The sequence below is a fragment of the Nocardioides psychrotolerans genome, assembly GCF_900113685.1.
Classification (GTDB): domain Bacteria; phylum Actinomycetota; class Actinomycetes; order Propionibacteriales; family Nocardioidaceae; genus Nocardioides; species Nocardioides psychrotolerans.
Map to the genome: position 1 here is coordinate 383,993 of NZ_FOQG01000002.1, position 56,393 is coordinate 440,385.

At 71.9% G+C, this 56,393-nt stretch carries 54 protein-coding genes and 1 pseudogene; 29 read left to right on the forward strand and 26 right to left on the reverse strand.

Going from position 1 to position 56,393, the window contains the following annotated elements:
* Positions 1-108: 108 nt before the first annotated feature.
* The 9 genes from BM204_RS04015 to BM204_RS04055 form a co-directional block, all read right to left on the reverse strand.
* Positions 109-324, reverse strand: coding sequence for a Flp family type IVb pilin (locus BM204_RS04015; protein ID WP_091110567.1), 216 nt, complete (start codon positions 322-324; stop codon positions 109-111).
* Between the two features lie 185 nt (positions 325-509).
* A complete protein-coding gene (locus tag BM204_RS04020) occupies positions 510-1,163 on the reverse strand; it encodes a response regulator transcription factor (RefSeq protein WP_091110568.1) in 654 nt (217 codons plus the stop codon).
* Positions 1,160-2,737 carry a sensor histidine kinase gene (locus BM204_RS04025; RefSeq protein WP_091110569.1) on the reverse strand — a complete coding sequence of 526 codons (1,578 nt, stop codon included), beginning with the start codon at positions 2,735-2,737 and terminating at the stop codon, positions 1,160-1,162. The genes BM204_RS04020 and BM204_RS04025 overlap by 4 nt, the downstream gene beginning before the upstream one ends.
* A gap of 9 nt (positions 2,738-2,746) precedes the next feature.
* Positions 2,747-3,670 (reverse strand): type II secretion system F family protein, encoded by a 924-nt coding sequence (locus BM204_RS04030; RefSeq protein ID WP_091110571.1) that lies wholly within the window; start codon positions 3,668-3,670, stop codon positions 2,747-2,749.
* Between the two features lies 1 nt (position 3,671).
* Positions 3,672-5,576 (reverse strand): type II secretion system F family protein, encoded by a 1,905-nt coding sequence (locus BM204_RS04035; protein WP_091110572.1) that lies wholly within the window; start codon positions 5,574-5,576, stop codon positions 3,672-3,674.
* Positions 5,577-5,583: 7 nt separating this feature from the next.
* Positions 5,584-7,086: a TadA family conjugal transfer-associated ATPase gene (locus BM204_RS04040; protein WP_091110574.1), complete on the reverse strand. Its 1,503-nt coding sequence runs from the start codon at positions 7,084-7,086 to the stop codon at positions 5,584-5,586.
* Positions 7,087-7,092: 6 nt separating this feature from the next.
* Positions 7,093-8,280, reverse strand: a complete 1,188-nt coding sequence (locus tag BM204_RS04045; RefSeq protein ID WP_091110576.1) for a CpaE/TadZ family protein — start codon at positions 8,278-8,280, stop codon at positions 7,093-7,095.
* A gap of 4 nt (positions 8,281-8,284) precedes the next feature.
* Entirely contained in the window at positions 8,285-9,007 is a 723-nt protein-coding gene (cpaB, locus tag BM204_RS04050) for a Flp pilus assembly protein CpaB (RefSeq protein ID WP_170259072.1), read from the reverse strand.
* Between the two features lie 231 nt (positions 9,008-9,238).
* Positions 9,239-11,035 (reverse strand): AMP-dependent synthetase/ligase, encoded by a 1,797-nt coding sequence (locus BM204_RS04055; RefSeq protein WP_091110579.1) that lies wholly within the window; start codon positions 11,033-11,035, stop codon positions 9,239-9,241.
* Between the two features lie 127 nt (positions 11,036-11,162).
* Here BM204_RS04055 and BM204_RS04060 point away from each other — a divergent pair, with 127 nt between their 5' ends.
* From BM204_RS04060 to BM204_RS04080, 5 genes are read left to right on the forward strand one after another with little or no spacing between them, the layout of a single operon-like run.
* Entirely contained in the window at positions 11,163-11,609 is a 447-nt protein-coding gene (locus BM204_RS04060; protein ID WP_091110581.1) for an SRPBCC family protein, read from the forward strand.
* A gap of 3 nt (positions 11,610-11,612) precedes the next feature.
* Positions 11,613-12,821 (forward strand): ArsA family ATPase, encoded by a 1,209-nt coding sequence (locus BM204_RS04065; protein WP_091110583.1) that lies wholly within the window; start codon positions 11,613-11,615, stop codon positions 12,819-12,821.
* Positions 12,818-13,240: a hypothetical protein gene (locus BM204_RS04070; protein ID WP_091110584.1), complete on the forward strand. Its 423-nt coding sequence runs from the start codon at positions 12,818-12,820 to the stop codon at positions 13,238-13,240. The genes BM204_RS04065 and BM204_RS04070 overlap by 4 nt, the downstream gene beginning before the upstream one ends.
* Positions 13,237-14,178 (forward strand): ROK family glucokinase, encoded by a 942-nt coding sequence (locus BM204_RS04075; RefSeq protein WP_091110586.1) that lies wholly within the window; start codon positions 13,237-13,239, stop codon positions 14,176-14,178. Before BM204_RS04070 ends, BM204_RS04075 begins: the two co-directional genes overlap by 4 nt.
* Before the next feature lie 13 nt (positions 14,179-14,191).
* On the forward strand, positions 14,192-15,097 hold the full coding sequence (locus BM204_RS04080) for an ROK family protein (protein ID WP_091110587.1): 906 nt from the start codon (positions 14,192-14,194) through the stop codon (positions 15,095-15,097).
* A gap of 15 nt (positions 15,098-15,112) precedes the next feature.
* On the opposite strand, the gene BM204_RS04085 is transcribed toward BM204_RS04080, so the two are convergent.
* The gene (locus BM204_RS04085; protein WP_091110589.1) at positions 15,113-15,571 is read right to left on the reverse strand and encodes a hypothetical protein; all 459 of its coding nucleotides are present in this window, start codon (positions 15,569-15,571) and stop codon (positions 15,113-15,115) included.
* Between the two features lie 9 nt (positions 15,572-15,580).
* A complete protein-coding gene (locus tag BM204_RS04090) occupies positions 15,581-16,351 on the reverse strand; it encodes an alpha/beta hydrolase (RefSeq protein ID WP_091110591.1) in 771 nt (256 codons plus the stop codon).
* A gap of 87 nt (positions 16,352-16,438) precedes the next feature.
* Here BM204_RS04090 and BM204_RS04095 point away from each other — a divergent pair, with 87 nt between their 5' ends.
* From BM204_RS04095 to BM204_RS04110, 4 genes are all read left to right on the forward strand, one after another.
* The gene (locus BM204_RS04095; RefSeq protein ID WP_091110592.1) at positions 16,439-17,236 is read left to right on the forward strand and encodes a lysophospholipid acyltransferase family protein; all 798 of its coding nucleotides are present in this window, start codon (positions 16,439-16,441) and stop codon (positions 17,234-17,236) included.
* Positions 17,237-17,241: 5 nt separating this feature from the next.
* Positions 17,242-18,378, forward strand: a complete 1,137-nt coding sequence (gene macS, locus BM204_RS04100; RefSeq protein ID WP_091110737.1) for a MacS family sensor histidine kinase — start codon at positions 17,242-17,244, stop codon at positions 18,376-18,378.
* A gap of 103 nt (positions 18,379-18,481) precedes the next feature.
* Positions 18,482-18,988: a flavin reductase family protein gene (locus BM204_RS04105; RefSeq protein ID WP_091110594.1), complete on the forward strand. Its 507-nt coding sequence runs from the start codon at positions 18,482-18,484 to the stop codon at positions 18,986-18,988.
* A gap of 148 nt (positions 18,989-19,136) precedes the next feature.
* Positions 19,137-19,805 carry a response regulator gene (locus tag BM204_RS04110; protein WP_091110595.1) on the forward strand — a complete coding sequence of 223 codons (669 nt, stop codon included), beginning with the start codon at positions 19,137-19,139 and terminating at the stop codon, positions 19,803-19,805.
* Between the two features lie 14 nt (positions 19,806-19,819).
* Here BM204_RS04110 and BM204_RS04115 read toward each other — a convergent pair whose 3' ends face one another.
* Positions 19,820-21,064, reverse strand: coding sequence for an oxygenase MpaB family protein (locus tag BM204_RS04115; protein WP_170259073.1), 1,245 nt, complete (start codon positions 21,062-21,064; stop codon positions 19,820-19,822).
* 82 nt (positions 21,065-21,146) lie between these two features.
* Between BM204_RS04115 and BM204_RS04120 the strand changes: the two genes are divergently transcribed.
* From BM204_RS04120 to BM204_RS04135, 4 genes are read left to right on the forward strand one after another with little or no spacing between them, the layout of a single operon-like run.
* Positions 21,147-21,755, forward strand: a complete 609-nt coding sequence (locus BM204_RS04120) for a TetR/AcrR family transcriptional regulator (RefSeq protein WP_091110598.1) — start codon at positions 21,147-21,149, stop codon at positions 21,753-21,755.
* Between the two features lie 26 nt (positions 21,756-21,781).
* Positions 21,782-22,630, forward strand: coding sequence for an arylamine N-acetyltransferase family protein (locus BM204_RS04125; protein WP_170259074.1), 849 nt, complete (start codon positions 21,782-21,784; stop codon positions 22,628-22,630).
* A complete protein-coding gene (locus BM204_RS22515) occupies positions 22,627-23,109 on the forward strand; it encodes a GNAT family N-acetyltransferase (protein ID WP_170259075.1) in 483 nt (160 codons plus the stop codon). The genes BM204_RS04125 and BM204_RS22515 overlap by 4 nt, the downstream gene beginning before the upstream one ends.
* A complete protein-coding gene (locus BM204_RS04135; protein WP_091110602.1) occupies positions 23,102-24,025 on the forward strand; it encodes a coiled-coil domain-containing protein in 924 nt (307 codons plus the stop codon). The genes BM204_RS22515 and BM204_RS04135 overlap by 8 nt, the downstream gene beginning before the upstream one ends.
* A gap of 10 nt (positions 24,026-24,035) precedes the next feature.
* On the opposite strand, the gene glpK is transcribed toward BM204_RS04135, so the two are convergent.
* The gene (glpK, locus tag BM204_RS04140) at positions 24,036-25,520 is read right to left on the reverse strand and encodes a glycerol kinase GlpK (RefSeq protein ID WP_091110603.1); all 1,485 of its coding nucleotides are present in this window, start codon (positions 25,518-25,520) and stop codon (positions 24,036-24,038) included.
* Entirely contained in the window at positions 25,517-26,335 is an 819-nt protein-coding gene (locus BM204_RS04145; RefSeq protein WP_091110605.1) for a DUF1028 domain-containing protein, read from the reverse strand. The genes glpK and BM204_RS04145 overlap by 4 nt, the downstream gene beginning before the upstream one ends.
* Before the next feature lie 207 nt (positions 26,336-26,542).
* Between BM204_RS04145 and BM204_RS04150 the strand changes: the two genes are divergently transcribed.
* From BM204_RS04150 to BM204_RS04165, 4 genes are all read left to right on the forward strand, one after another.
* Positions 26,543-27,580: a 6-phosphofructokinase gene (locus tag BM204_RS04150; RefSeq protein ID WP_091110606.1), complete on the forward strand. Its 1,038-nt coding sequence runs from the start codon at positions 26,543-26,545 to the stop codon at positions 27,578-27,580.
* Between the two features lie 98 nt (positions 27,581-27,678).
* Positions 27,679-29,127, forward strand: a complete 1,449-nt coding sequence (locus BM204_RS04155) for an APC family permease (RefSeq protein ID WP_091110608.1) — start codon at positions 27,679-27,681, stop codon at positions 29,125-29,127.
* 63 nt (positions 29,128-29,190) lie between these two features.
* On the forward strand, positions 29,191-30,555 hold the full coding sequence (locus BM204_RS04160) for a class II 3-deoxy-7-phosphoheptulonate synthase (RefSeq protein WP_091110610.1): 1,365 nt from the start codon (positions 29,191-29,193) through the stop codon (positions 30,553-30,555).
* A 14-nt stretch (positions 30,556-30,569) separates the two neighbouring features.
* Positions 30,570-31,565 carry a threonine aldolase family protein gene (locus BM204_RS04165; RefSeq protein ID WP_091110741.1) on the forward strand — a complete coding sequence of 332 codons (996 nt, stop codon included), beginning with the start codon at positions 30,570-30,572 and terminating at the stop codon, positions 31,563-31,565.
* Between the two features lie 58 nt (positions 31,566-31,623).
* Here BM204_RS04165 and BM204_RS04170 read toward each other — a convergent pair whose 3' ends face one another.
* The 6 genes from BM204_RS04170 to pknB form a co-directional block, all read right to left on the reverse strand.
* Entirely contained in the window at positions 31,624-32,694 is a 1,071-nt protein-coding gene (locus BM204_RS04170) for an NADase-type glycan-binding domain-containing protein (RefSeq protein ID WP_143099648.1), read from the reverse strand.
* A 206-nt stretch (positions 32,695-32,900) separates the two neighbouring features.
* Positions 32,901-33,938 (reverse strand): 3-deoxy-7-phosphoheptulonate synthase, encoded by a 1,038-nt coding sequence (gene aroF, locus BM204_RS04175; protein ID WP_246165904.1) that lies wholly within the window; start codon positions 33,936-33,938, stop codon positions 32,901-32,903.
* 206 nt (positions 33,939-34,144) lie between these two features.
* Complete coding sequence (locus BM204_RS04180; RefSeq protein WP_091110615.1) at positions 34,145-35,038, reverse strand: DMT family transporter; 894 nt, start codon at positions 35,036-35,038, stop codon at positions 34,145-34,147.
* Positions 35,035-35,157: a hypothetical protein gene (locus BM204_RS23140; RefSeq protein ID WP_256215524.1), complete on the reverse strand. Its 123-nt coding sequence runs from the start codon at positions 35,155-35,157 to the stop codon at positions 35,035-35,037. Before BM204_RS23140 ends, BM204_RS04180 begins: the two co-directional genes overlap by 4 nt.
* A 103-nt stretch (positions 35,158-35,260) precedes the next feature.
* Complete coding sequence (locus BM204_RS04185; protein WP_091110617.1) at positions 35,261-36,883, reverse strand: metallophosphoesterase family protein; 1,623 nt, start codon at positions 36,881-36,883, stop codon at positions 35,261-35,263.
* Positions 36,884-36,894: 11 nt separating this feature from the next.
* A complete protein-coding gene (pknB, locus tag BM204_RS04190) occupies positions 36,895-38,862 on the reverse strand; it encodes a Stk1 family PASTA domain-containing Ser/Thr kinase (protein ID WP_218031138.1) in 1,968 nt (655 codons plus the stop codon).
* 183 nt (positions 38,863-39,045) lie between these two features.
* On the opposite strand from pknB, the gene BM204_RS04195 reads away from it, so the two are divergent.
* Genes BM204_RS04195 through BM204_RS04205 form a run of 3 tightly spaced genes read left to right on the forward strand, consistent with a single transcriptional unit; the run spans position 39,046 to position 40,347 of the window.
* Positions 39,046-39,417 carry an Rv2175c family DNA-binding protein gene (locus BM204_RS04195; RefSeq protein ID WP_091110742.1) on the forward strand — a complete coding sequence of 124 codons (372 nt, stop codon included), beginning with the start codon at positions 39,046-39,048 and terminating at the stop codon, positions 39,415-39,417.
* A gap of 22 nt (positions 39,418-39,439) precedes the next feature.
* Positions 39,440-39,931 carry a guanyl-specific ribonuclease gene (locus BM204_RS04200; RefSeq protein WP_091110620.1) on the forward strand — a complete coding sequence of 164 codons (492 nt, stop codon included), beginning with the start codon at positions 39,440-39,442 and terminating at the stop codon, positions 39,929-39,931.
* Positions 39,928-40,347 carry a barstar family protein gene (locus BM204_RS04205; RefSeq protein WP_091110622.1) on the forward strand — a complete coding sequence of 140 codons (420 nt, stop codon included), beginning with the start codon at positions 39,928-39,930 and terminating at the stop codon, positions 40,345-40,347. The genes BM204_RS04200 and BM204_RS04205 overlap by 4 nt, the downstream gene beginning before the upstream one ends.
* 375 nt (positions 40,348-40,722) lie before the next feature.
* Here the strand turns inward: BM204_RS04205 and BM204_RS04210 are convergent, their stop codons facing one another.
* Positions 40,723-41,799 (reverse strand): polyprenyl synthetase family protein, encoded by a 1,077-nt coding sequence (locus BM204_RS04210; protein ID WP_091110623.1) that lies wholly within the window; start codon positions 41,797-41,799, stop codon positions 40,723-40,725.
* Between the two features lie 100 nt (positions 41,800-41,899).
* On the opposite strand from BM204_RS04210, the gene metF reads away from it, so the two are divergent.
* Positions 41,900-42,790 (forward strand): methylenetetrahydrofolate reductase [NAD(P)H], encoded by an 891-nt coding sequence (metF, locus tag BM204_RS04215; protein ID WP_091110625.1) that lies wholly within the window; start codon positions 41,900-41,902, stop codon positions 42,788-42,790.
* A gap of 40 nt (positions 42,791-42,830) precedes the next feature.
* A complete protein-coding gene (locus BM204_RS04220; protein ID WP_091110626.1) occupies positions 42,831-43,430 on the forward strand; it encodes an SIMPL domain-containing protein in 600 nt (199 codons plus the stop codon).
* Between the two features lie 48 nt (positions 43,431-43,478).
* Here BM204_RS04220 and BM204_RS04225 read toward each other — a convergent pair whose 3' ends face one another.
* The 5 genes and pseudogenes from BM204_RS04225 to BM204_RS04245 all read right to left on the reverse strand — a co-directional run bounded on the left by BM204_RS04225 (position 43,479) and on the right by BM204_RS04245 (position 47,580).
* Positions 43,479-44,792 carry a phytoene desaturase family protein gene (locus BM204_RS04225; RefSeq protein ID WP_091110628.1) on the reverse strand — a complete coding sequence of 438 codons (1,314 nt, stop codon included), beginning with the start codon at positions 44,790-44,792 and terminating at the stop codon, positions 43,479-43,481.
* 69 nt (positions 44,793-44,861) lie between these two features.
* Positions 44,862-46,187 carry an ATP-grasp domain-containing protein gene (locus tag BM204_RS04230; protein ID WP_091110630.1) on the reverse strand — a complete coding sequence of 442 codons (1,326 nt, stop codon included), beginning with the start codon at positions 46,185-46,187 and terminating at the stop codon, positions 44,862-44,864.
* A gap of 10 nt (positions 46,188-46,197) precedes the next feature.
* Positions 46,198-46,824, reverse strand: a complete 627-nt coding sequence (locus BM204_RS04235) for a DUF4126 domain-containing protein (protein WP_256215527.1) — start codon at positions 46,822-46,824, stop codon at positions 46,198-46,200.
* Positions 46,766-46,987: pseudogene (locus BM204_RS23490) on the reverse strand (sigma factor); the annotation flags it as partial. The pseudogene BM204_RS23490 and the gene BM204_RS04235, both read right to left, overlap by 59 nt.
* Positions 46,988-47,103: 116 nt before the next feature.
* Complete coding sequence (locus BM204_RS04245) at positions 47,104-47,580, reverse strand: YbaK/EbsC family protein (RefSeq protein ID WP_091110632.1); 477 nt, start codon at positions 47,578-47,580, stop codon at positions 47,104-47,106.
* Positions 47,581-47,637: 57 nt separating this feature from the next.
* Here BM204_RS04245 and BM204_RS04250 point away from each other — a divergent pair, with 57 nt between their 5' ends.
* The 7 genes from BM204_RS04250 (at position 47,638) to dinB (ending at position 56,385) form a co-directional block, all read left to right on the forward strand.
* Complete coding sequence (locus tag BM204_RS04250) at positions 47,638-48,081, forward strand: hypothetical protein (protein ID WP_091110633.1); 444 nt, start codon at positions 47,638-47,640, stop codon at positions 48,079-48,081.
* A 157-nt stretch (positions 48,082-48,238) separates the two neighbouring features.
* Positions 48,239-48,610, forward strand: a complete 372-nt coding sequence (locus BM204_RS04255; protein ID WP_091110746.1) for a DUF6504 family protein — start codon at positions 48,239-48,241, stop codon at positions 48,608-48,610.
* The gene (locus tag BM204_RS04260) at positions 48,610-49,086 is read left to right on the forward strand and encodes an SAV_6107 family HEPN domain-containing protein (RefSeq protein ID WP_091110635.1); all 477 of its coding nucleotides are present in this window, start codon (positions 48,610-48,612) and stop codon (positions 49,084-49,086) included. The genes BM204_RS04255 and BM204_RS04260 overlap by 1 nt, the downstream gene beginning before the upstream one ends.
* Positions 49,087-49,094: 8 nt before the next feature.
* Positions 49,095-50,285, forward strand: coding sequence for an endonuclease (locus tag BM204_RS04265; RefSeq protein ID WP_246165910.1), 1,191 nt, complete (start codon positions 49,095-49,097; stop codon positions 50,283-50,285).
* Between the two features lie 117 nt (positions 50,286-50,402).
* Positions 50,403-54,224, forward strand: a complete 3,822-nt coding sequence (locus BM204_RS04270) for a DNA polymerase III subunit alpha (protein WP_091110636.1) — start codon at positions 50,403-50,405, stop codon at positions 54,222-54,224.
* 31 nt (positions 54,225-54,255) lie between these two features.
* Entirely contained in the window at positions 54,256-54,963 is a 708-nt protein-coding gene (locus BM204_RS04275) for a methyltransferase domain-containing protein (protein ID WP_091110638.1), read from the forward strand.
* Positions 54,964-55,065: 102 nt separating this feature from the next.
* Complete coding sequence (gene dinB, locus BM204_RS04280; RefSeq protein WP_091110640.1) at positions 55,066-56,385, forward strand: DNA polymerase IV; 1,320 nt, start codon at positions 55,066-55,068, stop codon at positions 56,383-56,385.
* Positions 56,386-56,393: the final 8 nt, after the last annotated feature.

Here is a 56,393-nt window from a genome sequence, read left to right on the forward strand (position 1 = left end):
ACGCAATGACGGTCAGCGTGATCACTACTGCTATGCCAGCGATCAGGAGTCCGTACTCCACCGACGAGGCGCCCTCATCCGCTGCTGTCCGCACTCATGCGCCGAGTTCTATGAGCAGGTAGAGGAGATGGTCGAGTTTGAAGTGGTGATCTCGGTGCAGGTGTCGGTGAACGCCTCCTTGATCACCGGGCCTAGCGCGAAGACAGCGACGACGATGAGCGCCGCGATGCCGGCGATCAGCAGGCCGTACTCGACGGCGGACGCGCCACGCTCCTCCATGGCGGAGAGGCGGGCGTCGAGGAGAGCGCGGAGGTAGGTGATCATGGGGAGCTCCTAAAAGCGAAGGATCGGTGGTCCACAGGGAGAGGACCTCACACCCAGAATCATCGTGGAGGGGCGGGTTGACCGCGTCCTGCTAAGAGATCAACCCCACTAGTCACAATTGACTAGCCCAACCCCAGGAAGGATGAGTTCGCCCATACCTGCCTGGGTATTCGAGGGAAGTGCGCTCAGCGCTCGGTGGGCGAGATGCTCGACAGGAGCCCGATCCGCATGGCGGTGACGAGGGCCTGGGCGCGGTTGGAGGCGCCGAGCTTCTGGTAGATCCGGGCGATGTGGGACTTGGCCGTGGACTCGCTGAGGTAGAGTTTTTCGCCGATGGCGGAGGCGCCGAGACCGTCGGCGAGCAGCAGCAGGACCTCGTGCTCGCGGTCGGTCAGCTTGGTCGACTCCGAGGCCTGGCGACGCATCATCGCGCCGACGAGGCCGGTGCAGACGAAGGACCGTGGGGAGACGGCTGCGTGGCGGGCCGCCTTGACGACCTCGGAGGACGGGGCGTCCTTGCCGACGAACCCGGATGCGCCGGCCTGCATGGCCGCGAAGATCTGGTCGTCGCCCGAATGCATGGTCAGCACGATCAGGCCGACGGTGTCGCTCTTCTTGCGGACCGTGCGGACGATGTCGAGCCCGGTGCCGTCCTGGAGCTGCAGGTCGGCGATGACGACGTCGGGGGAGAGCGCGTCGTATTTGCTGAGAGCTTCGGAGACGTTGGCCGCGACGCCCACGATGCTCATGTCGTCCTCGAGGTCGATCACGCCGGCGAGGCCGTTGCGGATCAGCTCGTGGTCGTCGACCAGCAGGATGCGGACGGGGCCCTGACTCATGCGCTCACCTTGTCAGAAGAAGCGGTCGTGGTCGACGACCCGGGCCGCGAGGGGATCGCGCCGGAGCCGCCGACCTCCACCGAGACCGTCAGGCCACCGTGGGGGTTGTCGGTAATGGTCAGGTCGGCGTTGATCAGCTCCGCGCGCTCGCGCATGATCTTCAGGCCGTGCGAGTCGCTCCTGGCCTGCTGCAGGCCGAGGCCGTCGTCGGAGACGGTGATGCGGGCACGCGGCGCGTAGACCTGGCAGACCACGTCGATCGAGGTGGCCTGGGCGTGCTTGACCGCGTTGTTCATCGCCTCCTGGGCGATGCGGAAGAGCTCGGCCTCGATCTCGGCGCGCAGCCGGGTGGTGTGCTCGTCCAGCGTCACTGTGATGGGCACTCCGGAGACCTCGCTGAGGTGACGGGCCACGGACCCCACGGCCGCCCCGAGGCTCTCGCTCTCACCGACGCTGGTGCGCAGCGTGAGCACCGACTGCCGCACCTCGGCGACGACGGCGGTGATCCGGTCGCGGAGCATGGCGAGCTGCTTGGCCTGCTCCGGAGAGGCCGGGCGCGCCGCGAGCGCGTCGACGACGTAGCCGAGGGAGGCGATGTCCTGGGCGATCCCGTCGTGCATCTCGCGGGCCAACCGTCGTCTCTCGTCGGCCGTGGCCGCGTCGCGGAAGTCGGTGAACAGCAGCGCGGTGTCGAACTGGACGGCCCGACCCGCGAGGCTGTCGACGACGTCGTCGATGCCGGAGAGCAGCCCCTTGTCGACCCGGTCGGACAGGGTGCCGGCGACGACGGCGGTGTCGCCGAGCGGGAAGGCGAACGTGCGGTCCTCGGTGACCGTGACCGAGCGGGCCCAGGCCTCGGCGGCGAGTCGCTCGGCGTCCTCGAAGCCTTCGGTGGAGTCGGTGGACTCGGTGATCAGCGGGATCAGGGTCTCGCCGCGGGGCACGTAGAGGACCAGGACCGCGGTCGGCAGCTGGTCGCGGACCCCGCTGAGGATGGCGCCGCCCATCGAGTTGACGTCGAGGCCCGAGCTCAGGCCGGCCGACAGGTCGATCAGCTCGCGCAGCAGGCTCTGGGCGTAGCGGTAGGGGCCGACGGGATCGGGATCCTCCAGCAGCGTCGAGCGGACGAAGGTCGCCACGAAGCCGACACCGACACTGGTGACGGTCCACGTGAACGCGCCAAGACTGACCTCGGCCGTGAGGTCGCGGTCGAGAACCAGGTAGGCCACTCCGACGACGGCGGCCAACTGCGCCGAGGCGGAGAAGGCGACACCCGGAAGGCCGCGGTGCAGCCCGGCGATGAAGGGGGGCACCGCCATGGCGGCCAGCACGCCGAGCGTGGACTGGAGGGCGATGCCGCAGAGCGCCCCCACCGCGACCGCCTCGATCATGGAGACGAGCGGGTTGTAGCGTCCCCGGCGGGTCGCGATCTGCATGATGGCCCAGAGCAGGGCGAAGGCCGGCAGCGTCAGGATGGCAGCCAGGTCTTTCCCGTAGAGCACGGGGCCCGTCATGGCCGCCAGGACGAAGAAACGCGCAGCCAGCGTCAGGCGGTAGAGCTGCCGAGCGCGCATGCCGTCCCCTTAACCGAAGCTGTCCAAGATACTGATGACGGCCGGCCCCATGACCGCGATGAACAGACACGGCAGGATACAGAAGATCAGGGGCACCGTGATCTTGACAGGCACTTGCTGCGCCTTCGTCTCGGCGCGCTGACGTCGTTTGACCCGCATCTCGGAGGACTGCACCCGCAGGACGGCGGCGACGGGGATGCCGAAAGCGTCGGCCTGCACCATGGCACTGACGAAGGCCTTCACATCGGGGACGTTGGTGCGCTCGGAGAACGCTCGCAGTGCACCGGAGCGTCCCTGGCCGATCTGCATCTCGCGCAGCACCCGGGAGAACTCCTCGCCGAGCGGGCCATCGGTGTTGCGGGCCACCTGCTGGAGGGCGGCGTCGAAGCCGAGGCCGGCCTCGACGCTGATCGTGAGCAGGTCGATGGCGTCGGGCAGCTCGCGCTCCATCTTCTGGGAGCGGTCGTAGGTGGCCTGGTAGAGGTAGAGGTCGGGCACGAAAAACCCGAGCACCAGGCCCCCGAGCGTCATCAGCAGCCGGAGCGGGAGCCCGACGCCGAGCAGCAGGGAAAGGGCGAGGCCGACGACCGCCAGGGCGATCGCACCGATGACCTTGCCGGAGACGACCCGGTCCACGCTCCAGTCGCGGGGGTTCCCGGCGAAGTCGAGCTTGCGGCGCACCCGCTCGGCAGCGTCGGCGCCGGTGAGCCGACGACCCACCCGCAGGGCCCGCTCCTGCAGCGGCTCGAGCACCCGCTCGCCGAAGGGGCGGTCCAGGTCGGACGTCATCTCCTGCGGCGCGCTGTCCATCGCCTGGAGCAGGGCCAATGAGCGGGTGACCCCGCCCTCGGGGCGCGCCGGACCGATTGCCATGCCGATGAGGACGATGGCGGCGACGAAGAGCATCACACCCATGATCAGCAGCAGCGTCATGTCACACCTCCACCTTCACGAGCTTGCTCATCCAGAATGCTCCGAGGCCGAGGAGCGCGCCGGCCATGGCGAGCATCAGCCACCCGCGAGGGTCGGTGAAGAGCACCATCACGTAGTCGCGCTGGGCCACCAGCAGGTAGAGCAGGAACAGCGGCGGCAAGCCGCCGAGCACGTACGCCGACAGCTTGCCCTCGGCGGACAACGCAGCCACCTGGCGGCGCATGTACTCGCGCTCACGCATGGTCGCGGCCACCGTGTTGAGCAGCTCGGAGAGGTTGCCGCCGACCTGTCGCTGGATCTTGATCGCCATGACGGCCCAGGCGAAGTCCTTGCTCTCGAAGCGCTCGGCCACGCCCTCGAGAGCATCCTCGAGGGAGACGCCGAGCCGTGTCTCGACGAGCACCCGCTTGAACTCCGACGAGATCGGGGCACTGCCCTCGCGCACGATGGTGTCGACCGACTGAGCCAGGGAGAGCCCCGCGGAGAGCGAGCCCGACATCAGCTGGAGCGTGTCGGGCAGCTGTGAGTTGAACGCCTTGCGACGACGGCTGCGCCGCAGCCCGAGGTAGACCCACGGGCCCACCGCGCCCAGCACCAGGAAGAAGCTGCCGAGCAGCAGGCTGCCCCGCCCGAGCAGCAGCCCCACGAGCCCGGCCGCGACGAAGATCGCCGTGTGGATGAGCAGCCACTCCGACGCCTTGAGCTCGCTGCCGGCGCCGTCGAGGCGGAGGCTGATCCGGTCCTCCAGGCCCTTGTTGCGGCGCAGCACCTGGGCGGCGGCTTCCTTGGCCTGGGTCAGGGGCTGCTCCGACTCTGGCTTGGCGGCCGGGCCGTCACCGGGGCGCGCGGTGTAGAGCGAGACCCGCTCCTCGACCGACAGCGGCCGGCTGCGTCGGGGGACGAGCAGGAGGAGGAGCAGCGCGAGGCCGAGCGCGAAGACCGCGATGCCGGCGTACTTGACCCACGAACCCGGGCTCCAGCCGGCCTCGGAGGACGACGAGGGCTGCTCGGAGGCGACCTCGTCCTGCACGGTGGTGAAGGCCGCGGCGACGATCGGGCCGGTCGCGGTGCCGAGCGTGACCTCGACCTGGGCCTGGGTCGCGGTCACGGTCGAGGGCACCTGGACGGTGACGAGGACCTGGCGGGCCAGGACGTCGGCCTCCTGGGAGAACGTCTCCTGGAGTGCCTCGGGGGTCGCCGCGATGACCTGGCCGTCGCCGGCTGCGGCCAGCTCCTTCAGGGCAGCGACCGCGGCACCGCGCTGTCCGAGGGACACGACGTCGACCAGGATCTCGGCATCGCTGATCGAGCGGGTGACGGAGCCGAGGGGCGTGGTGCTGGTGTCGGCACCGTCGGAGAGCACCAGCAACGAGCGCTGGCCCTCGGTGCCGGCCATCGCGACGGCACCCAGGACCCCGTCGTAGAGGCGGGTCTGCTGGGCGAGCTCGAGGGCCTCGACCACCGCGACCGCGGCGGCGCGGTCCTGGGTGGGGGCCAGGCTGGCGGTGACCTCGGCGGCGAAGCTGACGATGCCGACGTAGACGTCGTCGGGCACCGTGTCGAGGAAGACCAGCGCCGCGGCCTTCGCCGAGACGAAGCGGTCGCCCTTCATGGAGTTGCTCGTGTCGATCGCGAGCACGGCGGTCCGCCGGACCTGCGTCGAGCTCGCGGCCGGCGCGGCTTCGGCGTCAGCCCTCGTGCCGTCCACGGTGACGGTCACGTCCGCCAGGTCCACGTCGGCGTCCGCGGGGACTGACACCAGGAGCTGTAGTCCGGAGGCGGTGGGCTCGGCGTGCGCGATCGTCCCGTCCGCGGCCCGGGCGCCGGTCGCGGCCAGCAGGACCAGCAGCCCGGCGACCAGGGCCGTCGGGAGGAGGGAGCGCGGGCGGAGTGACTGGCGAGACATCAGCGGGTCACATCCGGTCGGTGTGGAACAGCATCGGGTCGACGGTCACGTTGGAGTAGGCCATCTTCTCGAGGAACTTGGGGCGCAGCCCCGTGGAGCGCAGGCGCCCGAGCGTGCGGCCCTCGCCGTCGAAGCCGGCGGTGTTGTCGAAGACGAAGATGTCCTGGAGCGTGATGACGTCACCCTCCATGCGCTCCACCTCGGTGATGTGGGTGATGCGCCGCGAGCCGTCCTTGAAGCGGGTCTGGTGGACGACCAGGTCGACCGCGGAGGCCACCTGCTCACGGATGGCCCGCACCGGCAGGTCCATCCCCGCCATCAGCACCATCGTCTCCATGCGCGAGAGCGTGTCACGGGGTCCGTTGGAGTGCAGCGTGCAGATGGAGCCGTCGTGGCCGGTGTTCATCGCCTGGAGCATGTCGAGCGCCGAGGCGTCGCGCACCTCGCCGACGATGATCCGGTCGGGCCGCATGCGCAGGCTGTTCTTGACCAGGTCGCGGATGGTGACCGCGCCCTTGCCCTCGATGTTGGAAGGGCGCGACTCCAACCGCACCACGTGGTCCTGCTTGAGCTGGAGCTCGGCGGCGTCCTCGATGGTGACGATCCGCTCGTCGTCGGGGATGAAGGACGACAGCACGTTGAGCGTCGTCGTCTTGCCGGCGCCCGTGGACCCGGAGACGATGATGTTGAGGCGACCGCGCACGCAGGCGTCGAGGAAGTCGGCGGTCTGCGGCGACAGCGACCCGAAGGTGATCAGGTCGTTGACGGTGAGCGGGTCGGTGGCGAACTTGCGGATCGTGAGCGCCGAGCCGTCGACGGCCAGCGGCGGCACGACGGCGTTGACGCGGCTGCCGTCGGGCAGGCGGGCGTCGACCATCGGGCTCGACTCGTCGACCCGGCGGCCGATCCGCGACACGATCTTGTCGATCGTGCGTCGCAGGTGGGCCTCGTCGGCGAACGACGCGTCGGCCGGGACCAGTCGGCCGGACTTCTCCAGCCAGATGCTGTTGGGCCCGTTGACCATGACCTCGGAGACGTCCGGGTCGCGCAGGAACGGCTCGATCGGTCCATAGCCGAGGATGTCGTCGCTGATCTCCTGGGTGACCCGGGCCCGGTCGCTGCTGCTGAGCGGTCGGTCCTGGCGGCCGAGCACGTCGGCCAGCACGGCGCGCACGCGTTTGTCCAGCTCGTTCTGGTCCATGTCGGCGTCGTAGAGGTGCGGGCCGAGCTGCTTGAGCAGCTCGACGTGGACGCTGGACTTGAGCTCCTCGATCCGGTCGTGCTGCGTCGCCGCGAGCGTGCGGCGTTGTCCCGCCGTGGGATCCGCGGCCTTCGTGGGGACGCGACGTGCGGCGGCGGCGACCGCGGCAGCGGCAGCGGCAGGGTCGAGGCTGACCGTGCCGGGAGCGGCGTCGGCCTCGGGGGCAGCCGCACCCTCGACGGGGTCGGACCCGGGTGCGCGGTCGCCGGAGCGACGGGCGGCCGCCAGCCGGTCGGAGAGGCTACTCATGCGCGGTCACCGCTTCCTCCTGAAACGTCCGCGCCGGACCGGCTCCTCGACCAGCGCGGGGGCGGCGTCGCCCCCGGCCGGAGCGGAGACGGACTCACCGGCCAGGCGGCTGGCGAGTCCCATGATCGCGGTGCTGGACGGGTGGTGGGGCTTCTCGCTGACGATCGGGTTGCCGGCGTTGGTGGAGGCCGCGATGTCGATGGACGTGGCAACCTGCGTGGCGATGCTCATCCCCAAGATCGCCTCGACCTTGTCGGTGCCGATGCCGACGAGGTCGTCGGCCCGGTTGAGCAGCAGGTGCCGGTGCCCACGAGCGATGTCGAGCATCTCGAGGGTCTCGAGGGCAACCTTGACGTTCTTGAGCGTCGGCACGTCGAGGGTCGCCACGATGACGCACTCGTCGGACTGCTCGAGGGCGGTCAGGGTGACGTCGTCGAAGGCCGGCGCGGTGTCGACGACCACGTAGTCGAAGCTCTCCTTGAGCGTGCGCAGCACGCGCAGGACCAGCGCAGCACTGACCCGGTCGCGCACGTCGGGGTGCGACGGGGCGGCGAGCACCAGCAACGAGTCGTGGTGGCGGGTCAGCAGCCCATCGAGCATCGCCATGTCGATGGAGTCCTCGGAGCCCACCGCCTGCTCGATCGAGTGGGTGGGGAACAGCTGCATCGTGATGGCCACGTCGCCGAAGGCCAGGTCGAGGTCGACCAGGCAGACCCGACGTGCACCCCGCTCGGTCAGCGCCAGCGCCAGGTTGACCGACATCGTCGTCTTGCCGACCCCGCCCTTGGGCGAGAAGACGGTGACGACCTTGCCGACCTGCCGGGCACCCGAGGGGCCACGCAGGGCGGTGAAGAGCTCGTGGGAGCGGGCCACGGCGGCCGTGACGGCCTCCAGGTCGGCAGCCGGTACGACGTCACGCGCGCCTGCCTTCATGGCCCGGGCCAGCACGGCCGTGTCCAGGACCTCGCGCACCAGCACCACGCTGATCGTGGGGCGTGTGACCCGCAGGTTCTCGCACACCGCCGCCGCGGCGTCGAGGTCGACGCTCGGGCCCAGGACCACGACGTACTCGTCGGAGTGCTGGTCGAGCCACGCGTGCATGCGGTCGGGGGCGGTCACCGCGTGCGCTCCGGGCGGCATGGCCTTGAGCAGCGTGGTCGCGGTGGGGTTGTCAGGCTCGACGAGGACGGGCATCAGGTCACCGGAAGAGGTTCTCGAAGATGATGCCGAGGTCCGCGTCGACCTTGCTGCTGTCCGAGAGGAGGCCGAAGACCAGCTCTCCGTTGCGGTCGGCGTAGATGGTGCGCTCGACCTCCTTCTGGTTCAGTGCGAGGGTCAGCAGGGTCCGGGGAAGCTGCTCGACGGTCTGGGCGCCGCTGGGGTCCTCGGTCGTGGTCGTGGTGACCTGCGTGGTCGATCCGGTGCCGAGCACGAGGACCCGCTCGTGCAGGATCCGCGCGACGTTCTGGCCGGAGCGGGGGTCGAGGCCGTACCAGTAGATCGTCACCTCGGCGCCCGGGTTGACGAAGCCGGCGACCCGCTCGGGGTCACCGAGGTCGACGGTGATGGCCTGCTGGCCGTCGGGGATGGGCAGCGTGGAGGTCGCCTCGACGTCGGTGGCCGCACCGAACTTGGCAGGCAGCAGCTGCTCACCGGGGTAGATCGTGGTGAGAGCGACCAGGTTGGTGAAGACCTCGCCGTCACCGCTCGCGCCGGGCACGACACTGGTGGAGGTGACCTCCGACTGGACGATCTTGCCGGCAGCAAGCGCGGCGGCGACGCTCTCGCCGCTCTCGATCTGCTGGGTCGCCACCAGCACCTGCACGGTGTCGAACTTCTCCTGCGCGCGGTTCTCGGCGCCTTGTGCGTAGAGGAAGACGAGGGCCGCGCCGAGGGCGGCGACGACCGCGGCGGCGACCATGAGAATCCTGCGACGATCCATAGCTGTGGTGCCTCTCCCTGACCAGGACCGGAGCACGGTCCAACTGTCACCCGAACAGCAGGATGACCTCCACAGGCCCCTTCGGCTGCTCGACGTCAAACTTTAGGGGCATGGGCGTCCCCTAGGTCGCACTAACGCCGAAATCCGTTCGATCGGTTGATCCGGAGCCGACAGTGAGCGCGAGCGGCCTGGCACTGGCCTGGCACTGGCCTAGGGCAGGTAGAGCGCCGCGACCTCGTCCTTGCACTCGCGCATGACGACGTTGCGCTTCAGCTTGAGGCTTGGCGTCAGCTGACCGCGCTCCTCGGTCCAATCGTCCGGCAGGATCGTGAACTTGCGGATCGACTCGGCCTTGGAGACCGCCTTGTTGGCCTCCTCGACGGCCGCCTCGACCTGCGCACGCAGGTCCGGGTCGTCGACGTGGTCGGCGATCGACCCGCGCTTGCCGTGGGCCTCGGCCCAGGCAGGGAAGGAGTCCGGGTCGATCGTGACGAGCGCGGCGATGAAGGGCTGCCGGTCGCCGACCACCATGCACTGGCTGACCAACGCGTGGGCGCGGATCCGGTCCTCGAGCGGTGCCGGGGCGACGTTCTTGCCGCCGGCCGTCACGAGGATCTCTTTCTTGCGACCGGTGATCCGCACGAAGCCCTCGTCGTCGACCTCGCCGACGTCACCGGTGTGGAACCAGCCGTCGCGCTCCATCGCCTCGGCGGTCGCAGCCTCGTTGTTCCAGTAGCCGGCGAAGACCTGGCCGCCTTGGAACAACAGCTCGCCGTCGTCGGCGACCCGCACGGCCGTGCCCGGGATCGGGCGTCCGACCGTGCCGACCTTCATCGCGTCGGGGACGTTGACGGTCAGGGCGCCAGTGGTCTCGGTGAGGCCGTAGCCCTCGAGGATCGTCAGCCCGATGCCGCGGTAGAAGTGGCCGAGGCGGTCGCCCAGCGGGGCGCCGCCGGACACCGCGTGGACGCAGTGGCCCCCCAACGCGTCGCGCAGCTTGGCGTAGACGAGCCGGTTGAACAGCGCGTGCTGGGCCTTGACGGCGATCGAGGTGCGCCCGCGACCTGGGTCGAGCCCGCGCGACCAGCTGATCGCGGTCTCGGCGGCACGAACGAAGATCGCGCCCTTGCCGTCGGCCGTGGCCTTCTGCGAGGCAGTGTTGAACACCTTCTCGAACACCCGCGGGACCGCGAGGATGAAGGTGGGCTTGAACTCCTGGAGGTCGTCCAGCAGGTGCTTGATGTCGGAGCTGTGCCCCAGGCGGGTGCGGGTCTTGATCGCACCGACCTGGATGATGCGAGCGAAGACGTGGGCCAGCGGCAGGAAGAGCAGCGTCGAGCCCCCCTCGTCGCCGAAGAGGGCCTCCAGCTCGTCCACCGCGACGCCCAGCTCGAACATGAAGTTGCCGTGGGTGAGCATGCAGCCCTTGGGCCGCCCGGTCGTGCCCGAGGTGTAGATCAGCGTCGCGAGGTCCAACGGCGTCGCCGTCGTACGACGGATCTCGAGGTCGGCGTCGGAGACGTCCTCACCCAGCCGGGACAGGACGTCGACCGCGTTGTCGGTGATCGACCAGACGTGGTGCAGCTCGGTGAGACCTCCGCGCACCTCGGTGATCCGCGCCAGGTGGGCCGGGGTCTCGGCGACGACGGCCGTGGCGCCGGAGTCCTCCAGGATCCACGCGACCTGCTCGGCCGACGACGTCTCGTAGATCGGGACCGTCACGGCACCGGCGAACCAGATCGCGTAGTCGAAGAGCGTCCACTCGTAGCGGGTCTTGGAGATCAGGGCCACCCGCTCGCCGGCCTCGATGCCGGCCGCGATCAGGCCCTTCGCGACCGCACTGACCTCGGCGAGGAACTGGACGGAGGTGACGCCCTCCCAGCCGTTGTCGCCGCGTCGGCTGAAGGTGACGGCGTCCGCGGCGTCGCGGGCGTTGACGACGACGTCGTCGGTGAGGTTGCCCGTCGCCGGGATCTCGATCGTCAGGGGCGTCGAGAACTCGCGCACACTTCCTCCTGGGGCTTGCCATGTGACCGACAGGGCAGGCTACCGCCGACCGGCCTGACCCTGCCCATCCGGTAGCATCGCGCATCCGATCCGCCCACGCTCCCGGGAGCCAGCAAGGGGTTGCACGATGGCCGAGCAGACCACGTCCTCCATCATCGTCGACGCCCCTGCGGCCGACGTGATGGCGGTCATCGCCGACTTCCCCGCCTACCCCTCGTGGGCCAAGGGCGTGACGGTTGCCGACGTGCGTTCGTCCTCCGGTGCTGCGCAGGGTGGGCGCGCCGAGCAGGTGTTCTTCGCCCTCGACGTCTCGCCGATCAAGGACGAGTACACCCTCGCCTACGTGTGGGACGGCGACCGCGAGGTCACCTGGACCCTGGTCGAGGGCAAGATGCTGCGCTCGCTCGACGGCGCCTACGTGCTGCGCGACCTCGGCAACGGCTCCACCGAGGTGACCTACCGCCTGGCCCTCGACGTGTCGATCCCGCTGATCGGCATGCTCAAGCGCAAGGGCGAGAAGATCCTGATCGACACCGCGCTGAAGGGTCTGAAGAAGCGCGTCGAGTCCCTCTGACGCGTGCGCATCCTCCTCTTCACCGGCAAGGGCGGCGTCGGCAAGTCCACGATCGCAGCCGGTACGGCGGCCCTCGCGGCCGCCGCAGGTCAGCGCACGCTGGTGCTGTCGACCGACGCCGCTCACTCACTGGCGGACGCGTTCGGCGCGAGCGTCGGCTCCGACCCCACCGAGGTCGCGGACCTGCTCTTCGTGCAGCAGGTCGACGCCCAGCTGCGCTTCGAGCAGTCGTGGGCGCAGATCCAGGGCTACCTCCTCTCCGTGCTCGACGTGGCGGGGGTCGATCCGGTCGCGGCCGAGGAGCTCACCGTCCTCCCGGGCGCCGAGGAGGTCCTCGCGCTGCTCGAGCTGCGCCTGCACGCGTTGGCGGGGGAGTGGGACGTCATCGTCGTGGACTGCGCGCCGACCGCCGAGACCCTGCGGCTGCTCGCGCTGCCCGAGGCGCTCGGCTGGTACATGGAGCGCGTCCTGCCCACGCAGCGTCGCGTGATGAAGGCGCTCAAGCCGGTCCTCTCGCGCGCGGCCGGGGTGCCGATGCCCGGTGACGGCGTCTTCGACGCCCTCGAGAGGCTGCACGCCGAGCTCGACGAGGTGCAGGCGCTGCTCGCGGGTCCCGACGCCAGCGTGCGGCTCGTGATGACCCCCGAGACGATGGTCCTCGCCGAGGCCCGCCGCTCCTACACGAGCCTCTCGCTCTTCGGCTACCGCGTGGACGGCGTGGTCGCCAACCGGGTCTTCCCAGCCGAGGACGCCGACGACTGGCGCGCCGGCTGGGTCCTGGCACAGGACGCCGTGCTCGGGCAGGTCGAGGAGTCGTTCACCGGGCTGCCGATCTGGCGCTCGGTCTACCGGGCCACCGAGCCCGTCGGGGTGGAGGCGCTGAAGCTCCTCGCCGCCGACGCCTACGACGGCGCCGACCCGCTCGCCGTACCGACCGGGCGCGGGCCGTTCCGGGTCGACCGGACCAGCGCGGGAGCGGTGCTGCACCTCGCGTTGCCGTTCGTCTCGCGCGCCGAGGTCGGTCTCGCGCGCAACGGCGACGAGCTCGTCGTGACCGTGGGGTCGTATCGTCGCCTTCTCACGCTTCCTCCCGGGCTCGCGCGACTCCGGGTCGCGGGCGCCAAGGTGGACGCGGGAGAGCTGCAGGTCCGCTTCCGCGATCCTGCGGCCGATTCCGAGACAGACGGCCCGGCAGGGGAGAAGGTGACATGAGCGAGCCACAGGACCCCAGCGGGCCTCAGGAGCCCGTCGGCAGCGTCGGCGAGGAAGCAGCCAAGCTCCTCGGTGCCTTCTCCGACTGGGCCAAGGACCACGGCGCCGACATGGGCGTCGGGCTCGGTGGGCTCGCCGGGGCGGCTGCCGCCTCGCTGCAGGACGTCAACGAGCACCTGGCCACAGGCGGCGCGGAGTGCACCTACTGCCCGCTCTGCCGCACGGTGCACGCCGTACGACAGACCAGCCCGGAGGTGCGCGCTCACCTGGCCACCGCTGCGGCCGCCCTGATGCAGGCCGCCGCCGGCCTCATGGCCACGCCGGTGCCGCCCGAGGCCCGCGCGCGCGGGGTCGAGCAGATCGACCTCGACGACGGTGACCAACCCGACGACGCTGACGACCTGGACGGACAGTCATGACCCTGGCATGTGGAGTCGACGTCGGCGGCACGAAGATCGCGGGCGCGGTCGTCGACCTCGAGGGGAAGATCCTCGAGGAGGCGCGCGTGGAGTCGCCGGCGATGGACGCCGAGGCGATCGAGCAGGCCATCGCCGACCTCGTCGCCGACCTGCGGTCGCGCCACGAGGTCGAGCGCGTGGGCATCGGGGCGGCCGGCTACGTCGACGCCAAGCGCGCCAGCGTGATGTTCGCGCCCAACCTGGCCCTGCGCGACGTCGACCTGAAGTCGGAGCTGGAGCAGCGCATCGGGCTGCCGGTCGTCGTCGAGAACGACGCCAACGCCGCGGCCTGGGGCGAGTTCGCCTTCGGCGCGGGCGCTGACGTCGACGACCTGCTGATGGTCACCGTCGGCACGGGGGTCGGGGGCGGCATCGTGCTCGACGGCCGGCTCTACCGCGGCGCCTTCGGGCCCGCCGCCGAGATCGGCCACCTGCGCGTCGTGCCCGAGGGCCACCTCTGCGGCTGCGGGCAGCGCGGCTGCCTCGAGCAGTACGCCAGCGGTCGGGCCCTCGTGCGTGAGGCCAAGACGGCCGCGGCCGGTGGCGTCGACGCCGCGGAGCCGCTGCTGGCCCTGGCCGGGGGTGACGCCGAGGCGATCACCGGCCCGCTGGTCACCGAGGCCGCCCAGGCCGGTGACCCCTTCAGCATCGAGCTCATCGCCTCGCTGGCCCGCTGGCTCGGGGGCGGCATCGCCTCGTTGGTCGCGGTGCTCGACCCCGCGGCCGTCGTCATCGGCGGCGGCGTGAGCGAGGCCGGCGACCTGCTGATGCTGCCGCTGCGCAGCGCCTTCGAGTCGCAGCTGAGCGGTCGCGGCCACCGCCCGGTCGCCGAGATCCGGCTGGCGACTCTGGGCAACAAGGCAGGCGTCATCGGCGCCGCCGACCTGGCCCGTCACTGATGGGCCTCCCCTGATGCGTGTCGCGACGGGGCTGCACCTCGGCGTCGACATCGGTGGCACCAAGGTCCTCGCCTGCGAGGTCGACGAGAACGGTGAGGTGCTGCGCTCCACCCGTCGCGACACGCCCGACCGGCACGCCGACCCCCGCCTCCTCGACGACGCCGTGACCTCGGCGGTCGAGGAGCTTGCAGCCGGACGTGAGGTCACCGCGGTGGGCCTCTCGGTCGCGGGCCTCGTCGACCACGACCGGGTGCACTTCTCGACCCACCTGCCCTGGCAGGAGGACGACACCCTGATCCGCCTCACGGAGCGCTGGGGCGTCCCGGTCGTCATGGACAACGACGTCGCCTGCGCCGCCGTCGCCGAGATCGCGTACGGCGCCGGCCGGGGTGGGGAGTCCTTCCTGCTGGTCACCGTCGGAACAGGCATCGGCGGCGCGATCGTGCACGCCGGGTCGGTGCTGCGCGGCGCCCACGGGATGGCCGGCGAGTTTGGCCACGTCCGGGTGGTGCCCGAGGGGCACGACTGCGAGTGTGGGCTGCGCGGCTGCCTGGAGCAGTACGCCAGCGGCAACGCGCTCGTCCGCCTCGCGGGTCCCGGCTATGCCGATGGCCCCGCCGTGACGGCCGCTGCCATCGCCGGCGACGGCAGCGCGCTGCAGGCCCTGACCTCGGTCGGCGACTGGCTGGGAGTCGGGCTCGGCGGCCTCGTGTCGTCGTACGACCCGGAGCTGGTGGTCATCGGCGGCGGCGCCTCCGAGGCGGGCGACCTGCTGCTCGAGCCGGCCCGCCGAGCCATGGCCCGCTCGGTCGTCGGCACCGGGCACCGACCGCTCCCGGCGGTCGTGGTGGCGCAGTGCGGCCCCGCTGCGGGCGCCGTGGGTGCGGCGCACCTGGCGCGCACCGCTCGCTCGCGCTGATGGTGCGCTGACGGGCTAGATCCGGGCGCCGTCGTCGTCGGGGTCGCGCGGACCGCTGGGCATCTGGGAGACCAGGTAGAGAAAGCCGCCCACGAAGGCCCCAACGAGGGCGTAGGCGATCAGCTGGGGCAGGTCGATCCCGAGGACCAGGCAGATCAGGAGCACGGTGGGCGAGCCGAAGATCCCGATCCAGGCCGCCATCCGGTCCTTGGAGGTGGTGGGCACCGGCGGGGGCGGCGGCGGGACGAAGCGGTCGGTGCTCCAGTCGGAGTCGACGGACTCCTCGTCCCACGACGAGGCCGGGCGTGGCGCCGGCCGCGGTGGCTCCGGATCAGGCTCGCGCCGGGGCTCCGGCTGTGTTCCAGGCTGGGTCCCTGGCTGGGACCCGGACTGGGGATCCGGGTCGAGGTCAGCGCGGTCGCCGAAGTTCTCGACGATCGAGCGCCAGGCGTCGTCCTCGTTGTCGCGCTGCACGTCTCGAGGTTACGCCGAGGTGGTGCGGGCGATGAAAGCGGCGGACAGGTCGAAGATCTGCTGGGCGTCGTTGTCCAGCGTGGCGACGTGGTAGCTCTCGGTCAGTGGCACGACGGTGACGTCGCGCGAGGAGACCTTGCTGGTGATCAACGGCTGCGAGGCCTCGTCCACCACATGGTCCTCGGTGGAGCGCAGGTAGAGGAGCGGCGCAGTGACCTTGGGCAGGTCGGCGACCAGCGGTGGCCAGGCCTGCATGAGGGAGTGGACCGCCTTGAGCGGCGTGCGGGTGTAGCCGTGCTCGTCCATGCCCGGCTTCTTGATGTCGTTGGCAAGGCCGGGGAACGACGGCACCAGGTGCTTGAGCACCGGGAGCAGCTTGACGTCGAGGCGCTTGCTCGCGACCGCGGGGTTGACAACCACGACCCCGGAGATCTGGTCGGCGTGGTCGGCGGCGAGCCGCAGGACCAGGGCGCCGCCCATCGAGAGACCGCCCACGACGACCGCGTCGTGCTCGAGGCAGAGGACGTCGAAGGCTCGGGTGAGCTCGCCGTACCAGTCGTCCCACGTCATCGTGTTGAGCTCCTGCCACGTGGTGCCGTGACCCGGCAGGCGCGGCACCGACACGCCGTAGCCGAGGGAGCCGAGGTGCTCGCCCCAGGGCTTGATGGAGGCAGGCTGGCCGGTGAAGCCGTGGCTGAGCAGGACGCCGATGCGGCGCCCGCCCGTCAGCTCGGGGCGCGCCTCGATGGTCAGGGGCGAGGCGAGGGGGTGCAGGTTCATGGCGCCGATTGTGCCTCACCACAGTGGTAGGTGAGCGCGCCGTCAGGCACTAGGGTTCGAAACGTCGGGACCACTCCCGGGTCGGCGATGGGGAAAGGCGCTTCGTTGTTCTACTGGTTCCTCAAGTGGGTGGCCATCGGCCCTCTCTTGCGCGTGGTGTTCCGTCCCCAGGTCGAGGGCTCCCAGCACGTCCCCGAGGAGGGGCCGGCGATCCTCGCGAGCAACCACCTCTCGTACGCCGATTGGCTCTTCATGCCGTTGACGCTCGCGCGGCGGGTGACCTTCGTGGCCAAGGCGGAGTACTTCACGACGCCTGGCATCAAGGGCTGGTTCCAGAAGCAGTTCTTCTCCGGCGCCGGCCAGGTGCCCATCGACCGCTCCAGCGGCTCGGCCGCCGAGGGCGCGCTGTCGTCGGCCACGCGGATCCTGGGCGAGGGCGACCTGTTCGGCATCTACCCCGAGGGCACCCGCTCCCACGACGGCAAGCTCTACCGCGGCAAGACCGGCGTCGCCCGCCTCGCCCTCGAGACCGGGGTCCCGGTGATCCCGGTGGCCGTCGTCGGCACCGACGTGGTGGCGCCGCCGGGCAAGACCTTCGGCTCCTTCACCCGGCCCGTCGTGCGCTTCGGCAAGCCGCTCGACTTCTCCCGCTACGCCGGCATGGAGAACGACCGCTACATCCTGCGCTCGATCACCGACGAGATCATGTACGAGATCATGCGGCTCTCCGGCCAGGAGTACGTCGACATGTACGCCGGCCGCGCCAAGGAGGAGTCCAAGCGGCTCGAGGCGGAGGCCAAGGCGCTGGCCGCCGGTCAGGCCGACGGTCAGGCTGGGTCGATCACGCCGCCCGACGGCGACGAGCAGACCAAGAAGGCGTCCTGACCCAGCTGCGGCTCTGGTCACGGCCGGCCCTCGACGTCGAGGACCGGCTCTTCCGGGCGCTGGGCATCCTGCGAGTCGTCCTCCTCGTCAACGCGATCGGTCTCAACGCCTACCGCGCCGACAACTTCGTGCGCCCCGCCGCCGGGGCCTTCTGCGTGCTGGTGATGGTGCTGTGGACCGGCACCGCCCTCGTCGCGTACGCCGACCCGGCGCGCCGCCGCCCGTGGTTCCTCGGCCTGGACCTGCTCGTGACGCTGGGGCTGCTCGTAGCCTCCCCGATCGTCAAGGGTGAGAGCTTCAACGCCACGGTCCCCGGCTTCTGGGTGATGTGCGCGCTGCTCGCCTGGGCGGTCCGCTACCACTGGCAGGGCGGGCTGCTCGCTTCGGTCCTGGTCGCCGGCACCGACCTGCTGGTCCGCGACGAGATCAACCAGACCAACTACGGCAACACCTTCCTGCTGCTCATCGCCGGCCCGATCGTGGGCTTCATGTGCGAGTCGCTCCAGATGATGGCCAAGGAGCGCGACAAGGCGCAGCGGGCGGCCCTGGCCGAAGCCGAGCGGGCCCGGCTGGCGCGGGCCGTGCACGACGGCGTGCTCCAGGTCCTGGCGCTGGTCCAGCGCCGCGGTGCCGAGCTCGGCGGGGAGGCGGCCGACCTCGGTCGGTTGGCCGGCGAGCAGGAGCAGGTGCTGCGCACGCTGATCCGCTCCCAGGACGCGGTGTCATCCTCCTCGGAGTCTGCGCACGCGGTGGGCGACCTTGCAGCGGCGTTGGGGGAGCTGGGTGCGCGACCACACGTCAGCGTCGCCACTCCGGGCACCGTCGTCGAGCTGCCCGCGGCCGTGGTGCGCGAGCTCGTGTCCGTCGTGGCGGCCTGTCTGGACAACGTGGTCGTCCACGTCGGCGCGGCCGCGTCCGCGTGGGTCCTCCTCGAGGCCTTCCCCGACCGGGTGGAGATCTCCGTGCGCGACGAGGGCCCCGGCATTCCCGCCGGGCGGCTCGAGGCAGCGGCCGCCGAGGGGCGGCTCGGGGTGAGCGAGTCGATCTGCGGCCGCGTCACCGACCTCGGCGGCACGGCCGAGCTCTCGACCGGCCCTTTCGGCACCGAGTGGGAGCTCGTCGTACCGCTGGAGGCGTTGTGACCGACCTGCGGCAGGCGTGAGTGCCGAGTCGGCGCGATGTCGCAGCGGGAGCGCTCGCCTGACACATCGCGCCGACTCGCGGAGTGGTCCCTAGGCTCGGGGCGTGACCATCCACAGCACGCACCCCTTCGCCGACGCCGAGCCAGACCCGGTTCGGCGGCTGCGGGGGCGGCTCGGGGGAGCGGTCAGCCTGTGGACCGCGGGCGAAGGACGTGAGCGCGAGGGGCTGACGGTCACGTCGCTGATGCTGGCCCACGGCGAGCCCGCGCACGTGCTGGGTCTGCTCGACCCCGACTCCGACCTGGCCGATCGTCTCGTCGCGGTCGGTCGCTGTGTGGTCCAGCTCCTCTCCTGGCCCGACCGCGACCTCGCCGAGGCGTTCGCCGGGACGGCACCCGCGCCGGGTGGCCCGTTCCGGATGGGGGAGTTCGAGCAGACGTCGTGGGGTCCGCGGCTGGCCTCCGTCACTGCGTGGGCCGGTTGCACCCTCGTCGACTCCCGCGAGGTCGGCTGGTCCGTCGAGGTCACCTGCCGCGTGGACGAGATCTCGGTCGGTGACGAGGACGCGCCGCTGTTGCACCGGCGAGGACGGTTCCTCCGCCTGGACTGAAGGGCCCGTTGCTGGTCTGGTGGGGCCGCCGGATCCGACACACCTCAGTTCGTGTGTCCCTGCCAGCGCTCCAGCGCTTTCTGCGGCACACGACCCGAACGGGCGCGACCGGTGCCAGGCGCCTGATGATCTCGTCTAGGGTCCAGCCATGGACTCGGACACCGACCAGCAGCCGATCCGCGTGATGGTCGTCGACGACCACCCGATGTGGCGCGACGCGGTCGAGCGCGACCTGCAGGCTGGCGGCTTCGACGTGGTGGCGGTCGCGGCCAACGGCGCCGAGGCGGTCGCGCGGTTCCCCGCGGCCCGGCCCCAGGTCGTCGTGCTCGACCTGCAGATCCCGGCGCCCAACGGTGTCGAGGTGACGGCGGAGGTGCTGCGCCACGACCCGTCGGCCCGGGTGCTGATCCTGTCGGCGTCGGGGGAGCAGACCGACGTGCTGGAGGCGGTGAAGGCGGGCGCGACCGGCTACCTGGTCAAGTCGGCGTCCCGCGAGGAGCTCCTCGACGCCGTACGACGGGTGGCGCGCGGCGACACCGTCTTCACGCCCGGGCTGGCTGGTCTCGTGCTCGGGGAGTTCCGTCGGCTCTCCGACCCGTCGGCCGCCGAGGTCGACCAGCCGCAGCTGACCGAGCGTGAGACCGAGGTGCTCAAGATGGTCGCCAAGGGCATGTCCTACAAGCAGATCGCCGACCGTCTCTTCCTCTCGCACCGCACCGTGCAGAACCACGTGCAGAACACACTGCGCAAGCTTCAGATGCACAACCGTGTCGAGCTCACCCGCTGGGCGATCGAGCAGGGGCTCGACGAGGAGTGATCGACGAGTGACCCTCACGCACCCCGCGCCGGGTGCGGCACCCCGCCGGCGGGCGAGGCGTCGACGAGGTCGTGCTGCACGCCGTACCTCCTGCGCAGGCGGGTGTCCTGCTTGACCCGGTAGCGCTCGCCGCGCCGCGCCCGAGGCCCGAGCAGGGGGGTGATCCGGTCCAGGCCGGAGTTGAGGCGGCCCAGCACCGGGCCGGTGCGCTCGAGCAGTCGCAGCGTCCGCGCAGCGGCCGGGATGCCGAGCTCGTCGGCCAGGTCGTCGCCCAGGAAGAGCCGCTCGAGCGCGTGCACCACCGGCGGCGCGATCGTGCGCAACCGGGACGGTCGCGAGGGCAGGAGCTCCTCGATCTCGGCGACCAGGAACTCCCGGTTGATGCTCGCGACCAGGTCGCGGCAGAAGTCGTCGACGGGAGGCCGGGTCAGCAGGTAGATCTCCTCGAGCCGCTCCTGCTCGGCCCGGTCGGTCGGCAGCAGGGCCTCGTCGATGCCGAGCAGGTGGCCGAGGTAGCGCCAGCGGGCGTAGGCGGCGGCCTCCTCGTGGGGGAGGTAGGGCGCCCCGATGGTGCGCAGCCCGCGCAGCGGGATCAGGGCGAACTCCACGAGCGTGTAGGCCAGGTAGGACTGGCAGATCGGCAGTCCCCAGGCCGGCAGGTCCCAGGCGGGGTCGTCGCGCAGCGCCGCACGGACCAGGGCGTGGATGACCCGGACCCGCACGGTCAGCTCGAAGCCGACGGAGAAGCGCTCGAGCCCGCCGCTGCGGGTCACCTCGACCAGCCACGAGCTGACCTCGATCGTGCGCGCACCGGCGCTCTCCACGTAGCGCCCCGTCATCGCCAGCGGCCGGGACGCCGCGGCGTTGGCGTAGCCGCTGACCAGGGAGGCGGCGCCGAGGACGATGCCCGACTGTCGCGTGTAGCGCCCGATGTGCGCGCTGGCACGGTCGATCGCCGCCAGGTCCACCCAGGCCGGGGGGTCGTCGAGCTGGGCGAAGAGCGCGCGCAGGCTCGCGGGTGCGTCCGGCACGGCGTCGATCCCGTCGCGGCAGGCCTGGCGCAGCAGCCTCATCGCGCGGCCGTGGCCGAGCGTCGCGAAGTCGGTGACGAACGCATCGGCCAGGTCGTCACCCCGCCACATGCCGTCGACGTACGTCGTGGCGAAGCCGCCGAAGCGTGCCTCGGCTTCCGCGAGGTGCATCACCGTGCTGGGCGGCTGCGGTCGTCCGGCCGGTCGTCTCGTCGGGGTCGCTGCCATCATGGAAGCATAGAAGTGAAAGACCCTCACCTTCCATTCACTTCTTGGTGCTCCGCACGCGCGGACGATTCGGAGGACGGACATGGCTCAGAAGCAGCGGATCCGCCCGTCGCAGACCCGGGCGGTCCGGATGCGGCGCGACCTGCTCGACGCCACCCTTCACCTCCTGGCGACCGACGGGGCGGAGCGGTTGACGACCACCGCGATCGTGGAGCGGGCGCACGTCAGCAGCGGCACGTTCTACCGCTACTTCAACGACAAGGCCGAGATCCTCGGGGTGCTGCGCGACGAGGCCGTCGAGGCCATCTCGACCGACCTGATGGCGGGGGTGGTCCGCGCGCTCGACCACGACCTCGACGGGGGCGTCCACGAGATCGTCCTCACCCTGGTCGACGCCTTCGAGCAGCACCGCGCGGTGATCCTGGCGATGGTCAACGCGATGCCGGCCGGCAGCAACGCCAACATCCTCCCGGAGGTCGAGTCCCGGCTCTTCCAGCTCGCCTCGGTGCTGCCGCGTCGCCACCTGCCCGACCTGTCGCCGGAGCGGATGGAGGCGGTGGTCTTCATGACGATGGGTGTGCTCGTCTCGACCTGCCTGCGGGTCGCCCTGATGCGCCCGCAGGCGGTCAACCGCGACGAGGTCATCGACATCACCGCCGCGATGATCACCGCGGGACTCCGGGCCGGCTGACCCGACGCTCGATCTATGCTCGGTGCGTGTCGATCCGCGCCTACCTCGCGCACCTGGGCATCGAGGAGCCCCTCCCGCCGACCCTGCAGTCGCTACGGCTGCTGCATCGGCGCCACGTGGAGCAGATCCCCTACGAGAACCTCCAGATCATGCTCGGCCGGCCACCGTCGGTCGACCCGGCGTCGAGCCTCACGCGCGTGGGCGAGGTCGGCCGGGCGGGCTACTGCTTCCACCAGAACGCCGTCCTCGAGCTCGTGCTGCGTGACCTCGGTTTCACCGTCGAGCGTCGCCACGGTCACGTCTGGATCGACCCCGAGCAGCGCACCGACCCCTTCCTCAACCACCTGGTGCTGGTCGTCTCCGGTCTGCCCACCGACGACAACCCCGACGGGGACTGGTGGCCCGACGTCGGGCTGGGCGAGGGCTTCCTCGAGCCGCTGCCGCTGGTCGCCGGCGAGTTCGTCGACGGGCCGCTGCGCTTCGCGATCACCGAGGTCACCGCGGAGGGTTGGTCCTTCCGCAACGACCCGAGCGGCACCTTCACCGGCCTCGAGGTGACGCAGGCCCCCACGGACCCGATGGCCATCCTCGACGCCCACGCCACGCTCTCGACAGCACCCGAAGGCGTCTTCTCCCGGATCCTGGTGGTCCAGCGCCGCGACCCCCTCGGTGCCGACACCCTGAGGGGCTGTGTCCTCGCCCGTGTCGACGCCGAGGGACGCCGCACCACCGACCTCACGTCGTACGACGAGTGGCGCGGCGCGCTGGTCGGGCTCGGGTTGTCGCTGGTCGGGGTGGAGGAGGCCGACCTGCGGGCGCTCTTCGACCGGACTCTGGTCGCCCACGAGCAGTGGGTGGCGGCGGGGCGGCCGTGACGTTCCGCCCCGCGGTGGCCGGCGACGCGACCGGCTTGCGCGACCTGGAGCGCGAGGCGAACCTGGTGGGGCTGGCGCACGTCTTCCCGGCTGCGGACTTCCCCTTTCCCGACGACGAGGTGCTGGAGCGGTGGAGCCGCGTCCTGGCCGAGCCGGGCGTGAGCGTCGAGGTGGTCGACGGCCCGGAGGGGGACGGCCTGGACGCCTTCGTCGCCCATGACGCGACGACACTGCGGCACGTGGCGGTCCACCCGCGACGCTGGGGGACCGGCCTGGCACGACGCGCCGTCGTCCGGGCGGCGAGCGCGATCTGGGCGGGAGGGCACGAGCCGCGGCTGTGGTGCCTGGCGGCCAACGACCGCGCGCTGGGGCTCTACTTCCATCTCGGGTGGGAGCCCACCGAGGTGGAGCGACGCTCCGAGTGGACGCCCTACCCGGTCGAGCGCGAGCTGGTCCTGCGAGGATCGGCCGATGTCTGAGGAGCTGCTCGCGATCGCCGACGAGATCTATGCGTTGACGTTGGCGGAGTTCACACCGGCGCGCGACGCGCGGGCCAAGGCGCTCAAGGGTTCCGACCTCGCCAAGGCCGTCAAGACGCTGAAGAAGCCGTCGCTCGCCGCCTGGATCGTCAACGTCCTGGTGCGCCGTGACCCGGACCAGGTCGACCAGGTCCTCACCGTCGGCGCCGCCCTCCGCGAGGCCGCTGCCGCCATGTCCGGGGAGCAGCTGCGTGCCCTGACCCGCCAGCGACGTCAGGTCACCGCTGCCGTCACGCAGCAGGCGCGGTCGCTGGCGACCGAGTCGGGGGTCAAGGTCACCCAGGCCGTGACCGACCAGGTCGAGGCGACCCTCACCGCCGCGATGCTCGACCAGCGCTGCGCCCAGGCCGTGCGCAGCGGGCTCCTCGTCACCGCGATCACCACAACCGGCGTCGACGAGGTCGATCTCGGTGGTGCGGTCGCGCTGCCCGCCGCCCTGGGCTTCGAGGCCAGCCCCGTGGCCTCACCCGACCCCGACTCCGACAGCGACCCCGACGCACCCGCCGCCGGCACGCGGCCCGACCTGCACGTCGTACCCGACCCTGAGGCGGAGGTGAAGGCCCTCGCCGCCGCCCAGGAGGCGCTGGACGAGGCGGAGGAGCAGGTGAAGGGCGCGCGTCAGGCCTACGAGGAGACGGTGTCGTCCCAGACCGAGCTCGAGGCGCGCTCGATGCAGCTGCAGGCCGAGATCGACGAGCTCAAGCGACGCCTGGCCGACCGCGAGGAGTCGGCCGACGAGGTCGACGACGCGCTCGGTGACGCGGAGGATGCCCGCACCGAGGCCTACGCCGAGCTCGAGGAGGCCACCGCCACACGCGACGCCGCGGCCGCCGAGGTCGAGCGCCGCACCACCTAGCGAGCCGCGCCTAGACCGCGGCCCAGCCCTTCGAGCGCGCCACCGCGTCGCGCCACCGGGCGTGGGCGGCATCGGCGGAAGGCCGGTCCCCGGAGGGCTCGAAGCGTCGGTCGAGCTGCCAGGTCTCGCGCAGGTCGTCGGTGGAGGACCACAATCCGGTTCCGAGTCCGGCGAGGAACGCCGCTCCCAGCGCCGTGGTCTCGACGAGCTTCGGCCGCTCGACGGCCAGACCGACCTGGTCGGCCTGGAGCTGGCAGAGCAGGTCGTTGGCCGACGCGCCGCCGTCGACCCGCAGCGAGGCCAGCCCGGCCCCACAGCTCGGCAGGGTGTCGAGCACGTCGCGCACCTCGAAGGCGATCGCCTCGAGCGTGGCCCGCACGAGGTGGGCCCGTGTCGTGCCCCGGGTGATGCCGATGATCATGCCGCGGGCGTGCGGGTCCCAGTCGGGGGCGCCGAGCCCGGTGAGGGCCGGCACGAAGACCACGCCCTCGGTGTCCTCGACGGTGGCGGCGATGGCAGCGGTCTCGGCCGCCGAGCCGACGATCTGGAGCCCGTCGCGCAGCCACTGCACCGCCGCTCCGGTCACGAAGATCGCGCCTTCGAGGGCATAGGTCATCTCGCCCGACGGTGAGCGCCACGCAGCCGTCGAGAGCAGGCCGGCGTCGGAGCGCTTCAGGGTCGAGCCGGTGTTGGTGAGGATGAACGATCCGGTGCCGTAGGTGCACTTGGAGTCACCCTCGTCGAAGCAGGTCTGCCCGAAGAGCGCCGACTGCTGGTCGCCCGCGATGCCCGCGATCGGCAGCGACAGGTCCAGGAACGACCGCGGGTCGGTGACCGCGAGCTCGCCCCAGTTGGCCACCAGCTCCGGCAGCGCGTCGCGGGGCACGCCGAACAGGGAGCACAGCTCGTCGGACCAGTCGCCGGTGGTCAGGTCGAAGAGCAGCGTCCGACAGGCGTTGGACACGTCGGTGACGTGGTGGAGGCCGCGGGTCATGCGGGCGACGAGGTAGGAGTCGACCGTCCCGACGGCGTACCTCCCGGACTCGACCAGTGCCCACGTGTGCGGCTCGTGCTCGGCCAGCCACATCAGCTTGGTGCCGGAGAAGTAGGGGTCGAGCCGCAGCCCTGTCAGCTCAGCGACGCGTTCCTCGTGCCCGGCGTCGCGCAACCGCGTGCAGATGTCGGCCGTCCGGCGGTCCTGCCACACGATCGCCCGACGGGGCGATCCGAGGGTCTCGCGGTCCCACAGCACGATCGTCTCGCGCTGGTTGGTGATCCCGACGCCCGTGATCTCCGAACGGTCGACCTGGTGGAGAGCATCGCGACACGCCTCGAGCGTCGCCTGCCAGATCTCCTCGGGCGCGTGCTCCACCCAGCCCGGCTTCGGGAAGTGCTGCGCGAACTCCTGGTAGCCCTTCGCAGCGATACCTCCGTCGGGCGTGACGACGACCGCGGTCACGCCGGTCGTGCCGGCGTCGATCGCGAGGATGCTCACCGCTCGCCTCTCACGATCGCCAGCACCCGCTGGTCGATCCACTCCAGCTGGGGCGACACCCGCATCTCGTAGTTCTCCGTGCCGACCCAGGTGTGGAAGTCGGGGTGGCCGTGCGTCTGGGCGAAGGCCTCCAGCTCGGCCTCGAGCTCGGGCGTCACCGCGACCTGCTCGTCGGGGGTCGAGGCGGTCAGGTAGAGCACGTTGAGGTCGAGCAGCCGCGTCAGCTCCTCGATCGGTGCGACGTGGTCGTCGACGCGCAGGTCGGTGTCGATGTCGTCGCCGCCGGCATAGCCCGCCTCGTCGCGTACGACGAGCAGCGCGGCCGACTGTCGCCCGCGCTTGTCGCCTCCCGCAGCGTCACCGGCCGCTAGCGCGGCCAGCAGTCGCTCGGCCAGGGGGGACTCGGGGTCCGAAGCGAGCCACGCCAGCTCCATGTCCTCCACGACCGCCGAGCCGGCCAGGCAGTTGCCCTGGATGGCGTAGCCCTCGCCGGTGACCCCGCCGGCCCACTCGATGCACGCATGCCCGGTGTGGGAGGCGGCACCGCCGTCGACGTCGACGATCCCGACCTGACGGTCGTCGCGCCCCTCGTCCTCCTCGAGCAGCCGCTGCAGCGCCACTGAGGCGGTCGCCCCCTCGTCGAGGTGGGCCAGGGCCAGGCCCTTGTAGGCGACGTTGGCGTCGGCCTGGGTGGCGATGGCGCCCACCTGGGCGACCGCGGCCGGGACGACGGCGCCGACGGCGAGGAACTTCGAGGCCACCGCGACCCCCCAGGACTCGGTGTCGGCGGAGCGGGCGACGATAGAGAAGGTCATGCGCGCGACACTATCCATCCTGGCAGTGGGCAGGCTCCTGCCGTGCTCGACGATCCCCCGCCAGACCCGTCTGGGCTCCTTCTCCGCCGCGCTGCTGGTGACCTTCGCCACCTGAGAGCAAACGTGGCTAGGGTGGGCGCGCCCCATGTGAACGTTCCAAGCCCCACCCGTTGCCGGTCTCCTCGCCCGGCTCACCCAGGAGGTCCCATGCGCGTCGGAGTGCTCACCGGAGGCGGCGACTGCCCCGGCCTCAACGCCGTGATCCGGGCGGTGGTCCGCAAGGGCGTGGCCACCCACGGCTTCGAGTTCGTGGGCTACCGCGACGGTTGGAAGGGTCCGCTCGAGGGCGACACGATGCAGCTGGGCATCCAGGAGTGCCGCGGCATCCTGCCCCGGGGCGGCACGATCCTCGGCTCCTCGCGCACCAACCCCTTTAAGATCGACGGCGGCGTGGAGCGCATCAAGGACAACCTCGCGAGCAACGGCGTCGATGCCCTGATCGCGATCGGCGGCGAGGACACCCTCGGCGTCGCCACCAAGCTCGCCGACCTGGGCGTGCACGTGGTGGGCGTGCCGAAGACGATCGACAACGACCTCTCCGGCACCGACTTCACGTTCGGGTTCGACACCGCGGTCAACATCGCCACCGAGGCCATCGACCGGCTCCACACCACTGCCGAGTCCCACCACCGGGTGCTCGTCGTCGAGGTGATGGGCCGTCACGCCGGCTGGATCGCGCTCCACGCCGGCATCGCCGGCGGCGCCAGCGCCGTGCTGATCCCCGAGCAGCCCTTCGACATCGAGGCGCTCTGCGAGCACGTCGAGACGCGCTTCAAGACCAAGTACGCCCCGATCATCGTCGTCTCCGAGGGCGCGGTCCCGCAGGAGTCCGACGGCGAGCACGGCATGACGATGGTCTCGGGGGAGAAGGACGCGTTCGGTCATGTCCGCCTCGGCGGCATCGGCGACCGGCTCGCGAGCGAGATCGAGCACCGCACCGGCAAGGAGGCCCGCGCGGTGGTGCTCGGGCACGTCCAGCGCGGCGGCACGCCGACGGCGTTCGACCGCTGGCTCGCGACCCGCTTCGGCCTCCAGGCCGTCGACGCGGTCGCCGACGGCGACTGGGGCACCATGATGGCGCTGCGCGGCACCAAGATCATCCGGGTCCCGCTGGCCGAGGGCACCGCCGAGCTGAAGCTCGTCAGCCCCGAGGAATACGCCGAGGCGCAGGTCTTCTTCGGCTGATCGCTGACGTCCGGCGCAACGCCGGGGCGCCTGGTGGCCACATCGACCCGGCGGGTATTGGGTGTGCAGCACTGTCCCCTCCTCCGCAGGAGCACGCGATGACCAGCACCGACGTCGACGTCAACGGCCCCGAGCCCGACCTCCAGCGGGTGATGGGCCCGAAGCTCCTCCTGCTCTTCATCGTCGGCGACATCCTGGGGGCCGGCATCTACGCCGTCACCGGCGAGATGGCCCTCGAGGTGGGCGGCATCGTGTGGGTGCCGTTCGTCGTGGCCTTCGCGGTCGCCACGTTGACCGCGCTCTCCTACCTCGAGCTGGTCACGAAGTTCCCCCAGGCGGCAGGTGCGGCGCTCTACACGCACAAGGCCTTCGGCATCCACTTCGTCACCTTCCTGGTGGCCTTCGCGGTCATCTGCTCCGGCATCACCAGCGCCTCGACGGCCGCCAACCTCCTCGGCACCAACCTGCTGACCGGCCTCGACGGGCTCGGCGTCGGCGGCATCGACCCGGACAGCAGCACCGCGATCACGGGGGTCGCCATGGGCTTCATGGTCCTGCTCGCGCTGATCAACCTGCGCGGCGTCGGGGAGAGCGTGAAGTTCAACGTCTTCCTCACGCTCGTCGAGATGCTCGCGCTGGTGATCGTCATCGTGATCGGCTTCGTGGTGATCTCCCGCGGCGACGGTGACCTGGGCCGGATGGTGGTCTTCGAGAGCGGCTCCGAGCGCGGGCTGTTCCTCGCCGTCACCGTTGCGACCGCGATCGCGTTCTTCGCGATGGTCGGCTTCGAGGACTCCGTCAACATGGTCGAGGAGACCAAGGACCCCGAGCGCATCTTCCCGCGGGTCATGCTGACGGGCCTGGGGATCGCGGTGCTCTTCTACGTGCTGGTCTCGATCTCGGTCGTGGCGGTCATCCCGGAGGGCGAGATCGAGAAGGTCATCGCCGACGAGGGCAAGGTCCTGCTCAACGTCGTCAGGACCGGCGCGCCCGGCCTGCCGATCGACGACGTCTTCCCGTTCCTGACCGTCATCGCGGTCGCCAACACCGCGCTGATCAACATGCTGATGGCCAGCCGCCTGCTCTACGGCCTGGCCAACCAGGACGTCCTGCCTCGCAGCCTGGGCAAGGTGCTGCCGGGCCGTCGTACGCCCTGGGTCGGCATCCTCTTCTCCACCGTCCTGGCCCTCGGCCTGATCGTCGCGGTGACCTTCCTGGCCGACACCTCGGTCATCTCCGCGCTCTCGGGCACCACGGCACTGCTCCTGCTGTGCGTGTTCGCGGTCGTCAACATCGCCTGCGTGGTGCTGCGTCGTGAGCCCTCGGGGGCCTTCTCCGCGCCCACCTGGGCGCCCTACGTCGGCGCGGTGGCCTGCCTGTTCTTCGTCGGGCCGTGGGCGCGGGACCGCGACGACTGGATCCAGTACCAGGTCGCCGGCGGCCTCGTCCTGCTCGGCATCGTGCTGTGGGCGGCCACGTGGGCGACCAACAGGGGCGTGCGGGCGAAGAAGACCGGCTTCCGCGACATCGAGCACCTCGAGGACTGAGCCGCCCTGTCCGCGCGTGGTCGACGAATCGGGCGGGCGACCCCGCGCGCGTAGGCTTGACCGGTGAGCAGCAACGTCCCCGACCTCTCCGCCCTGCACGCCCTCGGGCCGGCCCAGCAACCGACCTACGCCGATCGAGCGGCCGTCGACGAGACGGTCGCTCGGCTGCGCACCATGCCGCCCCTGGTCTTCGCGGGGGAGTGCGACGACCTGAAGACCAAGCTGGCCGCCGTGGCGCGTGGCGAGGCGTTCCTGCTCCAGGGCGGTGACTGCGCGGAGACGCTGTCCGGCGTGACCGCCGACAACGTGCGCAACAAGCTGCGCGTGCTGCTCCAGATGGCCGTCGTGCTGACCTATGCCGCGTCCGTCCCGGTGGTCAAGGTCGGTCGTCTGGCGGGTCAGTATGCCAAGCCGCGCAGCTCCGACCTCGAGACCCGCGACGGCGTCACGCTGCCGGCCTACCGTGGCGACGCCGTCAACGGCTACGACTTCACCCCGGAGTCGCGCGTGCACGACCCGGCGCGGCTGCTCGACGTCTACAACGCCTCGGCCGCGACGCTCAACCTCGTGCGGGCGTTCACCACCGGTGGCTACGCCGACCTGCGTCAGGTCCACGCGTGGAACACCGACTTCGTGCGTGACTCGCCCGCGGGGCAGCGCTACGAGAAGGTCGCCCACGAGATCGAGCGGGCGATGGCCTTCATCGCCGCGATCGGCGCCGACCCCGACGAGTTCCACCGCGTCGACTTCCACTCCTCCCACGAGGCCCTGGTGCTCGAGTACGAGCACGCGATGACCCGCATCGACTCGCGCACCCAGCAGCCCTACGACGTCTCGGGCCACTTCGTGTGGATCGGCGAGCGCACCCGCCAGCTCGACAACGCCCACGTCGAGCTGCTCAGCCACATCCGCAACCCGATCGGCGTCAAGCTCGGCCCCACGACCAGCGCCGACGACGCGCTGGCCCTGGCCGACAAGCTCAACCCCGACAACGAGCCGGGTCGCCTGACGTTCATCACCCGCTTCGGAGCCAGCAGGATCCGCGACGGACTGCCCCACCTGGTCGAGAAGATCACCGCCGAGGGCATCAACGTGGCCTGGGTGTGCGACCCGATGCACGGCAACACCTTCGAGGCGAGCTCGGGCTACAAGACCCGTGCCTTCGACGCCGTCATCGAGGAGGTCCAGGGCTTCTTCGACGTCCACCACGGCCTCGGCACCTGGCCCGGCGGTGTCCACGTGGAGCTCACCGGCGACGACGTCACCGAGTGCGTCGGCGGCAGCGAGGAGCTGCTCGAGATGGACCTCGGCAACCGCTACGAGTCGGTGTGCGACCCGCGCCTCAACCGGGTCCAGTCCCTCGAGCTGGCGTTCCTCGTGGCGGAGATGCTGCGCCGCGAGACCCCCGCGACGCCCGCCCAGCCCTGATGGGGACCGGCGCGATGATCGACCTCCGCAGCGACACCGTCACGCGGCCCACCGCGTCGATGCGCGCTGCGATGGTGAGCGCGGAGGTCGGCGACGACGTCTACGGTGAGGACCCGACGGTCGCGCTGCTCGAGGATCGGGTGGCCGGGCTCTTCGGTCACGAGGCGGCGTTGTTCATGCCGACCGGGTCGATGGCCAACGTGCTCGCCGTACGCTCCCTGGTCGCGCCCGGCCAGGAGGTCCTCTGCGAGTCGGCCGCCCACATCGCGCGCGCCGAGCTCGGCGCCCACGGGGCCTACAGCGGGGTCACCATGCGCACCTGGCACCACCCGCGCGGCCAGGTCGACCTGGCGATGGTGCGGACCCTCTTCGCCCCCGACATGGGGCCGTTCTTCGTGCGCACCGCGGCGATCTCGGTCGAGAACACCCACAACTTCGCCGGCGGCGCGGTCCTGCCGCTCTCCGACCTGCGCGACCTGCGCGACTTCGCCACCGGCGTCGGTGCGTCGATCCACATGGACGGCGCCCGCATCTGGAACGCGCACGTCGCGACCGGCACGCCCCTGCGGGACTACGGAGCGATCGCGGACGTCATGGCCGTCTGCCTGTCCAAGGGGCTCGGTGCGCCGGTCGGCTCGCTGCTGGTCGGCAGCCGTGACACGGTCGCCGAGGCCCGCATCTGGCGCAAGCGGATGGGCGGCGGGATGCGCCAGGTCGGCATCCTGGCCGCAGCCGGCCTGCACGCGCTCGACCACCACGTCGAGCGGCTCGCCGACGACCACGCCCACGCGCGGCTGCTGGCCGCCGCGTGCGGGGTCGACCCCGACGGCGTCGACACCAACATCGTCGTCGTACCCCGCCCTGACGCCCCTGACTTCGTGCTCCGGGCCGCGGACGCCGGTGTCCGCGTCGCCACCGTCGGTCCCACCACGGTCCGCCTCGTCACCCACCTCGGCGTCACCCGCGCCGATGCTGAGGTGGCGGCCGGGTTGCTCGCGGGGCTGGTCTGAGCGCGCGTCGAGTGACGCGAAAAGCAGGTCGTAGGGCGCTCTGGACATGCTCAACGCGTCACTCGACGACGGCGGCGGCCGGTGAGCCCACCAGCGCCAGGTCGCTGATCGCGGTGTAGTCACGCGCCGAGCGGCCGGCGCCGGGCGAGCTCACGCTGACCAGGCGCAGCGTGACCGTGCTCGTCACGACGGGCTCGATGTCGAGGGTCTGCATCGTGCGGGTCTCCACGAGCGACTGCGCCACGGTTGTGCCGTCGTCGAAGGTCCACTCGACGGCCAGGACACGACGGTTGCCTCGATACCAGTTGAGCGGGCCGGAGTCGGCCTCCGAGGTCTTCGCATAGCCGTTGACCAGCCCGACCCGGCTCAGCGTGGTGGGACCGTCGAGGGTGAGCGTGATCGTCTGGCCCGAGGCGTCACCGGGGGTGCGCCAGCACGTCGTGCGCACGTCGTCGAGCAGGTTGCGCGCCTCATAGCGGACCTGGTTGCCGTCGACGTCCTGGTTGGGGGGCGCCGTGCCGGGCACGGTCGCCGTCGCGAAGCGGGCGACGTTCTCCGGCGGGCCGGGGGCGGCCGGGGTCTCGGTCGGGCTCAGGGTCTCGGTGGGGGTGGGGGTGGGTGTCGGTGTCGGGCTGGCTGCCTCGCTCGACGGCGTGCTCGACGGCGTGCTCGACGGCGTGCTCGCCCGGGAGCTCGCAGTGGCCGGCTCACGGTCGGCCTCGTCGTCACCGCCGGTGAGCAGCAGGATCCCGCCCAGGCCAGCGGTCAGCAGCAGCGCCAGGGCCACCAGCGCCCAGGGCAGCCAGGCGGGCCGTCGGCGCGGGTCGCGGTGGTGCCCGCGCAACGGCGGCAACGGCGGCAACGGCGGGGGACCGCTCGGCAGCGGGCCCGGTCGACCGACCTGGTCGGCGTACAGCGGGAAGCGCGGCTGCTGCGGCGGCTCCAGCACCGGCGGGGGTGCCCGTGGCGCGGCGACGGTCGGCCCGGTCGGGTCGAGCACGGCCGGTCGCTCAGCGGTGTCGGTGCCCCACGACCGGTCCACAGGGTCCACCGGGTCCACGGGCAGGCCGCAGTTGATGCAGAAGCGACCCACCCCCAGCTGGTGGCCGCACTGGGCACACGTCTCCACGACCGTCACCCTAGCGGCGGGTCAGCGGGGGTAGGGGCGGTCCGGGGGTGCATGGATACCCGGCCGGCCGGGGAAGTCGGCGCTTGTCCGCCAATCCCCCCGGGCAGTTCACCGGCGTCGGGACCAAGCTGAGCGTGAGCCCGGCCTCGACGCCGGCGAACTGCCGACGGTCAATGCAGCCCGGACCGACACAGCCCGGACCGGGCTCAGACGGTCCGGATCCGCTCGCCGGCGTCCACGCGACCGACGACCGGCGGCAGCTTGCGGACAGCGGTGGCGAGGTCGCGCAGGTCGTTGCCCAGCAGCGCCTGGGGCCCGTCGCACAGCGCAACCTCGGGCTCCGGGTGCACGTCGACGATGATCCCGTCGGCGCCGACGGCGATCGCAGCCCGCGACAGCGGCACCACGAGGTCCTTGCGGCCGGCGGCGTGGGAGGGGTCCACGATGATCGGCAGGTGGCTGGTGGCCTGGACCACCGGCACCGCCGAGATGTCGAGGGTGTTGCGAGTGGCCGGCTCGAAGGTGCGGATCCCGCGCTCGCAGAGGACGACGTCGAGGTTGCCGCGCTGGGCGATGTATTCGGCCGCCATCAGCCACTCCTCGATGGTCGCGGTCATCCCACGTTTGAGCAGCACCGGCTTGCCGGCGTCGCCGGCGGCCTGGAGCAGCCCGAAGTTGGCCATGTTGCGGGTGCCGATCTGGAGCATGTCGGCGTGCTCGGCGACGATCGGCACGTCCCGCGCGTCGACGACCTCGGTGACGATCGGCAGACCTGTCGCGGCCCTCACATCGGCGAGGATCTCGAGGCCGGCGACACCCAGCCCCTGGAAGGCGTACGGCGAGGTGCGCGGCTTGTAGGCCCCGCCCCGCAGGATCGTGGCCCCGGCGGCCTTGGCCATCAGCGCTGCCTCGAGGGTCTGCTCGGCGGTCTCGACCGCGCACGGGCCGGCCAGGAAGGTGAACGTGTCGGGACCGATCGGCACCTGGGCGCCGGGCTGCCCGACCCAGACCGTCGAGCGGCCGGCGTGGTGCTGGCGGCTGACGAGCTTGTAGGGGTCGCTGATCCGGTGCACGTCGGCGACACCGCGCAGGGTGCGCAGGTTGAGGTGGTGGAACGACTCGAGGTCGCCGACCAGGCCGATGATGGTCCGGACCACGCCCTTCGAGACGAAGGCCTCGCCCCCGACGGCCTCGACCTTCTCGACGACGTGCGCGACGTCCTCGTCGGTGGCGTCCGGTGACATGACGACGACCATGGTGTTCCTTCTCTCTGGATGCGTGCCCGACCCCGGTCCGGCACGCAGAAACGCCCCGGTCGTGGCCGGGGCGTTGGTGGGTGTGCGGCGCGTCTAGACGGCCCGCACGGGCAAGCCCGGCAGGTGTCCAAAGAAGTACGACGGCGTCACGATCAGGATTCTAGCCCTGCGCGTCCACCGCGTCGGGACGTCGCTCACACCGCGAGATGCTGGACCTCGCCCTCGATCTTGCGCCGGGGACCCGCCTCGACCACGAGCATCGCGCCGAGCACCATCGCCCCGCCGAGCACCATGCGCATCGTCATCGACTCGCCGCCGAGCAGCACCGCGAAGAACGCCGCGAAGACCGGCTCCATGCTCATGATGATCGCGCAGCGGGTCGGCGGCAGGATCGACTGGGCCCAGGTCTGCCCGACCAGGGCGGCGGCGCCGGCGAAGACCGCCATGTAGACGATCGAGACCCAGTCCCGGGTCTCGCTCGGGAGCACGATCCCATCCGGCGCGGTCGCGACGAGGCAGACCGCGGCGATGACCATGAGCTGCACGATGGACATGCCGAGCGCCTGTCCGGGCGCGGACCAGGCCCCCAGCCCGACGATGTGGAGCGCGTAGAGCGTCGCGGCCACCAGCGTGATCGCCTCGCCGTAGCCGATCGAGAAGCCGTTGAGGGTGAGCACCCCGAGGCCGGCTGCCGCGAGCGCCACGGCAGCCCAGGTGAGTGCGGTGATGCGCGTCCTGAGTAGGACGGCCGCGAAGAGTGGCGTCGCCACGACGTACATCCCGGTGATGAAGCCGGACACGCTTGCCGCCGTGTGTGCCAGGCCCGCGGTCTGGAGGATCTGCGCGACGCCGTAGAGCACCCCGAGCACGATCGCGTGGCGCCGCGACTCGGCGGAGAGCCGGGACACTGCTCGGGGCGCGACGAGGAGCATCACGGCGCTGGCGATCGCGAAGCGCACCGCGAGGAAGTCCAACGTCGGCACCCGGTCGAGCAGGTCCTTGATCAGGAAGAACGTCGATCCCCACGTCGCGGTCATCGCGAGGAGGGCGAGCGTGGCGAGCAGCGTCGTACGACGTGGGGTCGTCATCGACTGGCCAGCGCGCGCAGCGTCTCCGCACCGAGCGCACCGAGCGCGTCGGCGCTCGCCAGGGCGCCGGTCACGAGGCCGTTGCCGACCAGGACGTGGGTGCCGATCGGGTTGCGCATGGTGCTGACGCTATCGCCCGGATCCGGGTGGTCGGTCGGGAGGTGGGTGGGTGTTGGTGGGTGCTGGTGGGCCTCAGCCAGAGCCCCACGAGCCCCACGACCCTCAGTCGCGCACCTGCCACGGCCGCATGATCCCGCTCCGCTCGAGCAGGTGCCCGCGAGCGTCGAGGACGGCGGTGCCGATGGTGAAGGGTGTGGGGGAGACCCGCAGCAGCGCTGGCATGCCGCCGGGGCGTGACTCCCAGAGCCGGCGCCGCCCGGACGCGTCGTCGGACCGGATGTCGTAGTCGCGCAGCGTGAGGCGCATCCGGTTCTGGTAGACGTCCGCGACGAGGTAGTTGGTGAGGCCGAACGCGAAGAGCCCGCCGTGGGAGAGCTGGAGGACTCCGTCGCGGTGGATGGCGGTCACGTCGTGCACCTCGCCGGAGAGGTAGAGGTCGACGCCGTACTGCTTGAAGAGCTGCCAGAGCTCGGAGCTGCGGCCGCCTTCGTAGTGCAGCCCGCTCGAGCCCCGCTGCCGCACCGGCCCCACGATCGGCGTGTGGCCCTGGACCACGATCCACTGCACCCCGTCGTGGCGGGCGTCGCGCAGCACCCCCTCGAGCCAGCGCAGCTGCTTGAGGTCGAGGCGGACCCGGGCGCGCTCGTCAGTGATGTCGAAGACGTTGAGCGTTACCATCTGCAGCTCGGGCTGCGGGCGCCACGCATAGGCGGTGAACTCGTGCTGTGAGCCGCGCGGGCGGTTCTGATAGCGGGGGGTGCCGTCGGCCAACCGGGTGAAGCGCGAGGCGAACTCGCGCTCGAAGAGGGGCGCGAGGCGGCGCTTGTCGGGACCCCAGTCGTTGTCGCCGAACTCGTGGTCACCCATCGCGAGGTGGGCGAGCATGCCGCGCCGGGCGAAGCGCTCGACCCACTGCGGGTAGTAGGTCGCGGCGGCCCGTCGCAGGGAGGCACGGCGCTGGGCCTCGGTGTCGCCGGCGCCGAAGTTGCCCGACCGGTCCTGGCGGGTGCCCCACCAGCCCTCGACCAGGTCGCCGGCGACCAGCACCTGGTCGGCGTCGAGCGACTGCCAGTCGTCGAGGATCGTGTCGAGCGCGCGCTCGTAGGCGGGGTTGGTCGAGTTGGTCGTCGCACCGCGGCGCCCGGGTCGCCAGGAGCTCGGCCCCTGTGCGAGGTCGCCGACGTCGGCGTTGAGGAAGTCGGGGCTGGACAGGAAGCGGAAGCGCACCTCAGGACGCGCGTTGCCGAAGGTCACACGCTTCGCGGGGAGCGTCGTACGCCGCCCGTCGACCGACACGCTGGCCCCCACCCGCTCGCCCACACCACCGTCGATCGCGGCGGCGAAGACCACGGTGCGCCGTCGGGTCTGCGGGCTCACCCGGCAGGTCAGGTCGCGGCCGTCGGAGGAGATGAAGGAGTAGCGCCGCACCAGGACGCTGGGGCGGCACCCGGTGGGGATCGCGGTGAGACGCGCGTTGGTCAGCCGGACCCGGAGCAGGGCGTCACGGCCGCGAGTGCGCGGCACGGCGACCCGACCGCGCACGATGCTGTTGGTCTCGACGAAGAGCGACGACGAGCTCCAGGCGGCCCGGGGAGCGGCGCCGGCACGGCTCTCGGCAGCAGGTGCGACGGCACCTGAGCCGAGCGCGCCGGTCAAGGCCGCCGTCACCAGGGCGAGGACCAGTCCCCATCGGGCAGCACGCTGCCGCCATCTCCCCATGAGCATGGGTGGGATTGTCACACGAGGTTGAGGGTGATCGTGCTGCCCTTGGGGATCATCTCGCCCGCGGACGGGTCGGAGCTGAAGACGAACTCCAGCCCGATGTAGCTGCTGCCCCGCACGATGTCGACCACGAAGCCGAGCGCCTCGAGCTCGTCGACGGCCGACTGCACGGGTGAGGCGCGCACCTGAGGGACCTCGACCAGCTCGGGTCCCTTGGAGACCACGAAGCTCACGGCGTCACCACGGAAGAGCGTGCCGCTCCGGGGCTTCTGGGAGATCACACCGCCCTCGGGCACCTGGTCGTCGAACTCCTCCGAGGTCACGGTGGCCACAAGACCCCGCTTCTCCAGGGCCTCGAGCACGTCGCCGATGTCGTCGCCGATCCAGCTGCCGACCCTGATCGGCTGACGGCCCTTGCTGACGACCAGGTCCACGGAGGCGCCCGGGCGCAGCGTGGTGCCGGACGCGGGGATGCTGCGCAGGACCGTGCCCTCCGGTGCGGTCTCGGAGAACTTCAGGACCGTCTCGTCGTAGGCGAGCTTGCGCTCGAGCAACGCATCCTGCGCCTCGTCCTCGGTGAGGCCCATGAGCTTGGGGACGTCGTAGCGCTCCTTGCCGAGGCTGAGCGTGATCGTGACGGTGCCGTCCTCGAGGATCCGTGAGCCGGCCGTCGGGTCGGTCTCGATGACCTGGCCCACCGCGACGGTCTCGGAGTAGGCGGGGTCGGTGTAGTCGAAGGCCAGCCCCGCGGTGTCCAGCCTGGTCTCGGCCGCGGCCTGCACCATGCCGATGACGCCGGGGGTGGTGGTGTAGCGCGCCCAGCCGAACCAGTAGGCGCCGGCGCCGCCGGCCAGCGCCAGCACCAGGGCCAGCACGAGCAGGATCGGGCCGCGCCTGGAACGACGTGGTCGCGTCGGGCGGCGCTGCGGGCGTGGAGTGGCGGGGGGACCGACCGGCGGTGGCTTGGCCGCGGGGTAGGTGACCGTGTGCTCCGGGCCGGAGCGCGCCATCAGCGCGGTCATCTCGGCCTCGTCCCACATCTCCGGGGCGGTGTCCCCGCGCCCGGTCTCGCCCGCGTCCTCTTCCTCCCAGGCGCGGGCCAGCATCAGCGGCGTCAGGTCGGCGGTGAGCTCGGGGTCGTCGCGCACGCCGTGGGCGAGCGCGTTGCTCACCCGATGCACCTGGTGGAGCAGCACGGAGGCGTCCGCCGGTCGCAGCCCGGGCTCACGGGAGGTGGCGCGGGCGACGAGCGCGTCGACGTACGGCGGGAGGTCGGGCACGAGCGCGGAGGGCGGCGGCACGTCGTGGTGAACGTGCTTGTAGGCCACCTGGATGGGGGTCTCGCCCTCGTGGGGCTTGACCCCGGTGAGCAGCTCGTAGAGGACCACCCCGGCGGCGTAGACGTCGGCGCGCGCGTCGGCGGAGCCGGCGACCACCAGCTCGGGCGCGAGATAGGAGACGGTGCCGATCAGCACGCCCGACGTCGCGGTGTGCTGGGTGTCGGCGCTGACGGCCTTGGCGAGGCCGAAGTCAGCGACCTTGATCCGGCCGTCGTCGGCGATCAGGACGTTCTCGGGCTTGACGTCGCGGTGGACCAGACCGGCGCGGTGGGCCGCCGCGAGCGCGGAGAGCACCGGCTCCAGCAGCGCGAGCGCCTTGGCCGGCGACATCGGGCTCTCCTTGGCGATGGTGTCGCGCAGGGTGTGGCCGGGCACCAGCTCCATCGCGAGGAAGACGGTCCCGTCGTCGGCGCCCTGGTCGTAGACGGCGACCACGTTGGGGTGGGAGAGGCGCGCCGCGGCCCGGGCCTCGCGCACGAAGCGGGCCGCGAACTCCTCGTCGTCGCCCATGCCCGGGTGCATGATCTTGACCGCCACGGTGCGCTGGAGGCGGGTGTCGGTGGCCTCGTAGACACTCGCCATGCCGCCGCGCGCGATGCGGGAGCCCATGAGGTAGCGGCCCTCCAGGAGGCGGCCGGTCATGGGGTCGGTCGGGGAGGGGACATGCCGATCTGAGCTCACAGCGACCCTCCTGCGGCCGGACGGGGAAGGATCCGGAGGTCTGATCCTACGGTCGCGACCGCGCCAGGGTGCGTTCACGCGGCTCCGGCGTGGCGCGGGCGCGCCCATTTCGGCCCGGCCGCCCGGGGTGGAAGCATGGGGGTCATGAGTGAACCCCGACTGGCAGACCACGACCTCGCGGCGCTGGTCCCCGACTGGCTCGACTGGGCCGAGGCCGCCGCGCAGCTCGACGTGACCGTCGGCAAGGTCCGCACGATGATCCGCGACCACGAGCTAGCCGCCGCCGTGCCATCGCCCGAAAAGGGCCAGAAGGTGCCCGCTGCCTTCATCCAGGACGGTTTCCCCGTCAAGGGGCTGCCGGGGCTGCTGACGATGATGCACGACAACAAGTACGATGACCGCGAGATCATCGCCTGGCTCTTCCTCGACCAGGACCTGCCGGGCAGCCCGATCGACGCGCTGCGCGAGAACCGCGGCACCGAGGTCAAGCGGCGCGCACAGGCGATGGCGTTCTGACGCCGTCGGCCCTGACGCTGCCATGACCCTGAGCCGCACCACCCTGCGTACCGTGGGGATGGTCGTCCTCACCGTCGTCGTCGCCGTCGCGCTGTTCCTCCTCGGGGACACCGACGGGCCCGCGCCCTCCTCCGTTCCTGCCGTGTCCGGGGCTGTGTCCCCGTCGTCGATGTCGTCGGCCGGGGGCGAGCCCGGGCCGGAGTCCGGGGACGTCGACCCCGAGAGCGGCCTGACGTGGGTCGAGCTCGAGGACCTGCCCGGCGTCGCGCAGGACGTGGTCGAGGACATCGAGCAGGGCGGACCGTTCGTCTGCGAGAAGGACGGCTCGACCTTCGGCAACTACGAGGGCGTGCTGCCCCAGCGCGAGCGCGGCTACTACGCGGAGTTCACCGTCATCGACGACTGCTCCCGCAACCGCGGTGCCCTGCGGATCGTCGCCGGCGACGCCGACGAGCTCTACTTCACCGACGACCACTACGACTCCTTCGACCGGGTGCTCCCGGACCAGGGATGAGCGGGCTCGAGGCACTGCTCGACGGCCTCCTCGCCCCGGGCGTCCACCGCCTCCACCCGTCCTACGACGTCGGGGGGCTACGGCCGGTGGTCGAGCACGCCGGCTGGCGCTGGGCCCATCTGGACGGCTGGACGCGGGAGACCAAGGGGGAGGTGCTCCATGGGCTCGGTGAGGTGCTCGGCTTCCCGGAGCACTACGGGCGCAACCTCGATGCGCTGGCCGACTGCCTCGACGACATCTGCGACGCGACCGTGCTGGTCTGGGAGGGATGGGGAGCCTTCGCGGTCACCGACGAGCCGACCTTCGCCGTGGTGGTCGAGATCCTCCGGCGCCGGACCGGTCGGAAGGGCGCAGCCGCCTTCAGCGTGCTGCTGACCGGCGCCGGCCTCGACCTCGCCCTGCCCGAGCTCGACTAGCTGGCTGGCCGGCGGGCTGGCGGGTCGCGGCTCGCAGTCGGACGTACGCATGTGCCGAGGGACGACCGTTGCTGAGCGTGATGACCAGCGCTCCGGGTGGAATGAGTACGTCTGACTACGCGGCGCCGGACCATCAGCGGCAACAGCACGCTTCATGAGGCAGCCCTGAGGCTGGAGCGGCGCTGTCCAGGCATCGCTCGCAGACGACCCGACTTGGGTGCGCGGTGACTGTCGGGTCGTCGACCAGCACGACTGAGCACGCTCTCACGTCGTCTCCATGGGCGCAGAACAGGCTGGCGTCCGAACTACATCGTGAGGGGCCCCTAGGTGCGCTGGTGAGAGGGGCCCACCTGGGTGGCCACGAGGTGGAGGACCTCAGACGACGCGCTGCGTGGCCGCGGACGCGAGCTCACGCAGGACAACTGCAGCGTGGTCCTCGACGCCGGCCTGGTCGAGCCCGGCCACGGCGAGGCGGGCGAGCTCGGCGATGACCTCCTCGACCTGGGCGTGGGCCCCGCTGGCGTCGATGATCGAGCGGAGCCGGCCGACCTCGGCCTCGCTGAGGCGGGTGCCGAGCGAGCGGTCGAGCAGGGCGGCCTCGAGGTCGCCTGCGGCGTCGAGCGCGAGGGCCACGAGGACCGTGCGCTTGCCCTCGACCAGGTCGTCGCCGGCGGGCTTGCCGGTGGTTGCTGGGTCGCCGTAGACGCCGAGGAGGTCGTCGCGCAGCTGGAAGGCCTCGCCGAGCGGCAGCCCGAAGGACGACAGCCGGACCAGCGCGTCAGCATCGGCGCCGGCGAGGGCGGCGCCGATGTGGAGGGGCCGTTCGATGGAGTACTTGGCGGACTTGTAGCGCAGCACGGTCATCGCGGTCTCGACGTCGGCGTGGCCGCGTGCCTGCACGGACACGTCGAGGAACTGGCCGGCGATGACCTCCGAACGGCACGCGTCGAAGACCTCGAGGGCGGGGGAGATGCGCTCCGCGGGCAGGCCGCAGCGGCGCAGCAGCTCCTCGGACCAGCTCAGCAGCAGGTCGCCGAGGAGGATGGCGGCCGCGGCGCCGTACTGTCCCGCGTCGCCGCGCCAGCCGTCGGCGCGGTGCTCGGCCTCGAAGGCACGGTGCGTCGCGGGCCGGCCGCGGCGGATGTCGGAGGCGTCCATGAAGTCGTCGTGGACCAGGGCGCTGGCGTGCAGCATCTCCAGGGCGGCGCAGGCCCGGGCGAGGGCCTCCTCGTCCTCGACCTCGGGCTGGAAAGCGCGATAGCCCCAGTAGCAGAACGACGCGCGGAAGCGCTTGCCGCCGGAGACCGCCCGCCGCGCCTCGGCGATCAGCCGCTCGGCGTCTGGACCGAGCGGCGTGAGCCGGCCGGCCTGGACATCGAGGAAGTCGTCGAGGGCCGACTGCACGGCGGTGCGGAAGGCGGCGCCGTCCCAGGTCGTTTCGTCGCTCGCCACGCAACCGACCCTAGTAGCCGGCCCGAGAGCAGTCGGCCCGGGGCCGCCACGGCGTGGTCAGGATTGGGTCGGCCACCCGCCCCTTCCTTACCCTTGTCTCATGACACCGAGTCGTGGACGCAGCATGGCCGAGCTCATCGGCGAGGGCCGACGGTCCTTCTCGTTCGAGTTCTTCCCGCCGCGCGACGAGGCGGGCGAGGCCCAGCTCTGGCAGGCGATCAGCGAGCTGGAGCCCTACGAGCCGACGTTCGTCTCCGTGACCTACGGCGCCGGCGGGTCCAATCGTGACTCCACGATCCGCATCACCAGCCGGATCGCCCGCGAGACCTCGATGACCCCGATGGCGCACCTGACCTGTGTGGGCCACACCCGCGAGGAGCTCGACCAGATCCTCCACTCCTACGTCGACGCCGGCGTCCACCACGTGATGGCACTGCGTGGCGACCCGCAGGAGGGCCCGCGCGCGGCGTGGACATCGACGCCCGGTGGCCTCGACTACGCCACCGAGCTCGTCGAGATGGCGCACACGCGCGGTGACTTCCGCATCGGCGTCGCGGCCTTCCCCGAGGGCCACCCTTCGGCCGAGTCGCTCGACCACGACGCCGACGTGCTGGTCGCGAAGGCGCAGGCCGGCGCGGAGTTCGCGGTGACGCAGATGTTCTTCCGGGCCTCCGACTACGTCGGCCTCGTCGAGCGCGTGCGCGCCCGCGGCGTCGACATGCCGATCCTGCCGGGCATCATGCCGATCCTGAACCTCAACGCGATCCGCCGTCAGGGCGAACTCATCGGCACCGACGTCCCCGCCGAGGTCGTCGCCCGGATCAGCGTCCACGACGGCGACCCCGTCGCGATGCGCGCCGAGGGCATCGCGATCGCTGCGGAGCTCTGCGAGGAGCTGCTCGAGGCCGGTGCGCCGGGCCTGCACTTCTACACGCTCAACCGCTCCAAGGCGACGCGCGAGATCTTCCAGGCCCTCAAGATCACCGTCTGACCCGCCTGCAGCCAGACGCCCCCGCAGTAGCGTCGCCGCCATGCGCACCATCACCGTCGTCGGCCACGGCAGCACCCGGGTCGTCCCCGACACCGCTGCCCTCCGGGTCGGCGCCGCCCACCAGGGGACCTCGCTCGCCGAGGCGCTCGCCGGGGCGTCGTCCGCGGGCGAGGCCGTCGTCGCGGTCGCCCGACGCCACGTCGACGCCGCCAACGTCTCCTCGCGCGACCTGTCGGTGTGGCCGGCCCACGACCACGGGGGCCGCCCCGCGGGCTTCCAGGCCCGCCACGGCTACACGATCCTCTGCCCGGACCTCGCCCTGGCGGGGAAGATCGTGACGGAGCTGGCCACCGAGGTGGGCGACCGGCTCCAGGTCGACGGCGTGACGCTCGAGGTCGCCGACACCGCGGCGGCCGAGGTCGGCGCCCGCGAGGCGGCGTACGCCGATGCGCTCGCACGGGCCTCCCACCTCGCGGCGCTGGCCGGGGTGCGGCTCGGCGAGGTGCGGGCCGTGGTCGAGGGCGGTGCCGCCGGGCCGATGACCGGCGGCCCCGAGGCGCTGGCCAGGCGCGACGTGTCCTTCGAGCCAGGCCAGAGCACCCTCTCCCAGACCCTGACCGTCACCTGGTCCGTGACCTGATGCCGAGTCGGCGCGATGTTGCAGCAACATCGCGCCGACTCGCCCGACTCAGGCCGGACCGACCGCCTGGGCGACCAGCGACGCCGACAGCCCGACGAACGGCAATCCGGCGCCCGGGGTGGCGTGCGCACCCGCGGCGTAGACCCTGGGGATGGGCGTCGTCGGGCCGAGCCGATGCCGGACCGTCGAGCGACCCTGCCACAGCACGCCCATGGGGGAGCCGCCCCAGGCGTTGACCAGGTCACGGGGGGACAGGTCGACGCGGGTGACCACGTTGTCGCGCACGTCGATCTTGTGCCGTGCCAACGCGCGCAGCATGTCCTCGGCGAGCCGACCGCGGCCCTGGAGGGTCCACGCGACACCACCCTCGGGTGCCTGACCGCCGGTGCGCAGGATCAGCAGCGGGTCACCGTGCAGGACGACCTCGTGGGGCATCTCGGGCAGGTCGCCCTCGAGGCCGAGGTGGGTGATGACGGGGGGGATGGCCGGCATCGTGCGTTCGACGTACGACGCGAGGGCGGGGAGCCGGCGCGGGTCGACGGCCACGACGACCACGTCGGCGGGGATCTCGCCCATCGCGGTGGCGACCGCCACGACCCGGCCCTCGCGCAGGACCAGGTCGAGGACGGGGGTGTCCTTGAGCACCGTCACGTGGCGGGTCGACAGGCGTGACTCGAGTGCGTCGGTGAGACCGGCCATGCCGCCGGGGACGGTCCACGCGTCGAAGCGCTGCTCGAGGTAGGCGCGCAGCCCGGCCCAGGCCGGCACGTTGCGCAGGTCGTGGCCCTCGGCGACGAACGGGTGCCCGGCGACGAGCGCGAGGCGCTCGTCGCGGAAGGACCGGCGTAGCCGCTTGTGCAGGGTCTCGCGGCTGTCGAGCCGCTTCGCGAGCTGTCGGGCCGCGTCCGCGGGCATGGACGCTGGATCCCGCGGGACCTCGAAGTAGCCGCGGCGCAGCACCTCCCAGTCCTCGTTGAAGGACTCGACGTAGTCGACCCAGACCTGCCCCAGACCCTTGCCGAGCTCCTCGAAGGCCTCCAGCTGCGCGCCGCGGGTGCCACCGGGGAGCCGGAGGACCGAGCGGTCCTCGAAGCGGTGCTCGCGCACCAGGTCGAGCGCGACCAGCTCGACCTCCTTCTCGACCGGCCGGCCGGACTTGCGGAAGAGGTCGCGGATGACCGCCGGGAGCAGCGTCGAGGTCGGGCCGGCGTCCCAGGTGAACCCGTCCTGGCTGACCGAGGTCATCGCCCCGCCGAGCCGGGCCGAGCGCTCCACGAGCGTCACGTCGTGACCGAGCTTGGCGAGTCGGGCCGCCGAGGCCAGTCCGCCGAAGCCGCCACCGACCACCACCACCTGCGCCATGCGGTCAACCTACTGGGCACCCGGCGGGCCACCCGGCGGGCCACCCGGCGGGCCACCGGAGGCGGCGACCTACCGGCGCACGTCCGGCGCGGCCTCGACGGCGCCGAAGTCCGCGCCCCACTCGCGGTCGGCGAAGCGCATGAGGCCCGCCGTCAGGTCACCGAGCCGGATCCCGCGCACCAGTGACGCGCACGGCTCGACCTTGGCGAAGAACCCGGTCGGGGTGTCGCCCGCGACGAGGAGGTCACCGGTCTCCTCGTCGGTGCGGGCGAAGTCCCGTCCGTCCCAGCGCACCCGGAAGGACACGTCGCGGCCCACCTTGGCCGGTCCCCGCGAGAGCGCGCTCGGCTTGCCGGCACGATCTGCGTCCATCAACGGCACCAGGCTCTCGAGGTCGGCGACGACCGTCGCCCCGGCCGACATCCGTGGGTTGAGCTCGGTCGGCAGGAACCCCTCGGCGGTCAGCACGCCGTCGATCCCGAAGGCGCCGCGGTAGCCGTGCGCCGAGGCGAGGTGCGCCCCCACCCGTCGTACGACGTCACGCATGGCCTCGCGGTCGGCCGGCGGCGGGTCCCACGTGGTGCCGACCCCGCCGAAGACGAGGCGCCGCCGTTCGATGTCGCGCAGCGTCGCGATCTCGACCGGCCGGAGGGCCGCGGTGCCGTCGGGCAGCACGAAGCCGTGGATCGAGCACGGCACGCCCTCGAGGAACGGCTGGACCCGCACCCGGTCGCACCGGGGACGGAAGTAGGCAAGGGCGCCGGCCTGGTCGCGCTCGTCGACGACCCACCGCACGTAGTTGCCCGCGCCGTTGAACCCGTCGCGTGCGTCGCCGGACCAGACCGCGCCGAGCGGACCGGCGAGCTCCTCGGTCGCCGCGGCGAGGGAGTCGGGGTCGTTCGCCACGATGGCGTACGGCGGGTGGTCGACGCCGGCGCCCGCCCAGATGCCGTCGGAGAGCATCTTGTCCTCGAGCGCGATGAACGCGGCAGGACGCCCGAAGGCGACCGGCCGACCGTCGATCGGCTCGTCGGTCGTGACGAACAGCCCGCACCACCACACCCCGTGCCTGTCGGGGTCGAACGCCTCGACCGCTGCCCGCGCGCCGGGAGGCAGCTCGCGAGCCGTCCGGTCGAGGAGGCGCAGCTCGTCGGTGACGGAATCGGCCTCGGGTGCCGCGATCTCGACGACGGTGACCTCCGGGTCGTCGGGCACGGGGCCGGCGCCGCGGGCCGTGGCGACGACCAGGACCGGGCAGCCCAGCCCTCGCAGCGCGTCGATCGTGGAGGTCGCACCGGCCAGCACGGTGGGGCCGATGACCACGGGCCGGCCGGCGAGCGGTCTCGCGAGACGGGCGGTGACGGCAGCGCGGGCCGCGGGCTCCGAGAGATCCATGCGGATGACGCTAGGCCAGCGCGCCGGGACCGGCGACCCGTTTGCTGCGCAGCCGCCGCCAGCCTCGTCTCACGAGCCGGGCCGCGAGGTAGAGCACGACCAGCCCCACCGCGAGCAGCAGGCCGGCGATCGCGGCGGCCGCCTGCGGGTTGTCGATCGCGAACCACACGAGGCCCAGCACCACGACGTCCTCGGTGACGCTGGCGACGACGTTGCTGACCGGCTCGGGGGAGGAGTTGATCGCCAGGCGGCTCCCGGCCTTGACCAGGTGGGAGGCCAGGGCCGTCCCGCCGCCGACGACGCCGTTGACGGCCTGCGACAGCGAGTCGGCGTCGCCCGCGAGGAGCACGCCGATCACCGCACCTGCCGTGGGCCGGACCAGCGTGGAGACGACGTCCCACGCCGAGTCGACGTAGGGGATCTTGTCGGCGACGAACTCCATCGCGTAGAGGAAGCCCGCGACCGTCAGCACCTCCCACCGACCGAAGGCGGCTGTCGCTCTCGTGGCCGTGGCCGTGGCGGGAGGACGCGGCGGTGTCGGGCAGGTGCTCGGTGGGCGACTCAGGACGGTGCTTGCGCAGGTGGCTGAGGCACTGGTTGACCACGACCTTGCGGGCGTAGGCCTCCGCAGACTCACGCCGCACGCGCGGCCAGGCGGAGTAGAGCTTCACGAACGCCTGCTGGGTGAGGTCCTCGGCGGTGTGCCAGTCACGCACGATCAGGTAGGCGGTCCGTCGCAGGGCAGGGCCGCGGGCGAGGAAGAAGTCCGAGAACTCCTGCTCGCGGTCGGTACGTCGCATCGGTGCTCCGTCTGGGGTCGTAGGGGTGTCGTCGGTGTCGTCGGGTGGGGGACACCCCTTCTACGCGTGGCGAGCCCTGCGGGGTTCGCACCCTGCCCGATCGTGCGGCCGGATGGTCACGACTCGACGTCAACCTCGCGCGCCCCGGTGAGGGCGACCAGCTCGTCGTACGTCGTGGAGAAGACCGCGGCCGGGTGGCCGGCGGCGGCCCAGACGACGTCGTGGCGACGCAGCCAGGGGTCGAGGTACGTCGGCACGGGGGCCGGGTGGGCGATGGGGGAGACGCCGCCGATCACCTGACCGGTGTGCTCGCGCACGAAGCCGGGCGAGGCCCGCTCGAGCGAGCCGACGCCGATCCGTGCGGCGACCGCGACGGTGTCGACCCGGTGGGCGCCCGAGGTGAGGATCAGCACCGGGGTGCCCCCGGCATCGAAGAGCAGGCTGTTGGCGATCGCGCCGACCTCGCAGCCCAGCGCCTCCGCGGCGAGTGCGGCGGTGTGGACCGCGTCAGGCAGAATGACCACGTCGCCGATCCCGCCCAGACGCGTGTGCTCGCCTCGGAAGCGGGTGATGCCGGGGTGCTCGGTCGTCATAGTGCATAGTGTCCGTCCTCGCAGCAGGTCCTCGCAGCAGAGAGAACAGGTTCCCCCATGGTCCAGCAGCCCCGATCGCTGGTGCTCGCGGTCCGTCTCCTGCTCGCACTGGTCGTCCTCGGGGCGCTCGTGACCCTGTTGACGGCCGTGCAGCGCGAGGCGCTGATCCGGGCCTGGTCGGTGGGGCACCCCAGCGACTCCTCGATCCAGGCGCCGGCGTTCGTGCCGGTCGCGGTCGTCCTCTACGTCGTCTACGCCGGGCTGATGCTGGTGCTGCTGCCCTTCCTGCGCGGCGGCTACAGCTGGGCGCGGTGGTCGCAGTTCGCCCTGGTCGCGATCATCGTGATCTCCACGCTGGCCGCGCTGCGCACGGAGCCGCCGACCCTCTTCGTCGTGTGCTCGGTCGCGTCGTTGCCGCTCGACGCCGCGATCCTCTATCTCCTGGTGCACCGCGACACCAGTGCGTTCCTGCGTGGAGAGCCCACCCCCGCTCGGGTCTGAGGTCCTTCCCAGTTGCCGACGTCGTGCCCTTGACGCACTGTCGGTGGGTCGGTGTACCTTGAAGGTGTTCGAACACGCGTTCGAACACCTGCCGGCGGGGGCGACCTCGACCCCCGTCCCCGCCGGCCCTGGGGTCCCGGTGCACGAGGAGGACGACATGAGGCGCTACGACGATCCGGTGGAGGTCCGCCAGGGTGGGGACGGTCCCGAGCAGTTCCTGTGGCGCGGCCGGCTGTGGAAGGTCCGCTCGGTGCTCGCGCACTGGGTCGAGACCGGGCCCTGGTGGCAGGGGGCGGGCGCCCAGGCGGTGATCGGTTCCGAGGAGCCCGCCGCCCAGGGCGCCCCGGTCGGGGTGGTGCCGATCGGTGACCTGATGACCGAGCGCGAGCTCTGGCGGGTCGAGGCCGGTCGCGGCCTCGTCGACGTCGATGCGGCAGAGTCGGGGTCCGTCGCCGACCGGTCCGGGGTCTTCGACCTCTCGCTCGACTGGAGCGACGGTCGCTGGCAGCTCGTCGGGTGCGTGGACTGATGGCCGAGCAGCTCAACCCCTACGCCCTCCCGGCCACCACCCACTCCTACCTCGCCCGCTCGGCGGAGTCGCTCAGTGACGCGATCGCCGCCACCGACGTGCCCTCGCGCTACGCGTTCGCCCACGTCGCCGCGCTCCGCTCTGCCGCCGCCCTGCTCGCGGCCCGGGCCCGCCCGGCCCCGGCGCGGCGCCGTCCGCAGAAGAACGCCTGGGTCCTGCTCGCCGAGGTCGCGCCCGAGCTGGGGGAGTGGGCGACGTTCTTCGCCGCCGGTGCCGCCAAGCGGGCTGCGGCCGAGGCCGGCTCGACCCGGGCGGTCAGCGAGCGCGAGGCCGACGACCTGGTCCGCGACGCCGACCGCTTTCTCGGGGTGGTCGAGCAGTCGTTGGGGCTGGTCCCTCATGTGCCGCTGCGAGCCGTGCAGGTCCCGCAGGCAAGGGTTATCCCGCCTAGACGCGAGGTCTCGCGCTCCGCTTGAGTCGAGAGGTGAGCTTCCTTCTCGGGGTGCGCCGCCGCCCTACGGCGCAGGTCCTGTCCGTTCTCCTCCTCTCGTTGCTGCCCCTCGCGCCCGTCGCGCCCGCCGGCATGGTCGACTCCGCCCAGGCGGCGACCCCGATCACGGTGGCCGCAGCCCGCGCCACGCAGAACGGCTCGACCGCCACCGTCCGCGGTTACGTCGTCGGGCAGCCGACCTCGTCGACCACCGTGGTCACCAGCGGCTTCCCCAGCGACTACGCGCTCGCGCTGGCCGACACGGCCGGGGTCACCGACACCGCGCAGATGCTCTTCGTGCAGGTCCCCAGCGCCTTCCGGTCGGCCTGGGGGCTCAAGTCCAACCCCTCGCTGATGGGGAAGCGGATCGACGTCACCGGCGCGCTCGCGGCGTACTTCTCCCGTCCCGGCCTGACCTCTCCCACCGCCTTCGCCGCGGCCGGCGCGACCGACCCGGACCCCGACCCGCCGACCGGTGGGACGGGTGACTACGACACGACCTACTGGGCGCCCGCCATGGGCAAGTCCGGCGCAGCGCTGGAGTCCTCGCTCCACACGATCATCTCCTCGGGTGTGACCCGGTTGAGCTACGACCAGGTCTGGGTCGCGCTGCGCGAGACCGACCAGGATCCGGCCAACCCGGCCAACGTCATCGAGCTCTACACCGGCGACAGCATCTCCGAGACCGCCAACGGCGGCGGCGTCGACCAGTGGAACCGCGAGCACGTCTGGGCCAAGTCCCACGGCGACTTCGGCACCGTCACCGGCCCCGGCACCGACCTGCACCACCTGCGTCCCGAGGACGTCACGGTCAACTCCGCGCGCGGCAACCTCGACTTCGACGAGGGCGGCACCCAGAACGCCGAGGCGCCGGGCAACTACGCCGACAGCAACTCCTGGGAACCCCGCGACGCGGTCAAGGGCGACGTGGCGCGGATGATCTTCTACATGTCGGTCCGCTACGAGGGTGGCGACGGCTTCCCCGACCTCGAGGTCAACGACGCGGTCTCCAACGGGACCGCGCCCGGTCACGGTCGCCTCTCGGTGCTCCTGCGGTGGAACGTGCAGGACCCGCCGAGCGCCTTCGAGATGCGCCGCAACGACGTCATCCACGCCGACTTCCAGGGCAACCGGAACCCCTTCGTCGACCACCCGGAGTGGGCTCCCTCCATCTGGGCCGCCTGATCGGCCAGCTGGACGGATTGACGGGTTGACGCGGGGGTCGGGGGGCGGCCTACACTGGCCTGGTTCGAACATCTGTTCGAACCAGTCAGGGGTCGATCCGGCTGTCCAGGAGTGCCCGTGCCCGACCCCTTCGTCCACCTGCAGGTCGCCTCCGGATACTCCCTGCAATACGGAGCGTCCCACCCGCACGTGCTCGTCGAGCGCGCCGCGGAGCAGGAGATGGACACCCTCGCGCTGACCGACCGCGACGGCACCTACGGCGCGGTCAAGTTCGCCAAGGCCTGCCTGCGCGCCGGGATCCGTCCGGTGCTGGGGGTCAGCCTCGCTTACACCGGCGGCGCCGGAGCCCTCGTCCGGCAGACCGTCCGACCGGCCGACCGGCCGACTGCCACCCGCACCCCGGCCCGCGGCGGTGCGTTCCGCGACCTGCCGGCCGAGCAGGGCGGGCTGGCCCGGGCGACGTTCCTGGCCAGCACCGACACCCACGGCGGCCGGGCCGGGTGGGCGGCGGTGTGCCGCCTGGTCTCGGCGACCCAGCTCACCGGCGAGCGTGGCAGTCCGGTGCTCGACCTCGACGACCTCCCGGGCGAGGTGGCCGCCCTGCTCGGCAGCGGCGACCTGATGGTGCTGCTCGGGCCGGCCTCCGACGTCGGCGTGGCCGCGACCCGACGTCGCGACGACCTCGCCCTGGCTGCGCTGGAGCCGTGGCAGTCGCTGGTGCCGCGCTCCCACCTCGTCGTCGAGCTGGTCTCCCACCGGCGGGGGAGGGGGAGCGACGCCGGCTGGGGCGCCGGCACGACGCCCCACGCCGCCCGCATGGCCGGCATCGCCCACCAGGCCGGGCTGACCGCGGTCCTCAGCAACGCCGTGCGCTACGCCGATCGCCGCGACGCGGTCACCGTCGACGTCCTGGACGCCGCGCGCCGCCTGGTGGCCCTCGACCTGCGCCACCTCGACCGGCGCAACGCAGAGGGCTTCCTCAAGTCCGGCAAGCAGATGCACGAGGTCGCCGAGGAGATCTGCCGCGCCGCCGGCCTGGACGACCGCGAGGCCACCCGGCTGCTGGCCGCCACTCGCACCGTCGCCGACCGGTGCGCCCTCGACCCGCGCGACGACCTCGGGCTGGGGGAGGTGCACTTCCCGGAGTTCACCCTCTCGACCGAGCACGCCAGCGCCGACGTCGCGCTGCGCGCCCGCTGCGAGTCGGCGATCGGCGACCGCTACGGCTCGGCGCCACGGCAGGTGATCTGGACCCGGCTCGACGACGAGCTGGAGACGATCCGCGGCCTCGGCTACGCGTCGTACTTCCTGAGCGTCGGCGACGTCACCGACCTGATCCGCGACATGGGGGTGCGCTGTGCGGCGCGGGGCTCCGGCGCCGGCAGCCTCGTCAACTACCTGCTCGGGGTCTCGGGCGTCGACCCGATCCGCCACCAGCTGCTGATGGAGCGTTTCCTCTCGCCGCGGCGCGGTGCGCTGCCCGACATCGACGTCGACGTGGAGTCGGCGCGCCGGCTCGAGGTCTATGAGGCGATCCTCAACCGCTACGGCGGGGAGCGCTGCGTGTGCGTCTCGATGATGGACACCTACCGCGTGCGCCATGCCGTGCGCGACGTCGGTGGTGCACTCGGCATGCCGCCGGGCGAGATCGACGCGATCGCCAAGGCCTTCCCGCACATCCGTGCCCGCGATGCCCGGATGGCGCTGCGCGACCTGCCCGAGCTGCGCGCGAGCGGGCTCACCGACACCCGGCTCGACCTGATGTTCCAGCTCGTGGAGCGCCTCGACGGGCTGCCCCGCCACATCGCCATGCACCCCTGCGGAGTGCTGCTCTCCGACGCCACGTTGCTCGACCGCACCCCGGTCGAGGCCAGCCATGCCGGCTTTCCCATGAGCCAGTTCGACAAGGACGACGTGGAGGACCTCGGCCTGCTCAAGCTCGACGTCCTCGGCATCCGCATGCAGTCCGCGATGGCCCACGCGGTCGCCGAGATCGAGCGGGTCGACGGCCAGCTCGTCGACCTCGACGACGAGGCCCAGGTGCCCTTCGACGACCCCACGACCTTCGCGATGATCAGCAGCGCCAAGACCCTCGGCGTCTTCCAGATCGAGTCGCCCGGCCAGCGCGAGCTGGTCGGCAAGTCCGGCATCGAGACCTTCGGCGACATCATCACCGACATCTCGCTCTTCCGGCCCGGCCCGGTCAAGAGCGACATGATCACGCCCTACCTCGAGGTCAAGCAGGGCTGGCGGGAGGCGACCTACCTCCACCCCCACCTGCGCCCGATCCTCGAGCCCACCCGGGGCGTGGTGGTCTTCCACGAGCAGGTCATCGAGATGATCGCCCGCTTCGCCGGGATCGACTTCGCCGAGGCCGACGAGAAGCGCCGCGCACTGGGCGACGTCGAGGGCATGGCGGAGACCAGGACCTGGTTCTTCCCGCGCGCGCTCGCCCAGGGCTACCCGCTCTCGGTCGTCGAGGAGGTCTGGCGGGTGCTCGAGGCATTCGCGTCGTTCGGCTTCTGCAAGGCCCACGCCGCGGCGTTCGCCCTGCCGACCTACCAGTCGGCCTGGCTCAAGGCCCACTGGCCTGCCCACTTCCTCGCCGGCGTCCTCACCCACGACCCGGGGATGTATCCCAAGCGGCTGATCCTCGACGACGTCCGTCAGCTCGGCATCGAGGTGCTCGGGCTCGACGTCAACGCCTCCGAGCAGCACTACGTCGTCGAGAGGGTCGGCGAGAAGGACGACGAGAAGGACGACGACGCGGAGGGGGCGGACGGCTATGGCATCCGTCTGGCCCTCGCCGAGGTCAAGGGCATCAACGCCGCCGAGGTCGGGCGCGTCGTCGCCGCCCGTCCCTACCAGTCCCTCACCGACTTCTGGCAGCGCGCGCAGGTCTCCCGCCCGATCGTGGAGAGGTTGGTGCTCGCCGGTGGCTTCGACGCGGTCTACGGCATCGGCTCGGGCCCCGACGGGGTCCGAGCCCGGGGCAGGGTCACCCGCCGCGACCTGCTGCTCCAGGTCGCCCAGCTCGAGCGGCACGGCAAGGCCGTCGACAAGGCCGCACGTGGTCGCGGCCTCTCCTCACGTCGTACGACGACCAGGCTCGCGGCCGCGCGCGCCGACGAGGCGGCCGTCCGCAACAGCACCGACCCCCGCGACCGCGACCGCTCCACCGGGCTCGAACGGCACCCGTTGGCCGAGCAGGGCGTCTGGGCCAAGGCGGCGGCGCAGAGCCGGGCCACCGCGCCGCCGCCTGCGGTGACCTCGGTCCAGCTCAGCCTCGACCTCGGCGACGCCCCGCGCGAGGGGGAGGTCTCGGGCCTGCCGGAGATGACGGCGGCCGAGTCGATGGCCGCCGAGCTGGAGATCCTCGGGCTCGACGTGAGTCGCCACGTGGTCGACGACTACGCCCACTTCCTCGACGAGCTCGGCGTGACCCGCAGCAAGGACCTGCTGGGCAGGCGCAGCCGCTCCGAGCTGCTGGTCGCCGGGGTCAAGGTCGCCACCCAGACCCCCCCGATTCGCTCGGGGCGCCGTGTCGTCTTCCTGACCCTCGACGACTCCACCGGCCCGGTCGACGCGACGTTCTTCGAGGACGCCCAGGGTCCCTACGCCGCCACGGTCTTCCACTCCTGGCTGCTCCTCGTGCGCGGCGAGCTGCGCCGCACCGGCTACCGCGGCGTCTCCCTACGGGCGACCGGCGCCTGGGAGCTGCCCGCGCTCCACGCGCTGTGGCAGCGCGAGGGGATCGACGCCGTCCACCAGCAGCTCGCGGTGCGGCCCGAGGGCTTCGCGCCACCCGAGCAGCGCCGGGTGCTGGTGCACAGCAGCGGCTTCCAGATGTCGCCCTACGCCGACATCAAGCCGGCCGGCGAGGAGACCCGCGACGTCGCCCGCAAGCTCTGGCACCGCTCGCCCGGGAGCCCGGGATGATCCGGCGGGGGTGTGTCCTAGGGTGGGCCGCATGTCAGCCAGTGAGCGCAGGGGAGCAGCCCGGACCGCCGTCGTGTGGGACGTCCTGCGCCCGGTCCTGGGTGATGGTGGCCGCGACGTGCTCGACATCGGGGGCGGCACCGGCGGCTTCGCCGTCAAGGTGGCCGAGCTCGGTCACCGGGTCTCCGTCGTCGACCCCAGCCCCGACGCCCTCGCCGCGCTGGCGCGTCGCGCCCGCGAGGTCGGTGTCGAGGTCTCGGGCCAGCAGGGCGACCTGTCCAGCCTCGTCGAGGCGGTCGGTGCCGACAGCGCTGACGTGGTGCTCTGCCACGGCGTGCTGGAGGTCGTCGACGACCCCGCTGCCGCCCTGGCGACGCTGCGCGCGGTACTCCGTCCCGGCGGCACCCTCAGCCTGCTGGTCGCCCAGCGTCACGCGGCCGTCCTGGCCCGCGCGATGGCCGGCCACTTCCAGCAGGCCCTCGCCCTGCTCGAGCCCGGCGCGACGACCGGTCGCTCCGGTCACCGGTTCACCCACGACGAGATCACCGGGCTGCTCGACGGTGCCGGCTTCACGACCACCTCGATCCACGGCATCCGGGTCTTCGCCGACCTGGTGCCCGGCTCCCTGCTCGACCTCGAGCCCGGTGCCACTGCCGCGCTCGTCGAGCTGGAGCGCGCCGTCGCCGTCCGCCCGGAGTACCACCCCCTCGCCACCCAGCTGCACCTCATCGCGACCTGAGCCCGCGAGACGTCCAGGCTGTGCCGAGTCGGCACGATGTGGCACCGGCGCCGCGTCCCGCGACACGGGGCCCTGCGACAACGCGCCGACTCGGCGGACGGCATGAGCGCCCTCCCGATCGGGGCCGGCCCCGGCCCCGGCCCCGGCGCGCGCACCGGCGCAGCCTCCACCACCACCCCGATCCTGCACGTCGACATGGACGCGTTCTACGCCTCCGTGGCGACCCGCGAGCGGCCTGACCTCCAGGATGTGCCGGTGATCGTCGGGGGCGGGCACCGCGGGGTGGTGCTGTCGGCCAACTACCTCGCCCGTCAGTACGGCGTCCGCTCGGCCATGACCGCCACCCGCGCCCGGCGGCTGTGCCCCCACGCCGTGGTCCTGCCCCCCGACTACGACACCTTCACCACGGTGTCGACCTCGGTGATGGCCACCTTCCGCCAGGTCACCCCGCTGGTGGAGGCGCTGTCGCTGGACGAGGCGTTCCTCGACGTCCGCGGCTCCACGCGCCGACTCGGCCCGCCGCTGCAGATCGCCGAGCAGCTGCGCGCGACGATCCACGACGAGCAGGGCATCACCTGCTCGGTCGGAGTGGCGGCCTCGGTCTCGGTCGCCAAGCTGGCCAGCCGGCGGGCCAAGCCCGACGGCGTGGTCGTGGTGCCGCCCGAGGAGATGACCTCCTTCCTGCACCCGCTCGACGTGGGCGAGCTCTACGGGGTGGGGGAGAAGACCCAGGCGATGCTGCACCGCCTCGGGCTCATCACCGTCGGCGACGTTGCCCACACCCCGCTGCGCACCCTCCAGCGCGCGGTCGGTGAGGCGCTGGGCCGTCAGCTGCACGACCTGTCCTGGGGCACCGACCGCCGCGAGGTCGTGGCCCGCACCGCCTCGGCCTTCGGCCTCGGGGGTGGCGAGCCCGACAAGTCGATGGGCGCCCAGGAGACCTTCGGCCGGGACACCGATGACCGGGCGGTGGTCCTGCGCGAGATGCTCCGGCTCACCGCCAAGGTGGCCGGCCGGATGCGCACGGCCGGGGTCGCCGGGCGCACGGTCACCATCACCGTGCGCTTCGCCGACTTCACCACCATCACCCGCTCGCGCACCCTGTCGGAGGCGACCGACGGCACCCAGGAGGTCTACCGCGCAGTCACCGGCCTCTACGACGCCCTCGGGCTGCAGCGCGCCCGGGTCCGGCTGGTCGGGGTGCGGGTGGAGGGCCTGGTGCCCCGCGACCGGGTCCACCAGCAGCTGGTCCTGGGCGAGCGGGAGCACGGCTGGTCCGAGGCCGACCGGGCCGTCGACCGGGCCACCCGGCGCTTTGGCGCGGCCGCCGTACGCCCTGCCAGCCTGATCGACCAGGAGGGTGCTGGTCGAGTCCGGTCGGTGCGAGCGTCCATCGCGGCGCCTCGCCGGCCGGATCGTTGAGCGGGTTC

Coding starts and splice junctions, on each gene's coding strand:
- BM204_RS04015 (WP_091110567.1), bottom strand. CDS start 324: ATGATCACCTACCTCCGCGCTCTCCTCGACGCCCGCCTCTCCGCCATG.
- BM204_RS04020 (WP_091110568.1), bottom strand. CDS start 1,163: ATGAGTCAGGGCCCCGTCCGCATCCTGCTGGTCGACGACCACGAGCTG.
- BM204_RS04025 (WP_091110569.1), bottom strand. CDS start 2,737: ATGCGCGCTCGGCAGCTCTACCGCCTGACGCTGGCTGCGCGTTTCTTC.
- BM204_RS04030 (WP_091110571.1), bottom strand. CDS start 3,670: ATGACGCTGCTGCTGATCATGGGTGTGATGCTCTTCGTCGCCGCCATC.
- BM204_RS04035 (WP_091110572.1), bottom strand. CDS start 5,576: ATGTCTCGCCAGTCACTCCGCCCGCGCTCCCTCCTCCCGACGGCCCTG.
- BM204_RS04040 (WP_091110574.1), bottom strand. CDS start 7,086: ATGAGTAGCCTCTCCGACCGGCTGGCGGCCGCCCGTCGCTCCGGCGAC.
- BM204_RS04045 (WP_091110576.1), bottom strand. CDS start 8,280: ATGCCCGTCCTCGTCGAGCCTGACAACCCCACCGCGACCACGCTGCTC.
- cpaB (WP_170259072.1), bottom strand. CDS start 9,007: ATGGTCGCCGCCGCGGTCGTCGCCGCCCTCGGCGCGGCCCTCGTCTTC.
- BM204_RS04060 (WP_091110581.1), top strand. CDS start 11,163: ATGGCCGAGCAGACCACGTCCTCCATCATCGTCGACGCCCCTGCGGCC.
- BM204_RS04070 (WP_091110584.1), top strand. CDS start 12,818: ATGAGCGAGCCACAGGACCCCAGCGGGCCTCAGGAGCCCGTCGGCAGC.
- BM204_RS04075 (WP_091110586.1), top strand. CDS start 13,237: ATGACCCTGGCATGTGGAGTCGACGTCGGCGGCACGAAGATCGCGGGC.
- BM204_RS04080 (WP_091110587.1), top strand. CDS start 14,192: ATGCGTGTCGCGACGGGGCTGCACCTCGGCGTCGACATCGGTGGCACC.
- BM204_RS04090 (WP_091110591.1), bottom strand. CDS start 16,351: ATGAACCTGCACCCCCTCGCCTCGCCCCTGACCATCGAGGCGCGCCCC.
- BM204_RS04095 (WP_091110592.1), top strand. CDS start 16,439: ATGGGGAAAGGCGCTTCGTTGTTCTACTGGTTCCTCAAGTGGGTGGCC.
- BM204_RS04110 (WP_091110595.1), top strand. CDS start 19,137: ATGGACTCGGACACCGACCAGCAGCCGATCCGCGTGATGGTCGTCGAC.
- BM204_RS04115 (WP_170259073.1), bottom strand. CDS start 21,064: ATGGCAGCGACCCCGACGAGACGACCGGCCGGACGACCGCAGCCGCCC.
- BM204_RS04120 (WP_091110598.1), top strand. CDS start 21,147: ATGGCTCAGAAGCAGCGGATCCGCCCGTCGCAGACCCGGGCGGTCCGG.
- BM204_RS04135 (WP_091110602.1), top strand. CDS start 23,102: ATGTCTGAGGAGCTGCTCGCGATCGCCGACGAGATCTATGCGTTGACG.
- BM204_RS04145 (WP_091110605.1), bottom strand. CDS start 26,335: ATGACCTTCTCTATCGTCGCCCGCTCCGCCGACACCGAGTCCTGGGGG.
- BM204_RS04150 (WP_091110606.1), top strand. CDS start 26,543: ATGCGCGTCGGAGTGCTCACCGGAGGCGGCGACTGCCCCGGCCTCAAC.
- BM204_RS04155 (WP_091110608.1), top strand. CDS start 27,679: ATGACCAGCACCGACGTCGACGTCAACGGCCCCGAGCCCGACCTCCAG.
- BM204_RS04165 (WP_091110741.1), top strand. CDS start 30,570: ATGATCGACCTCCGCAGCGACACCGTCACGCGGCCCACCGCGTCGATG.
- aroF (WP_246165904.1), bottom strand. CDS start 33,938: ATGTCACCGGACGCCACCGACGAGGACGTCGCGCACGTCGTCGAGAAG.
- BM204_RS04180 (WP_091110615.1), bottom strand. CDS start 35,038: ATGACGACCCCACGTCGTACGACGCTGCTCGCCACGCTCGCCCTCCTC.
- BM204_RS23140 (WP_256215524.1), bottom strand. CDS start 35,157: ATGCGCAACCCGATCGGCACCCACGTCCTGGTCGGCAACGGCCTCGTG.
- BM204_RS04185 (WP_091110617.1), bottom strand. CDS start 36,883: ATGCTCATGGGGAGATGGCGGCAGCGTGCTGCCCGATGGGGACTGGTC.
- pknB (WP_218031138.1), bottom strand. CDS start 38,862: ATGACCGGCCGCCTCCTGGAGGGCCGCTACCTCATGGGCTCCCGCATC.
- BM204_RS04195 (WP_091110742.1), top strand. CDS start 39,046: ATGAGTGAACCCCGACTGGCAGACCACGACCTCGCGGCGCTGGTCCCC.
- BM204_RS04200 (WP_091110620.1), top strand. CDS start 39,440: ATGACCCTGAGCCGCACCACCCTGCGTACCGTGGGGATGGTCGTCCTC.
- BM204_RS04205 (WP_091110622.1), top strand. CDS start 39,928: ATGAGCGGGCTCGAGGCACTGCTCGACGGCCTCCTCGCCCCGGGCGTC.
- metF (WP_091110625.1), top strand. CDS start 41,900: ATGACACCGAGTCGTGGACGCAGCATGGCCGAGCTCATCGGCGAGGGC.
- BM204_RS04220 (WP_091110626.1), top strand. CDS start 42,831: ATGCGCACCATCACCGTCGTCGGCCACGGCAGCACCCGGGTCGTCCCC.
- BM204_RS04225 (WP_091110628.1), bottom strand. CDS start 44,792: ATGGCGCAGGTGGTGGTGGTCGGTGGCGGCTTCGGCGGACTGGCCTCG.
- BM204_RS04230 (WP_091110630.1), bottom strand. CDS start 46,187: ATGGATCTCTCGGAGCCCGCGGCCCGCGCTGCCGTCACCGCCCGTCTC.
- BM204_RS04245 (WP_091110632.1), bottom strand. CDS start 47,580: ATGACGACCGAGCACCCCGGCATCACCCGCTTCCGAGGCGAGCACACG.
- BM204_RS04250 (WP_091110633.1), top strand. CDS start 47,638: ATGGTCCAGCAGCCCCGATCGCTGGTGCTCGCGGTCCGTCTCCTGCTC.
- BM204_RS04255 (WP_091110746.1), top strand. CDS start 48,239: ATGAGGCGCTACGACGATCCGGTGGAGGTCCGCCAGGGTGGGGACGGT.
- BM204_RS04260 (WP_091110635.1), top strand. CDS start 48,610: ATGGCCGAGCAGCTCAACCCCTACGCCCTCCCGGCCACCACCCACTCC.
- BM204_RS04275 (WP_091110638.1), top strand. CDS start 54,256: ATGTCAGCCAGTGAGCGCAGGGGAGCAGCCCGGACCGCCGTCGTGTGG.
- dinB (WP_091110640.1), top strand. CDS start 55,066: ATGAGCGCCCTCCCGATCGGGGCCGGCCCCGGCCCCGGCCCCGGCGCG.